General features: G+C 70.3%; 51 protein-coding genes and 1 pseudogene (1 of these 52 cut by a window edge). 27 read left to right on the top strand and 25 right to left on the bottom strand.

What is annotated here, in order from left to right:
• From ACGFZQ_RS28420 to ACGFZQ_RS28395, 6 genes are all read left to right on the top strand, one after another.
• Positions 1-376, top strand: the 3' end of a protein-coding gene (locus tag ACGFZQ_RS28420; protein WP_393842702.1) for a hypothetical protein. 581 nt of this gene lie to the left of the window's left edge; only the last 376 of its 957 coding nucleotides appear in the window; the start codon falls outside the window, past its left edge; the stop codon is at positions 374-376.
• Between the two features lie 371 nt (positions 377-747).
• The gene (locus ACGFZQ_RS28415; protein WP_393842800.1) at positions 748-2,262 is read left to right on the top strand and encodes a WD40 repeat domain-containing protein; all 1,515 of its coding nucleotides are present in this window, start codon (positions 748-750) and stop codon (positions 2,260-2,262) included.
• Positions 2,263-3,157: 895 nt separating this feature from the next.
• Positions 3,158-4,375: an amidohydrolase family protein gene (locus tag ACGFZQ_RS28410; RefSeq protein WP_393842701.1), complete on the top strand. Its 1,218-nt coding sequence runs from the start codon at positions 3,158-3,160 to the stop codon at positions 4,373-4,375.
• Between the two features lie 530 nt (positions 4,376-4,905).
• Entirely contained in the window at positions 4,906-6,402 is a 1,497-nt protein-coding gene (locus tag ACGFZQ_RS28405; protein ID WP_393842700.1) for an MFS transporter, read from the top strand.
• 50 nt (positions 6,403-6,452) lie between these two features.
• On the top strand, positions 6,453-7,745 hold the full coding sequence (locus ACGFZQ_RS28400) for an acyl-CoA dehydrogenase family protein (RefSeq protein WP_393842699.1): 1,293 nt from the start codon (positions 6,453-6,455) through the stop codon (positions 7,743-7,745).
• Positions 7,742-8,890, top strand: a complete 1,149-nt coding sequence (locus tag ACGFZQ_RS28395; RefSeq protein WP_393842698.1) for an acyl-CoA dehydrogenase family protein — start codon at positions 7,742-7,744, stop codon at positions 8,888-8,890. Before ACGFZQ_RS28400 ends, ACGFZQ_RS28395 begins: the two co-directional genes overlap by 4 nt.
• Before the next feature lie 100 nt (positions 8,891-8,990).
• Here ACGFZQ_RS28395 and ACGFZQ_RS28390 read toward each other — a convergent pair whose 3' ends face one another.
• A complete protein-coding gene (locus ACGFZQ_RS28390) occupies positions 8,991-10,064 on the bottom strand; it encodes a Rieske 2Fe-2S domain-containing protein (protein ID WP_393842697.1) in 1,074 nt (357 codons plus the stop codon).
• Between the two features lie 204 nt (positions 10,065-10,268).
• Here ACGFZQ_RS28390 and ACGFZQ_RS28385 point away from each other — a divergent pair, with 204 nt between their 5' ends.
• The 4 genes from ACGFZQ_RS28385 (at position 10,269) to ACGFZQ_RS28370 (ending at position 13,656) form a co-directional block, all read left to right on the top strand.
• Entirely contained in the window at positions 10,269-10,904 is a 636-nt protein-coding gene (locus tag ACGFZQ_RS28385) for a TetR/AcrR family transcriptional regulator (RefSeq protein ID WP_393842696.1), read from the top strand.
• A 202-nt stretch (positions 10,905-11,106) separates the two neighbouring features.
• Positions 11,107-11,343, top strand: a complete 237-nt coding sequence (locus tag ACGFZQ_RS28380; RefSeq protein ID WP_393842695.1) for a hypothetical protein — start codon at positions 11,107-11,109, stop codon at positions 11,341-11,343.
• Positions 11,340-12,956, top strand: a complete 1,617-nt coding sequence (locus ACGFZQ_RS28375; RefSeq protein WP_393842694.1) for a class I adenylate-forming enzyme family protein — start codon at positions 11,340-11,342, stop codon at positions 12,954-12,956. Before ACGFZQ_RS28380 ends, ACGFZQ_RS28375 begins: the two co-directional genes overlap by 4 nt.
• Before the next feature lie 55 nt (positions 12,957-13,011).
• On the top strand, positions 13,012-13,656 hold the full coding sequence (locus ACGFZQ_RS28370) for an FMN-dependent NADH-azoreductase (RefSeq protein ID WP_393842693.1): 645 nt from the start codon (positions 13,012-13,014) through the stop codon (positions 13,654-13,656).
• A 461-nt stretch (positions 13,657-14,117) separates the two neighbouring features.
• Here the strand turns inward: ACGFZQ_RS28370 and ACGFZQ_RS28365 are convergent, their stop codons facing one another.
• From ACGFZQ_RS28365 to ACGFZQ_RS28355, 3 genes are all read right to left on the bottom strand, one after another.
• A complete protein-coding gene (locus ACGFZQ_RS28365; RefSeq protein ID WP_393842692.1) occupies positions 14,118-14,894 on the bottom strand; it encodes an SDR family NAD(P)-dependent oxidoreductase in 777 nt (258 codons plus the stop codon).
• A 116-nt stretch (positions 14,895-15,010) separates the two neighbouring features.
• Positions 15,011-15,475, bottom strand: a complete 465-nt coding sequence (locus tag ACGFZQ_RS28360; RefSeq protein WP_393842691.1) for a MaoC family dehydratase — start codon at positions 15,473-15,475, stop codon at positions 15,011-15,013.
• Between the two features lie 97 nt (positions 15,476-15,572).
• Positions 15,573-16,622, bottom strand: coding sequence for an alcohol dehydrogenase catalytic domain-containing protein (locus tag ACGFZQ_RS28355; protein WP_393842690.1), 1,050 nt, complete (start codon positions 16,620-16,622; stop codon positions 15,573-15,575).
• Positions 16,623-16,733: 111 nt separating this feature from the next.
• On the opposite strand from ACGFZQ_RS28355, the gene ACGFZQ_RS28350 reads away from it, so the two are divergent.
• Both ACGFZQ_RS28350 and ACGFZQ_RS28345 read left to right on the top strand, forming a co-directional pair.
• Positions 16,734-17,900, top strand: a complete 1,167-nt coding sequence (locus ACGFZQ_RS28350) for an acyl-CoA dehydrogenase family protein (RefSeq protein WP_393842689.1) — start codon at positions 16,734-16,736, stop codon at positions 17,898-17,900.
• On the top strand, positions 17,897-18,949 hold the full coding sequence (locus ACGFZQ_RS28345) for an acyl-CoA dehydrogenase family protein (protein WP_393842688.1): 1,053 nt from the start codon (positions 17,897-17,899) through the stop codon (positions 18,947-18,949). Before ACGFZQ_RS28350 ends, ACGFZQ_RS28345 begins: the two co-directional genes overlap by 4 nt.
• 77 nt (positions 18,950-19,026) lie before the next feature.
• Here ACGFZQ_RS28345 and ACGFZQ_RS28340 read toward each other — a convergent pair whose 3' ends face one another.
• Genes ACGFZQ_RS28340 through ACGFZQ_RS28325 form a run of 4 tightly spaced genes read right to left on the bottom strand, consistent with a single transcriptional unit; the run spans position 19,027 to position 22,754 of the window.
• On the bottom strand, positions 19,027-19,797 hold the full coding sequence (locus ACGFZQ_RS28340) for an enoyl-CoA hydratase/isomerase family protein (RefSeq protein ID WP_393842687.1): 771 nt from the start codon (positions 19,795-19,797) through the stop codon (positions 19,027-19,029).
• A 54-nt stretch (positions 19,798-19,851) separates the two neighbouring features.
• Positions 19,852-20,649 carry an enoyl-CoA hydratase-related protein gene (locus ACGFZQ_RS28335; RefSeq protein WP_393842686.1) on the bottom strand — a complete coding sequence of 266 codons (798 nt, stop codon included), beginning with the start codon at positions 20,647-20,649 and terminating at the stop codon, positions 19,852-19,854.
• A gap of 37 nt (positions 20,650-20,686) precedes the next feature.
• Entirely contained in the window at positions 20,687-21,184 is a 498-nt protein-coding gene (locus ACGFZQ_RS28330; protein ID WP_393842685.1) for a MaoC family dehydratase N-terminal domain-containing protein, read from the bottom strand.
• Positions 21,177-22,754, bottom strand: a complete 1,578-nt coding sequence (locus ACGFZQ_RS28325; RefSeq protein WP_393842684.1) for a class I adenylate-forming enzyme family protein — start codon at positions 22,752-22,754, stop codon at positions 21,177-21,179. Before ACGFZQ_RS28325 ends, ACGFZQ_RS28330 begins: the two co-directional genes overlap by 8 nt.
• 170 nt (positions 22,755-22,924) lie before the next feature.
• Between ACGFZQ_RS28325 and ACGFZQ_RS28320 the strand changes: the two genes are divergently transcribed.
• The 8 genes from ACGFZQ_RS28320 to ACGFZQ_RS28285 all read left to right on the top strand — a co-directional run bounded on the left by ACGFZQ_RS28320 (position 22,925) and on the right by ACGFZQ_RS28285 (position 31,575).
• A complete protein-coding gene (locus tag ACGFZQ_RS28320; RefSeq protein WP_393842799.1) occupies positions 22,925-23,827 on the top strand; it encodes an SDR family NAD(P)-dependent oxidoreductase in 903 nt (300 codons plus the stop codon).
• A 71-nt stretch (positions 23,828-23,898) separates the two neighbouring features.
• Positions 23,899-25,107: an OB-fold domain-containing protein gene (locus ACGFZQ_RS28315; protein WP_393842683.1), complete on the top strand. Its 1,209-nt coding sequence runs from the start codon at positions 23,899-23,901 to the stop codon at positions 25,105-25,107.
• Positions 25,104-26,264 carry an acetyl-CoA acetyltransferase gene (locus tag ACGFZQ_RS28310; protein ID WP_393842682.1) on the top strand — a complete coding sequence of 387 codons (1,161 nt, stop codon included), beginning with the start codon at positions 25,104-25,106 and terminating at the stop codon, positions 26,262-26,264. Before ACGFZQ_RS28315 ends, ACGFZQ_RS28310 begins: the two co-directional genes overlap by 4 nt.
• A 36-nt stretch (positions 26,265-26,300) precedes the next feature.
• Positions 26,301-27,485, top strand: a complete 1,185-nt coding sequence (locus ACGFZQ_RS28305) for an acetyl-CoA hydrolase/transferase C-terminal domain-containing protein (protein WP_393842681.1) — start codon at positions 26,301-26,303, stop codon at positions 27,483-27,485.
• On the top strand, positions 27,485-28,624 hold the full coding sequence (locus ACGFZQ_RS28300; RefSeq protein ID WP_393842680.1) for an acyl-CoA dehydrogenase family protein: 1,140 nt from the start codon (positions 27,485-27,487) through the stop codon (positions 28,622-28,624). Before ACGFZQ_RS28305 ends, ACGFZQ_RS28300 begins: the two co-directional genes overlap by 1 nt.
• Complete coding sequence (locus ACGFZQ_RS28295; protein WP_393842679.1) at positions 28,624-29,613, top strand: acyl-CoA dehydrogenase family protein; 990 nt, start codon at positions 28,624-28,626, stop codon at positions 29,611-29,613. Before ACGFZQ_RS28300 ends, ACGFZQ_RS28295 begins: the two co-directional genes overlap by 1 nt.
• A 136-nt stretch (positions 29,614-29,749) precedes the next feature.
• Positions 29,750-30,589, top strand: coding sequence for an enoyl-CoA hydratase-related protein (locus ACGFZQ_RS28290; RefSeq protein ID WP_393842678.1), 840 nt, complete (start codon positions 29,750-29,752; stop codon positions 30,587-30,589).
• Positions 30,586-31,575, top strand: coding sequence for a VOC family protein (locus ACGFZQ_RS28285; RefSeq protein WP_393842677.1), 990 nt, complete (start codon positions 30,586-30,588; stop codon positions 31,573-31,575). The genes ACGFZQ_RS28290 and ACGFZQ_RS28285 overlap by 4 nt, the downstream gene beginning before the upstream one ends.
• Positions 31,576-31,749: 174 nt before the next feature.
• On the opposite strand, the gene ACGFZQ_RS28280 is transcribed toward ACGFZQ_RS28285, so the two are convergent.
• The 4 genes from ACGFZQ_RS28280 to ACGFZQ_RS28265 all read right to left on the bottom strand — a co-directional run bounded on the left by ACGFZQ_RS28280 (position 31,750) and on the right by ACGFZQ_RS28265 (position 37,078).
• Positions 31,750-32,865, bottom strand: coding sequence for an acyl-CoA dehydrogenase family protein (locus tag ACGFZQ_RS28280; RefSeq protein WP_393842676.1), 1,116 nt, complete (start codon positions 32,863-32,865; stop codon positions 31,750-31,752).
• 91 nt (positions 32,866-32,956) lie between these two features.
• Positions 32,957-33,718 (bottom strand): enoyl-CoA hydratase-related protein, encoded by a 762-nt coding sequence (locus tag ACGFZQ_RS28275; protein WP_393842675.1) that lies wholly within the window; start codon positions 33,716-33,718, stop codon positions 32,957-32,959.
• Between the two features lie 130 nt (positions 33,719-33,848).
• Positions 33,849-34,652 (bottom strand): enoyl-CoA hydratase, encoded by an 804-nt coding sequence (locus tag ACGFZQ_RS28270; RefSeq protein WP_393842674.1) that lies wholly within the window; start codon positions 34,650-34,652, stop codon positions 33,849-33,851.
• A gap of 125 nt (positions 34,653-34,777) precedes the next feature.
• Positions 34,778-37,078, bottom strand: coding sequence for an acyl-CoA dehydrogenase family protein (locus tag ACGFZQ_RS28265; protein WP_393842673.1), 2,301 nt, complete (start codon positions 37,076-37,078; stop codon positions 34,778-34,780).
• Between the two features lie 134 nt (positions 37,079-37,212).
• Here ACGFZQ_RS28265 and ACGFZQ_RS28260 point away from each other — a divergent pair, with 134 nt between their 5' ends.
• Together ACGFZQ_RS28260 and ACGFZQ_RS28255 are read left to right on the top strand one after the other, a co-directional pair.
• On the top strand, positions 37,213-38,223 hold the full coding sequence (locus tag ACGFZQ_RS28260; RefSeq protein ID WP_393842672.1) for an LLM class F420-dependent oxidoreductase: 1,011 nt from the start codon (positions 37,213-37,215) through the stop codon (positions 38,221-38,223).
• The gene (locus ACGFZQ_RS28255) at positions 38,220-39,005 is read left to right on the top strand and encodes an enoyl-CoA hydratase (RefSeq protein WP_393842671.1); all 786 of its coding nucleotides are present in this window, start codon (positions 38,220-38,222) and stop codon (positions 39,003-39,005) included. Before ACGFZQ_RS28260 ends, ACGFZQ_RS28255 begins: the two co-directional genes overlap by 4 nt.
• Positions 39,006-39,188: 183 nt before the next feature.
• Here ACGFZQ_RS28255 and ACGFZQ_RS28250 read toward each other — a convergent pair whose 3' ends face one another.
• The 9 genes from ACGFZQ_RS28250 to ACGFZQ_RS28210 form a co-directional block, all read right to left on the bottom strand.
• Positions 39,189-39,380, bottom strand: coding sequence for an SDR family NAD(P)-dependent oxidoreductase (locus ACGFZQ_RS28250; protein ID WP_393842798.1), 192 nt, complete (start codon positions 39,378-39,380; stop codon positions 39,189-39,191).
• Positions 39,377-40,555, bottom strand: a complete 1,179-nt coding sequence (locus ACGFZQ_RS28245; RefSeq protein WP_393842670.1) for an acyl-CoA dehydrogenase family protein — start codon at positions 40,553-40,555, stop codon at positions 39,377-39,379. Before ACGFZQ_RS28245 ends, ACGFZQ_RS28250 begins: the two co-directional genes overlap by 4 nt.
• 148 nt (positions 40,556-40,703) lie before the next feature.
• The gene (locus ACGFZQ_RS28240; protein ID WP_393842669.1) at positions 40,704-41,276 is read right to left on the bottom strand and encodes a TetR/AcrR family transcriptional regulator; all 573 of its coding nucleotides are present in this window, start codon (positions 41,274-41,276) and stop codon (positions 40,704-40,706) included.
• 169 nt (positions 41,277-41,445) lie between these two features.
• Entirely contained in the window at positions 41,446-42,591 is a 1,146-nt protein-coding gene (locus ACGFZQ_RS28235) for a CaiB/BaiF CoA transferase family protein (protein ID WP_393842668.1), read from the bottom strand.
• Positions 42,592-42,781: 190 nt separating this feature from the next.
• The gene (locus tag ACGFZQ_RS28230) at positions 42,782-44,347 is read right to left on the bottom strand and encodes an AMP-binding protein (protein ID WP_393842667.1); all 1,566 of its coding nucleotides are present in this window, start codon (positions 44,345-44,347) and stop codon (positions 42,782-42,784) included.
• Between the two features lie 31 nt (positions 44,348-44,378).
• Positions 44,379-44,513 carry a hypothetical protein gene (locus ACGFZQ_RS28225; RefSeq protein ID WP_393842666.1) on the bottom strand — a complete coding sequence of 45 codons (135 nt, stop codon included), beginning with the start codon at positions 44,511-44,513 and terminating at the stop codon, positions 44,379-44,381.
• 288 nt (positions 44,514-44,801) lie between these two features.
• Positions 44,802-45,026: a hypothetical protein gene (locus tag ACGFZQ_RS28220; protein WP_393842665.1), complete on the bottom strand. Its 225-nt coding sequence runs from the start codon at positions 45,024-45,026 to the stop codon at positions 44,802-44,804.
• Between the two features lie 9 nt (positions 45,027-45,035).
• The gene (locus ACGFZQ_RS28215) at positions 45,036-46,217 is read right to left on the bottom strand and encodes an amidohydrolase family protein (protein WP_393842664.1); all 1,182 of its coding nucleotides are present in this window, start codon (positions 46,215-46,217) and stop codon (positions 45,036-45,038) included.
• 118 nt (positions 46,218-46,335) lie between these two features.
• A complete protein-coding gene (locus ACGFZQ_RS28210) occupies positions 46,336-47,106 on the bottom strand; it encodes an SDR family oxidoreductase (RefSeq protein WP_393842663.1) in 771 nt (256 codons plus the stop codon).
• A gap of 410 nt (positions 47,107-47,516) precedes the next feature.
• Between ACGFZQ_RS28210 and ACGFZQ_RS28205 the strand changes: the two genes are divergently transcribed.
• The 5 genes from ACGFZQ_RS28205 to ACGFZQ_RS28185 all read left to right on the top strand — a co-directional run bounded on the left by ACGFZQ_RS28205 (position 47,517) and on the right by ACGFZQ_RS28185 (position 53,888).
• Complete coding sequence (locus ACGFZQ_RS28205; RefSeq protein ID WP_393842662.1) at positions 47,517-50,345, top strand: ATP-binding cassette domain-containing protein; 2,829 nt, start codon at positions 47,517-47,519, stop codon at positions 50,343-50,345.
• A complete protein-coding gene (locus ACGFZQ_RS28200) occupies positions 50,342-51,139 on the top strand; it encodes an ABC transporter ATP-binding protein (protein WP_393842661.1) in 798 nt (265 codons plus the stop codon). Before ACGFZQ_RS28205 ends, ACGFZQ_RS28200 begins: the two co-directional genes overlap by 4 nt.
• A gap of 116 nt (positions 51,140-51,255) precedes the next feature.
• Positions 51,256-52,479, top strand: a complete 1,224-nt coding sequence (locus tag ACGFZQ_RS28195) for an ABC transporter substrate-binding protein (RefSeq protein WP_393842660.1) — start codon at positions 51,256-51,258, stop codon at positions 52,477-52,479.
• A gap of 256 nt (positions 52,480-52,735) precedes the next feature.
• The gene (locus ACGFZQ_RS28190) at positions 52,736-53,248 is read left to right on the top strand and encodes a MarR family winged helix-turn-helix transcriptional regulator (RefSeq protein WP_393842659.1); all 513 of its coding nucleotides are present in this window, start codon (positions 52,736-52,738) and stop codon (positions 53,246-53,248) included.
• Positions 53,249-53,474: 226 nt separating this feature from the next.
• Positions 53,475-53,888 (top strand): hypothetical protein, encoded by a 414-nt coding sequence (locus tag ACGFZQ_RS28185; RefSeq protein WP_393842658.1) that lies wholly within the window; start codon positions 53,475-53,477, stop codon positions 53,886-53,888.
• Between the two features lie 274 nt (positions 53,889-54,162).
• Here the strand turns inward: ACGFZQ_RS28185 and ACGFZQ_RS28180 are convergent, their stop codons facing one another.
• The 4 genes and pseudogenes from ACGFZQ_RS28180 to ACGFZQ_RS28165 form a co-directional block, all read right to left on the bottom strand.
• On the bottom strand, positions 54,163-55,017 hold the full coding sequence (locus tag ACGFZQ_RS28180) for an acyl-CoA thioesterase (RefSeq protein WP_393842657.1): 855 nt from the start codon (positions 55,015-55,017) through the stop codon (positions 54,163-54,165).
• Positions 55,018-55,218: 201 nt separating this feature from the next.
• A complete protein-coding gene (locus ACGFZQ_RS28175) occupies positions 55,219-56,172 on the bottom strand; it encodes an MBL fold metallo-hydrolase (RefSeq protein WP_393842656.1) in 954 nt (317 codons plus the stop codon).
• 217 nt (positions 56,173-56,389) lie between these two features.
• A complete protein-coding gene (locus tag ACGFZQ_RS28170) occupies positions 56,390-56,479 on the bottom strand; it encodes a hypothetical protein (RefSeq protein ID WP_393842797.1) in 90 nt (29 codons plus the stop codon).
• A gap of 140 nt (positions 56,480-56,619) precedes the next feature.
• Positions 56,620-57,201, bottom strand: a pseudogene (locus tag ACGFZQ_RS28165) (SDR family NAD(P)-dependent oxidoreductase); the annotation flags it as partial.
• Positions 57,202-57,333: the final 132 nt, after the last annotated feature.

Below are 57,333 nucleotides of genomic sequence, written 5' to 3'. Positions count from 1 at the left end.
CTTCGCACCGCTGATGCGCACCGTCCGCTCCAACCCGGTCTTCCACGTCGGCTGCGGATCCTCGGCGCGGCCCTCACCGCACTGCTGGTCCTGGCAGCGGGCGCCGGTCTGGTCGCCTGGCAGCAGAACAGCACCGCCACGCGCGAACGAACTTCGGCGCTGGCCCGGCGGGTTGCCTCGGCCGCGGCCAACCAGCGCGTCACCAATCCCCGGCAGGCCATGCTGCTCGGCGTCGCCGCCTGGCGGACCGCCGACATCGCCGAGTCCCGTTCCGCGCTGCTCGGCGCCTGGGCGCAGCGAGAGCAGGACGCCTTCACCGATCCCGGAACCGATCCCGACACCAGCCGCCTGCTCAGTGCGGACGGCCGCACGCTGATCAGCGTGACCAGCAGCACCGTGCAGAGCTGGGACGTCGCCACCCGGCACCGAATCTCACGGTTCAGCTATCCGGGTGCCTATCCGGGCACCACGGCCGTTCCCACCCTCAGCCCCGACGCCCGGACCCTCGCCCTCGGCACCTACCAGGGCACACGCCTGTGGGACCTGGCCACCGGGCGGCCGACCGGGGCCGCGCTGGGAAAGGACGCCACGGTCGAGGGCTTCGGACCCAGCGGACGGACCCTCGTCGTGGAGCAGGCGGGCAGCACCACCCCCTGGGCCGAGCTGCGCGATGCGACCAGCGGGCGGACGCTGCTCGGGCGACCCACGACCGGTGCTCCGGTCGCCGTCGTCGGCCCGGGCGATCGCATGGTGGCGGTCTGCTCGGAAGGGCAGCCGCCCCAGCTGTGGGACGTCAAGCGGCAGCAGCGGCTCACCGGCCCCTGGGACAGCGGGCAGGCCGAGTGCACCGACGGCGGTCTCGCGTTCAGCCCGGACGGCCGCGAACTGGCGGCCACCTCGAGCAGCGGGGTGCGGATCTGGTCCATCGCCGACCGGACAGAGCACCAGACACTGCTGCAGGACGGGCTCGACGAGATCGCCTACAGCCCGGACGGACAGTTCATGGCCGCCGGGGCCGGCGACCAGATCCTGATCTGGCGGCTCGGCGAGCCGCACGCCCCAGTGGCCCGCTACCCGCTGGCCGACGAGACGGCCGGCCAACTCAGGTGGGATCCGAGCAGCCACCTGCTGCGCTTCCTGGACAACGCGACCGTCCGCTCGCTGGACGTGGGTGCGACGGTGGATGCCGACTGGCACACCTCTCGCCTGGACGACAGCCTCCTCAGCCCGAACGGCTCCCTGCTCGGCACCGCCCAGCGCAAGGCCGACGGGTTCCGTTTCGTCCTCACCGACCTGCGCCACGGACGCGTCCTCAACGAGACCACCTTGCCGTTGCCACCGCCCTTGTCAGGTCAGGCGGACGAATCCGACCACAGCCCGAACCTGGCGTTCAGCCCGGACAGCCGTGCCTTCGCCTTCGGTATCGGCAGCGATCTGCACACCGCGGCCCAGCCGTACGTCGTGTACGACGTGTCGGCCCGGCGTGCCACCAGGCTGGACCTTCCCGGTCTGCCGTCGCTCGGGATCGCTCTCGGCCCGGGCGGCAGGATCCTGCTCGTCGGTCGGGAACCCGACGGCGGGGACCCGACGGCGGTGTACACCACGGAGCGGTGGGACACCCGCCGCCGCGTACGTATCGGCGCCCTCTCCGGGATCTCCGGAATCACGTTGGCACTCCGCCCGGACGGAAGGTTTCTCGCCACCTCCTTCGAACAGCTGGCCCCCGTGCCCGCCGGGCCGGTCACCACGCGGATCCTCAACCAGGGCAGCGCCATCACCGCGCTCGCCTTCAGCGGCGACGGACGCTACCTGGCCGTGGGGGACATGGAGGGACGCATCACCATCTGGAACGGCGCGGCCCAGCACCGGCTCGGAACGTATGCGGGCACCTTCACCGGCAGTCAACACGGCGTACCGGAGCCCGTACTGGCGCTGGCTTTCTCCCATGACGGACACCTGTTGGCCGCCGCCGGGCAGGCGGGCACCCTGCAGTTGTGGGACACCACCGCCCTGGAGCAGGTGGGCCAGGACCTGCCGACCCCCGGCGACGCGATCAACTCCATCGCCTTCGGCCCGGGCGACGACACCCTGCTCGCCACCAGCGCCCATGTGCCCCTGCAGAGCTACCCGATCGCCCCACGCCAACTCGTCGCAGCAGTCTGCCGCCGTACCGGTGACGCCGGCCTCTCCCGGGCCGACTGGCAGACGTACCTCCCCGAGGAGCCCTACGAGCCGCTCTGCCCCCGCCCGCAGCTCCCCTGACCCGCCCGCCGCCCGGAAGGCGCCCGCGTGGGCGGCCAGGCTCGCGCGGCCCCCCAGCCTGTCGGAGACGTGAGTGTCGGGCAGCAGCCGCATCCCGGAGGCTTTCCGGTCGCGGATCCCGGGCTCCACGCGGACGTGGTTGCGGTGGCGGGCATCCAGGAACTGGGCCTGCCGAGGCGGTTGTCGGTGGCGAACGTCTGATACCGCATCCCTATGCTCAGCTCGTAGGGCGAGGCGTCCAGCAGGTCGATGTCGACGCCAGTCGTCGGCGGTCACGTTGCCCTGAAGTGCGGCAACTGCGCGAGTTCCTTGCCGGTGTTGTCGCACATGGCCAGGAACACGTGGTGGTCCCAGGAGCCTTTGTAGGTGGCGGCGCACTGCGGCACGGGCGCGTTCGATCCTGCGCCGAGCCCTTTCGTCGACCTCTTTGGGCCCGCCAGACGGTGGGGAAGGAAGCGACCGGTCCGATGACCGCACGTTGGTGCTCCAGCAGGCGGACGTCGCGCATGCACGTGGTACCCGGGGTGATGGCCACCGTCAGGTCGACCAGGACCTGACCCCGGTCGTGCAGCGTATGGGACTGCCGCCGCAGTGCGCCCGACATCGGTCACCCCAAGCGGCTGAGGCCGACCTGCGGCTTCGCAATCTCACTCCAGGCCCCGCCGCACCCGCGGCGATGGCGACGTGCACGCGCTCGTCAGCCGGGCCGGCGCCCGGCTGCCCCGGCCGTCGGCGGCACACCATGGGAATCACAGCAAGCCCGTCCCCTGCCGTCGAGTGACTGAACGGGAGAGCAGATGAGGGCGATGGCGCGCTCTTGAACCTTGATGGCATAATTATTTAGCTATATCGTGGAGTGGCGACCGAACCCTGAAGTGTTTTGGAGGCCGAGTCCGTGACCCAGTTCACCGATGTGCCGATCTTTGACGGCGACAGCCATATGTACGAGACACCGGACGCCCTCAAGCGGCATCTCCCGGAGAAGTACCAGAAGGCGGTTGAGTTCGTATCGGTCGGCCGCCGCACCCGGATCGCGATCCTCGGCAAGATCACCGAGTTCATCCCGAACCCGACGTTCGACAAGGTGGCCGCCCCGGGCGCCCACGAGAAGTTCTACTCCGGCCAGAACCCCGAGGGGCTGAGCCTGCGCGAGATGCAGGGCGCCGCGATCGACGCGCTCCCGGCGTTCCGCGAGCCGGGCCCGCGACTGGAGGTGCTCGACGCGCAAGGCGTCGACCAGGCAATGGTGTACCCCACCCTCGCCAACCTCGTGGAACACTCCGCCGCGGAGGACCCGGAGCTGGTGGTCGCGATGATCCACGCGCTGAACCAGTGGATGCTGGAGACCTGGGGCTACGTCCACCAGGACCGGCTGTTCATGACACCGGTGATCAGCTGCGCGCTGGTGGACGACGCGCGCCGCGAGCTGAGTCACGTCGTGGAGAACGGCGCCAAGGTGGTACTGATCAAGCCGGCGCCGGTGAAGGGCCTGCGGGGCTGGCGCTCCCCCGCGCTGCCGGAGTTCGACCCGTTCTGGAAGGACGTCGAGGACGCCGGCATCCCGGTGGTCCTGCACGCCAGCCAGCCTCCGCTGGACGGATACATCAACCGGTGGGAGCCGCCGGGCACCAACAACTTCATGGACATGAGCGCGTTCCGCTGGACGGTCCTGGGCCACCGGGAGATCTCCGACATGCTGGCGAGCCTGATCTGCCACGGCACGCTGACCCGCTTCCCGAAACTGCGGATCGCCAGTGTGGAGAACGGCAGTTCATGGATCAAGCCGCTGCTCGACGACCTCGAAGGTGTCCATACCAAGATGCCGCAGGCCTTCCAGGAGCACCCGGTGGAGGTATTCCGTCGCAACATCTGGGTCAGCCCGTTCTGGGAGGGCAACGTCTCCGACGTCGTCGACTGGGTCGGCTGGGACAAGGTGCTCTTCGGCTCGGACTACCCGCACCCGGAAGGCCTCACCGAACCGAAGGGCTACTTCAAGTACGCCGAAGGCATGGACGAGCGCCGCACCCGCGACTTCTTGGGGGACAACGCCCGCCGCCTCCTCGGCCTGCCGATCAAGAACCCCAACCCGGAGCCGGCTCCGGCTTCCGCCTGACGGCAGCAACACCCGCGGCTGAGGCGGTACGGGCACCCACCCATACCGCCTCAGCCGCTTACCCACGCCAGACCGCTCCTTCAGGACCAGGCCGCGACGACCTCGTCCACACGGGCCATCACCGCCAGCAACCGTACGGTGAGGCGCAGGCTGTGCGCACCACCCGTCACCATCATCCGGCACCGCGACAGGTTCACCCGCGGCCCGGGTGGCACACCGGCCTTCGAAGACAGTTGTCGAACCCCTTCCCGGATATAGAGCAAAGATTTATCTTATTCATCGACTCGCGATGCGGCGAACCCTGCCCACCGGGCCGCACCGACTCGACACCGGAGCCGACCGTGCCTGACGCCACGCCGTGACATGGCGCGTCGTCCACGTCCCGGGAGACAGCACGGAAGGAGCCCTCGGGCTCACCGCTCGGCTCCGACGAAGAGGCCATCAGGCCGGCAGACCGCGGGAGATGACACCGCCTGCCCTGTAGTGCACCCGTACCGCTCATGCTCCGCAGTCGATGAACCGGAGACACCATGACCGACGTACACAGCGACACCGCCTCCGTGAACACGACCAGAGCGGCCGAGTCCGGCGAGAGGTCCACCGCACACTATGTGCTGGTGGTGGTGACGATCTTCCTACTGCTGCAGCTCGTCACCTTCACCGCCATCATGTTCACCAACGCACTGCACTACATGTCCCCACCGTTCGGCCCCGCAGAGCTGCCCTGGGTGGTGACGGTCACCTTTCTGGTCGGCAGCGCCCTGATGCCACTGGCCGGGAAACTTGCCGACGCCTACGGCTTCAGGAAGCTGTACATGACGGTGATCGCGCTCTTCCTGATCGGCTCGCTCCTCGGGGCCGTGACGTCCTCGTACGCGGCGCTGATCACGGCGCGCGTCCTGCAGGCGCCCGTGATGGCACTGACCGGGGTGCACTTCGCCTTCCTCCGCAGCCACCTTCCCGCGCGCATGGTCCCCGTCGCGGTCGGTGTGAGCACGAGCGGGACCGGCCTGGCCCTCCTGATCGGACCGACGGTCAGCGGTGCCCTGCTGGGTGCGTTCGGCTACCGGTCGGTCTTCTGGCTCTGCCTGATCTACATGGCGGTACTCGCACCGCTCCTGTGGTCGATCCTTCCCGCCGCCGAGCAGCGAGTCAGGCGCAGCGTCGACGTTCCGGGCTCCCTTCTGCTCACGCTCAGCCTCGGCCTGCTGCTCCTCGGCGTGAGCCAGGGCGGAAGCGCGGGCTGGTCGTCGTACCGGGCGTGGCTCCCGCTGGCCGTCACCGCGCTCGCGGCCGCCGCCTTCGTAGCGGTGGAGAGTCGCGTCCGCGAGCCTGCGATCGATCTGAACATGCTGGTCGGGCCCCGGTTGCGAACCTCGCTCCTGGTCGGGTTCTTCGGCTCGGTTCCGTTCGCCGCCTCGGGCTATCTGATCCCGCAGATGGTGGAGAGCACCCGCCTGCCCGGCACCCACTACGGGCTCGGATTCTCCGCGTTCCAGGCAGGCCTGACCGTCATGAGCACGGGCGTCGGCGCCCTGGTGTGCGCACCCCTCGGAGGCTTCCTGTGCCAACACCGTTCGCCGCGTCTCGTGGTTCTTCTGTCCGGCGCCACAGGCATCGCGGCATCCCTGTTCCTCGCGCTGGCGCACGGCCACCTCTGGGAGTACGTCATCGCCGGACTGCTGTTCGGCGTCAGTATGGGCTTCTACTTCCCCGGCACGATCAACCTCGTCATCGAGGCCGTCCCCGCGGAGCTCACCGGGGTCGCGGGCGGACTGCAGTCGGTGAACTCCGCCTTCACCTCCGGCGCCGCGCCGGTGGTGGCCACACTCGTGCTCGGTCTGAACGTGCTCGGCAGCACCACCCCGGAAGGCCGCACGGTCTACGCGGACGCCGGTTACCGCTACCTCGGCCTGGGGATGGCGGCAGCCGCGGCGGTCGCCTTCGTCGGCAGCCTGCGCATGCGGCACGGCCGGGAGCCCGCAGCCGGAGGCCAGGCCGCGCTCTCGACAGAATCAGAGCAATAATATAGATAATTAGAGGAGATGCCGCACCCAGAGCGAGGAGCACAGACCCCATGTCCGATCAGTCCGCACCGGACGACATACCCGAGTTCGCCTCCGAGGTGCGTCGATTCCTCGACGCACATGCCGGCCGGCCACGTGAGAGCACAGCATTCGTGTGGGGTGAGGGCGACGACCGGTTGGCCTACTTCAGCGCCGACCCACCGGAGGTCGAACAGTCCAAGGTCCGGCAGGCTCGGGAATGGCAGCGGACCCGGTTCGAGCACGGCTTCGGCTGGATCACCGGACCGCCCGAGTACGGCGGACGCGGCCTGACCCCGGTGCACGACATGGCGTACGACGCCGTCGAGGCCGAGTACGACGTGCCCGACACCGGCACGTTGAGCGTCGTCGGCCTCGGCATGATCGGCCCGACCATCCTCGCCCACGCCCAACAGCACATCAAGGACCGCTGGCTGCCCGCGATGTACCGCGGTGACGCGATCGCCTGCCAGCTGTTCAGCGAGCCCGGCGCCGGATCGGACCTCGCCGGCCTGTCCACCCGCGCGGTCCGTGACGGTGACGAGTGGGTCGTCAACGGTCAGAAGGTGTGGACCTCCGTGGCCCACCACAGCCAGATCGGCCTCGTCCTGACCCGTACCGACCCCGACGCACCCAAGCACCGCGGCATCACCGCTTTCCTGGTACCCATGGACACTCCCGGAGTCGAGGTCCGCCCGCTGCGTCAGATGTCCGGCGGGGCCGACTTCAACGAGGTCTTCCTCACGGACGTCCGCATCCCCGACGACCACCGCCTCGGCGAGGTCAACGGCGGCTGGACGGTCGCGCTCACCACGTTGATGAACGAACGCGCCACCGTCGGCAGCGAGGGGGCCGGACCGGCCGCCACCGCACAGTCACCGGAGCGACTGGCCGCACTGCTGCACGCCACCGGCACGGCGCAGGACGGCGCACTGCGCGGCCGCCTGGCCGAGCTCCTGGCCGACACCCTCGCCACCGAACACCTCAACGTCCGCGCCCTGCGGCGGATGCGCTCCGGCGTGACACCCGGGCCCGAGATGTCGGTGTCCAAGCTCATGTACGCGCAGAATCTCACCCGGGCCGCGCACTTCGCCGCAGACGTTCTGGGACCGCGGGCCATCGCCGACAACGGGCACTGGGGCACCTACGGGTGGACCGAACTGCTGCTCGCCACGCCGGCCCTGCGCATCCTCGGCGGCACCGAGGAGATCATGAAGAACATCCTCGCCGAACGCGTACTCGGCCTGCCCAAGGAACCCGGGATCGACAACCGCTCGCCGTTCCGCGAGCTCCGCCGCTCCGGCGGGGAGGGAGACGCCGTATGACCGGCACCACAGGCCACCTTCTCGGGCAGGTCTCCTCCGACCAGGAACTGGCCGAACTGCGCACCGCGGTGCGTGACTTCTTCGAGGCGAAGTCCTCCGAGGCGGCCGTGCGCAAGCTGCTGGGAGCCGAGCCCCGCTTCGACCGGCAGGTATGGGACCTGCTCTGCGACCAGCTGCGGCTGACCGCACTGGCCGTGCCCGAGGAGTACGGCGGCGACGGTTTCGGCCTGATGGAGCTCGGCACCGTACTGGAGGAAGCCGGGCGCGCACTGCTGTGCGCCCCGCTGCTCTCCACCGCCGTACTGGCCACCCAGACCCTGCTGGCCTGGGGAGATGACGACGCCTGCGCCCGGTACCTGCCCGAGATCGCCGCCGGACGGCGCACCGCCACCCTGGCCGCCGCCGAGGACTCCGGATCGTGGCGGCCTCAGACCATCACCACCCGCGCCGAACCGGGGAACGGTCCCGCTGCCTGGGCGCTCACCGGTACCAAGAGTTTCGTGCTCGACGGCACGACCGCCGACCTGCTGCTGGTCCTCGCGCGCACCGGCGTCGGCCTGTCCCTGTTCGCGGTCGAGCCGTCCGCCGCCGGCGTACGCACTCGGCAGATGCCCGTGCGGGACGAGACGCGCGCGCTGGCCACGGTCTCCCTTGACGCCGCACCAGCCGTACTCGTGGGCGGCGAGGGTGACGGCGACACCTTGCTGCCCGCGGTACTGGACATCGTCGCGACCATGCTGGCCGCCGAACAGGCCGGCGGCGCCCGCCGATGCCTGGACTCCGCGGCCGAGTACGCCCGCACCCGGTATCAGTTCGGCCGCGCCATCGGATCGTTCCAGGCCGTCAAGCACAAGTGCGCCGACATGCTGGTCCAGGTCGAACTCGCCGAAGCCGCCGCCCGGGAGGCCGCCCGGCTGCACGCCGAAGGCGCTGCCGGGTTCCCGGTCGCGTCGGCCACCGCGCACGCCTGCGGCTCGCGCGCGTACATGTTCTGCGCCATGGAGAACATCCAGGTGCACGGCGGCATCGGCTTCACCTGGGAACACCCGGCCCACCTGTACTTCAGGCGAGCCAAGTCCTCCCAGCTGCTGCTCGGCGGACCGGTCGAGTACCACGAGCGACTGCTGCACCGCCTGGGCATCTGACCGTGTGTGCGCAGTGCGACCGGGCCTGACGAATTCGGGCCCGGTCTGCATATGCCAAGTCGGGCCGGAGCCCCTTACGGTGCTTCGGCACGACCGCCGTTCAGGAGGGATTGGCTTCGAGCTTTTCGACGCCGGGGGCTCGGGGAGCGTCCAGGCCGGTGGGGCCGTTGTTCGTGCCGTCGCCGGGGAAGAACTGCCGGGTCCACCGGCGGATGCGGCGGAAGCCGCTGGCCTCCTCGGTGGCCAGAGACGGCGGGTCGAGGAAGATCTGGTTGTTCCAGATGTTGATGTCGTCGGGCAGTGCGAGTTTCGCCTCGTCCAGCCGGCGTTGGTAGGAGCCGTCAGCCTCGTCGCCGTCGACGCGGTCCACCCAGTACGTGGCGAACAGTTCGGTCTTCCCGTCCTCGACGGGGGTGATGTTGATGGTGATGACCCGCACCCCGTCGCGGGTGTGCTCCACGTTGACGCTCACACCCATCCCGGACCACAACAGTTCGATGGTGTTGGCGCTGTCCCTGCTCAGCAGACCGGCCTCGTCGTAGGCGTGGTCCCGCCAGCGGCGGCCGAAGCCGACGCGGGCCCACCAGGTGGGGCCTTCGACCTTCTCTTCGAGCACGATCGGACTGATCGGTGTGTGGTGGACGAAGCAGAAATGGTGCGGGTCGACCGCGTTCTCCACCACCATCTGCGGGTGGGCCCGCAGGTCGCGGTAGTGCTCACGCCCGTCGGGCCAGGCCGGGTGGAAGTCCCGGACGGCGGCGTGCGGGGTGTTCTTGAGCGCCTCGGGCACCTCCCAGTACGGTTCGCGGCCCGCGTGGTCGAACCAGACGTAGATCGATTCGTTGCGCTCCACCACGGGCCAAGCACCCAGCTTGCGCCCCTTGTTGGGCCGGCTCTGGTACGGGATGGACACGTTGTGCCCGTCGGGCGCCCAGACCCAGCCGTGGAAGGGGCACTGGATGCCCTCGTCGACCACGCACCCGCCGTGCGCCAGGCTCGCACCCAGGTGGCGGCAGTACCGGTCGTGCACCCGCACCACGCCGTCCTTGCCTCGGTACGCCACCAAATCCCGCCCGAAGTAGCGCAGGGGGACGACCTGGTCCGGGCCGATGTCCCCGGACCACGCCACCTGGAACCACCCTGTCAGCTCCAGATCCAGTCCGTGCAGTTTCATCGTTTCGACCTCCATGTGAATGGCGGGCGCGAAAAACCGCGGGACGGCCTCCCGAACCGCACGGCCCGCACTTCGCACAGTAGATGGGAACACCATTCCCAAACAAGACCCGGGCCCAACATCGAGTGGTTAGGGAATGACATTCCCAACCTGGTGCCGATCGTGTCGGCGGTGTGCGACCATGAGGGGATCGGGAGGATGCTGATGAACGAATTGCCAGGCCCGGAGGCCCGGGCGGGCTCGGCAGTGGCCGAGTTGCCGGAGCGCGGCGAGCGGGAGCGTGCGCTGATCATGCGGGCCGCGCACCGGCTGATCGGCCGCGACGGCGGCGGTAGCACGTCGGTCGAGGACATCCTGCGGGAGGCCGGGGTCAACCGGCGCGTCTTCTACTGCCACTTCCGCTCCAAGGACACGCTCGTGCTGGCCATGCAGCACGAGGCCGGCGAGCTCGTCCGCCAGGGCCTGCAGGCCGCGGTCGACGGCGCCGACGACGGCCGCACAGCCGTCGTCGCCTGGATCGAGAAGTTCCTGTCGATCGGCTGGGAGGAGCCCCGGGCCCGCGAGGGACGCACCTTCATGGCCCCCGAGGTAGGTCTCGTGGCCGGCATCGCGGAGGCGCTCGAGGACATCTACGCCCGACACCGCGCCATCCTGGTGGACGCCCTGGCCCGGGGCCGGGCCGACGGAAGCCTGCCGGGCGCCGAGCCCGAACGCGACGCCTTCGCCATCCACGCGGTCACCCTGCGCTGCGTGGAGATGCGGGGCCGCCGCCGCCTGGACCGGCCCTACACCGCTGTGCGCGACGAGTTCGTCAGGCTCTTCGTGCCCCTCGCGCTCTGAGCGGGTGTACGAGGGGACCACGAATTATTCGGCGAATTACTCCGGCCCTCCTCCGTTGCCCGCTACGCGGCTATTGACATGCGGATGGAGCCGCGGTTGAAATTACGCTCGTCGGATCGGAAAATCCGAAGTCTGAAAGGGTCGGGTCGCCGTGTCAATCGAGAGATGGGCGCCGGAATTCTCTGTCCGCCGGAGGTGCGAGTTGCGGAATGCGCAGGACACGATGGAGTGGCCGGCGCACGGGCAGGCGGCGACCGGAGACGAAGCCGTGGTGGTGGCCCACGATGAGGGCTCCTGCCGCGGCGAGCCGCTGGTGATTCCCAGGGTCGACGTGTGGCGCGTGGACCCGGGCGGCACCGGCCGGATGCGCGGTTTCCGGGAGACCCCGGACCACATCCCCTACGGCCGGTGGACCGCGCGCGCCGGAAGCCTCCGGTGAGCGCCGCGGCGGTCTCGCTGCCGCAGCGGCTGTGGGACCTGGTCACCTGGCGGGCCGGGCGCACACCCGACCGGGTCCTGATCAGTGACAACCGCGGGCGGGCGCTGTCGGCGGCAGCCTTCCGCGACGCCGCGGAAAGCGTGGCCGCGGGCCTCGCCGCCCATGGGGTGGGCGAGGGCACGCGGGTGATGTGGCAGCTGCCGACCACGGTGGAGAGCGTGCTGCTGAGTGTGGCCCTGGCCCGGTTGGGCGCGGTGCAGAACCCGCTGATCACGGTGGCGCGGGAAGCCGAACTGCGCGCCCTGAACGAGCAGTTCCGGCCCGAGTTCGCGGTAGTGCCCACCCGGTGGCGGGGTTTCGAGCACGCGGCGACCGTACGCGCCCTGGGCGGACCGGGACTGACGGTGCTGACCTGCGATCACACCGAGACGCCCGCCGGCGGCCTCGCGCTCCCGCAGGCCGCTTCGCCCGGCCTGCCCCCGATGCCTGCCCACGACGGGCCCCGCTGGGTCTTCACGACCTCCGGCAGTACCGCCCGCCCCAAGGCGGTCCGTCACACCGACGCCTCCGTGTTCGCCTCGTCGAACGCCATGGTCGAGCAGCTCGGCATCGGCCCCGAGGACGTCTTCCCGATGGCCTACCCCTACCCGCACATCGGTGGGGTCGCCTGGCTGCTGACCGCCCTGCGCACGGGAGCCCGCCTGGTCGTGCTCGACACGTTCGACGCTGCCACCACCCCGTTCACCATGGCCGACCAGGGGGCGACCCTGCTGGGCAGTGCCACCCCGTTCTTCCACGCCTACATCGCCGCCCAGCGCGCGCACGGCCCCGAGCCGCTCTTCCCCCGCCTGCGCCTGTGCACCGGCGGCGGCGCGCCCATCGCACCCGACCTGGCCGGGGCCGTGCGCACCTCTCTGGGCGGACTCGGCATCGTCAACGGCTACGGGCTGACCGAGTTCCCCATCGCCGGCTTCCCGCGGCCCAGCGACCTCGCCGCCCAGGCCACCTCCGCGTGGCTGCCCGCCTCCGGTGTCACCGTCCGCATCGTCGGCCCCGACGGCACGGAGGTGCCCCGCGGCCAGGCAGGCGAGCTCCGGCTGCGCGGACCGCAGGCGTTCTCCGGCTACCTCGACGCCGAGTCCACCGACGCCGTGGACGAGCTGGGATTCGTTCGCACCGGAGATCTCGCCGTCCTGGACGAGCGCGGCCTGGTCGTCTTCACCGGCCGTCTCAAGGAGATCGTGGTCCGCAACGGCGAGAACATCTCGGTCGCCGAAGTCGAAGCCGTGCTCGCCACCCACCCCGCAATCGCCGATGTCGCCGTCATCGCCCTGCCCCACCCCCGGCACGGCGAGATCTGCTGCGCGGTGGTGATCCCCGCCCCCGACACTGAGCCGCCCACTCTGAGCGATCTGGCAGACCACTGCCGGAGCGCGGGGCTCGCCCGCTACAAGACCCCCGAGCGGCTGACGGCCATACCCGTGATCCCCCGCACCGCCATGGGCAAAGTCCAGCGCGAACGCCTGCGCCAGGCCGTACTCGACGCCGACCGGTCCACGGCCACGCCTCTCGCCGATGCTGGAGCCGCGAATCCGTACCCTATCGTTGAATAAGAACACCAATTCAACGCCAACTCTCACAAGTGAACGATCCGAGGAGTATTCACCAGTGCCGGCACTCCTTCGCCTGGACTCTTCCGCCGATCTCACGTCGTCGACCTCTCGACAGCTGACGGGAGTCTTTGCCGACACCTGGCGGGGACTGGGCCCGCGGCATTCCGTCATCGAGCGAGATCTGCACGTCTCACCACTGCCCCATCTCCCCGATGCCGCCCTGCACTACGCCCGGCGGTTGCGCACCGAGGACGAACGCCCCGACCCCTCGGCGGAACAGCTGCAGGACGAGCTCCTGGCGGAGCTCGAAGCCGCCGATGCCGTCGTCATCGGGGCGCCGATGTACAACTGGTCCATCCCGTCGACTCTGAAGGCCTGGCTGGACCACGTGCACGTACTCGGCACGACCGTGCCCTACGACACGAAAGACCAACCGCTGGCCGGAAAGCCGGTGGTCGTGATCTCCAGCCGCGGGCTGGAGTACGGCCCTGGCACGCCCGACGCGGACAAGGACCACACCATCCCGCCCATCGTGCAGATCCTGGGCACGTCGATGGGGATGGACGTCACCATCGTCACCGCGGATCTGACGGCCGTCCGACGGGTGCCGGCGATGGCGCGGCTGGCGGGGCGCGCCCAGGCGAGCCTCGAAGCAGCCACGGACCGGGTTCGAAGCCTCGCGGTGCAGCTCAACACCTGAGCTGTCGGGCGTACATGACCGGCGGGGCGCTGACGATGTGCTGACGTCCCGCCGGGCACGGCTGACAGCAGCGGCGGGCGGGCCGGTACCGCCGGTACGGCGCTGACCAGGTCGCCGTACTCGGCGCGTGCTGCCCGCGGCTCTCCACGGCCGGGCGCTCCCCTCGCCGCCACGCCTTCCCCGTCCGGCCGACGAGCCAGACGGTCCACATCGAGCGCCACGACCCATGCGCGGCGCGTCCGTCCGCCGGCAGCGTAGAAGCCGCCGGGGCGAGCGGGACACCGCGATGGGGACGCACCGGCCGGTCGCACCCCGCTCCGGCGACTCCTCTCGGCTTGGCCCTTGTCGCACTTCGGGGCGGCGGCACCGGGCTCGGGCAGCAGGCTCACCCGAGCACCGTGAGCCGGCCTGTCCGGGGTGCCGGCGCGCTGAGCAGTCGCAGCCACGGACCGGGGAGACGGTCAGGCGACGTGCCATCCCGTGTCGGCGGCGATCTTCGCGGCGTTGAGGAGCGCCGCGGCGTCCGAGCACAGCCACACGACCAGCTCGGCGATCTCCTCGGGCCTGATCAACCTGCCCACGGGCTGCACCGTCTCCAGGTGCCGGATCTGCCGCGGAGTCAGATACTGACGTGCCCGCTCGATGATGCCGGTGTCGACGTTGCCGGGGGCGATCGCGTTGACCCTGATGTTGTGCTTGGCGTAGGCCAGTCCCGCTGATGCCGTGAGCCCGACCACGCCGTGCTTGCTGGCGGTATAGCCGATGTCGGCCACGTTGCCCTTGTAGGTCGACTCCGAGGCGACGTTGACGATCGCGCCGCCACCGCGTTCGAGCATCCGCGGTATCTCGTACTTCAGGCAGAGGAAGACACTGGTGAGGTTCGTGCGCAGCACGCGTTCCCACAGATCCTCGGAGTAGTCGACAACCAGGTCCATCGTCTCCACGATGCCGGCGTTGTTGTGGGCGTAGTCCAGACCGCCGAAGGTGGCCACGGTGAAATCGACCATCTCGCGGACGCCCTCGGCGTATCCGACGTCGACGTGGACGGACTCGGCCTTGCCGCCCGCTTCCCGGATGAGCTCGACCGTCTCGGCCGCTTTCGACTGGTCGATGTCCGCGACGACCACTGCGGCCCCGCACTCCGCGAAGCGGAGGGCGGACGCGCGGCCCATGCCGTATCCGCCCCCCGTCACCAGCGCGACACGGCCGGTGAAATCGATCCGCACGGCGCCTGTCATTGGCTGCCTCCTTCTTCGACCCGGCAAGAAACACATGGCACTGCGTTCACAGCAGTTCGAGTGGGCACGGATGGCCACCCACGGATCCGGCGTCCACCCGCCGTCGCGGCGCTGGTTCAGAAGTGGTGCCGGGTGACGCTGTCGGCGACGCAGGCGGGCCGCTCGACCCCTTCGATCTCGATCGTGGTCCGCCACACCGCCTGCACGCCCGCGTCCGCCAGGGCCTCCGCCTTCAGCAGTTCGGTGTGCGCCCGTACCCGCGAGCCGACCCGCACCGGGGTGATGAACCGCACCTTGTCGAGTCCGTAGTTGATCCCCATCCGGGCTCCCTCGACGCGGTAGTTCTCCGCTGCGAGTGCGGGGATGAGGGACAGGGTCAGATAGCCGTGCGCGATGGTCGCGCCGAACGGGCCGTCCTTGGCACGTTCGGTGTCGACGTGGATCCACTGGTGGTCCCCTGTGGCATCGGCGAACCGGCTGACGCGGTCCTGGCTGATCAGCAGCCACGCGCTCACTCCCAGTTCGCTTCCGCTCGCCGCGACGAGATCGTCGGCGTCCGTGAACACCCGCATCCGCAGCACTCCTCGCCTTACCCAACCCGGCCAGCAATGTTGAATTTATCTATCTAATTATTCCACAGTTGTCACCGCAGGGCAGCAAGAACACCCACCTTGTCCGTCAAGTGCCCTGCACATCCACCAGGAGCTTCATCTCCAGCCCCGCATGGAGCCGGTGGAAGCCGTCCGGGACGCAGTCCAGCCCGATGTGCCGGACCCAACCATCCATGGGGTAGGCGCCCTTGGCCATCAACTCGATGACTTCGGGAAAGTCACCGCGATACCCGCAGGAGGCGATGATGTCGATCTCGCCGAAGAACGTCTCGACCGGGTCATAGGTCACCGGCTTGGTGTAGGAGGCGATGACGACCATCCGCCCGCCGGGTGCTGCGGCGGCGAGGCCCGTATGGAACGCGGGCTCCACGCCGGCCGCGTCGATCACCACACCGGCGCCCTCCCCTGCGGTCACAGCCCTCACCGCGTCGACCAGGTCCACCTCCTGGGGGTCGAGCACGTGCACGTCGCCCCCGCCGACGGCCGTGACCGCCGCGGTGACGGCCGCTCGGCGCCGGGCCGCGGGCTCGGACACCACGATCCGCTCCACACCGCGGGCCCGCAGGTCCAGCACGGCGGCCACCCCGATGGGGCCCGCGCCCAGGACGAGTGCGACCTCGCCAGGACGCACGCGGCTGCGGGTCACTCCGTGGTGTGCCACCGAGACGGGTTCGACGAGCGCCCCCTGGAGCGCGTCGACGGTCTCGGGAAGCCGGTGCACCATCCCGGCGCGCACCACGGTCAGCCCGGACATGCCTCCCCCCTTACCGGACAGGCCGTGCCAGACCGCGCGGCGGCACACGTTGTACGCGCCTCGACGACACGAAGGGCACGTCCCGCAGGTCCACATGGGTTCGACCGCCACCAGGACTCCCGGAGGAAGGCGGCTTTGGTCGACACCCGGGCCGGCGCCGACGACCTCCGCGGAGAACTCGTGCCCGAGAATGATCGGCGGCTTGACTCCGTGCCGCGGCCCCTCCTGCCAGAAGTGGAGGTCAGAGCCGCAGATCCCGTTGTACAGCGGGCGCAGCAGCACCTCGCCATCGCCTGGGGAGGGCTCGTCGATCTCGTGCTCGACCCGCACGTCCTGGGCGCCGTACAGAACCGCGGCCCGCATGAGGGGCTCCTCTCTCCCACCAGCTCTCTAGTGCAATTATTTAACTACTAAACATGCTAGTCTGGAAGACCACGAACGCATCCCCCTCTGACCGACACGGAGGCCACGCGAGTGAGCGTCCAGCGCGCCATCTGGTCACGGTTCGAACCCGTCGACCTCAACGAGCACGAGCTGGCACTGCAGCAGCACGTGCGCGAGTTCCTGCGGGAGGAGCTGCCCCGCGGTACGTACGTTCCCGGCCTGGGTATGAACGCCGCCCCCGACCCGGAGTTCTCCAAGAAGCTCGCGACCCGCGGCTGGCTGGGTATGGCCCTGCCCAGGCGTTATGGCGGCGGTGACCGCTCGGTGGTCGAGCGCTTCGTGGTCACCGAGGAACTCCTGCGCTGGGGCGCCCCCACCGGTCACCACTGGATCGCGGACCGGCAGAGCGGGCCGGTGATCAACCGCTTCGGCACCGAGGAGCAGAAGACGCGCTTCCTGCCCGGGATCTGCCGCGGCGAACTGGCCTTCTCCATCGGCATGAGCGAGCCGGACGCCGGCAGCGACCTGGCCTCGGTCAAGACCCGCGCGGAGCGGGTCGACGGGGGCTGGCTGGTGAACGGCACCAAGGTCTGGACGACCGGCGCGCACCGCAACGACTGGCTCATCACCCTGTGCCGTACCACCGAGGAGGCGGACCGCCATCGCGGCCTGAGCCAGCTGATCATCGACCTGCGTGGCGACGGCGTCCAGGTCAAGGGCATTCCGTTCCTGGACGGGACCTCGGACTTCAACGAGGTCGCACTCAGGGACGTCTTCGTACCTGACGACCTGCTCCTTGGCGAGCCCGGAAGCGGGTGGGCGCAGAGCGGCTCGGAGCTGGCGTACGAACGCGGCGGTCCTGAACGCTGGTTGTCGACGTACATCGTCGCCGAGCAGTTCCTGCGCGAACTGCAGGCCGAGGGGCGGCCGCTGCCCGCTGGAGTGGCCCAGCTGTTCGGGGAGGCCGTCGCCCGCTGGTGGTGCCTGCGCGGCATGTCGCTGGGTGTGGCGCGCCGGCTCGACGCCGGTGAGAACGCCGCGGTGGACGCCGCCCTGGTCAAGGAGATGGGTACCCGCTTCGAGCAGGACGTGCTCGCGGCGATCGAGCGCCTCGCCGATCTCGAACCCTCGCCGCAGTCCGCCTCGCTCTTCGAGCGGCTGTTGGTGACGTCCGTACTGGCGGCCCCGTCGTACACACTCCGTGGCGGCACGACAGAGGTTCTGCGTTCCGTGGTGATGAAGGGGCTGACCGCATGACCGACACCATGCTGAGCGAGACCGTCGACCGCCTCTTCGGGTCGCTCTGCGACGGCCCCGCGCTGGCCAAGGCCGAGGAGGCGGGCTGGGCGCCCGAGATGTGGTCGGCGACCGCCGAGCTGGGGCTGCCGTGGATCGGGCTGCCGGAGCGGGCCGGCGGCCAGGGTGGCACCCTCTCGGACGCGTCGGAGGTGCTGCGGGCGGCCGGCGCCCACGCGCTGCCGCTGCCCCTGGCGGAGACCGGACTGCTCGCGGGCTGGCTGCTGGCCGGCGCGGGCGTACAGGTGCCGCAGACACCGCTCACGGTCGTCCCGGGTCGCGCCGAGGACACGCTGCGCCTTGAGCACGGCAGGCTGTACGGCACCGCCCACCGCGTCCCCTGGGCGCGTTCGGCGGGGCAGGTCGTGGCACTGCTGCAGACCGACGGCGACCTGCGGGTCGCCGCCGTGCCGGGCGATTCGGCACAGGTGACGAAGGTGGTCGATCTCGCGGGTGAGCCGCGTGACACCGTGTCGTTCGACGGGGCCGTGCCGAGTGTGCTCGCGCCGGCCGCCGTGGACCGGGAGGCGCTGCTGTATCGCGGTGCGCTGGCCCGCGCCGTTCTGATGGCGGGCGCGCTGCAGCGGGTATGCGAGCTGACGGTCCGTTACACGCGTGAGCGTGAGCAGTTCGGACGTCCCGTGGCACGGTTCCAGGCGGTGCAGCAGCTCGTGGTGACCGTTGTCCAGGAGACTGCCGCGGTCGGCCTTGCGGCCGCCACGGCGGTCCGCCGGACGGAGCTCGGTGGCGGGAGGTTCGAGATCGCTGCCGCCAAGCTCCTGGCCAACCAGGCCGTGCACACCGCCGTACGCGCCGCCCACCAGGCCCATGGAGCGATGGGCGTGACCCAGGAGTACCCGCTGCACCACGCCACCAGGCGGCTGCGGGCCTGGCGGTGCGAGTACGGCGACGAGCGGACGTGGAGCACCCGCCTCGGCGACGCCGTGACCTCGCTCGGCGCCGACCAGCTCTACCCGCTCATCACCGCGGGCTCGGCGCTGCCGGTCTGACCTGCGCCGGCTTCCCTGTGACAAGGCTCTGCCCCCACCGGAGTCCGGTGGGGGCAGAGCCTTGTCATCCAGCCGTGTCAGCGTGAGCGGAACTTCTCGATCGTCTTGCGGATGTCGTCGGTGCCGAACGACTCGCCCTCCGCGGCCAGCGCGTACGGCAGCACCAGGTTCGCGGCCTGCTGAAGGTGCAGGTTCACCGCGCGCTTGGTCTCCTGCACGGCCTGCGGGGGCTGCGCGGCGATGCGGTGGGCCAGCGCCCTGGCCTCCGCCAGGAGCGTGTCCCCGGGCACGACCCGGTTCGCCAGGCCGAGGGCGACGGCCTGCTCCGCGGGGATACGGTCGCCCGTGAACAGGTACTCCTTGGCCTTGAGGATGCTGGTCATCAGCGGCCACGACATGGCCCCGCCGTCGCCCGCGACCAGCCCGATGCTGACGTGCGTGTCGGCCAGATACGCACCGTCCGCCATCAGCACGATGTCGCAGAGCGTGGCGACGCTGCAGCCGAGTCCGACGGCCGGACCGTTCACCGCCGCGATCACCGGGATGTGGAAGGCGAGCATCTCGTCCACCAGCCGCCGCGCCGCACGCAGCGAGGCCCGCCGGTGCTCCGGGTCCTCGAAGTCGCGGATGAAACCGGGGATGTTGCCGCCCGCGCTGAAGGCCCGTCCGGCACCGGTCAGCACCACGGCGCGGCACTCGGGATCCTTCGCCAGCTGGGACCAGACGTCGATCATCGCGTCATGCAGCGGGTCGCTGAAGGCGTTGAGCTGGCCGGGGTTGTTGAACGTCACGATGCGCACGGCGTCGTCGGACTCGACGAGCAGCTCCGGGGGAAGGTCGTAGGTCATGTGGCCCTCTTCTGATGGTGTGGAATGGGGTGCCTGGTCGGCGGGGCGTGCGCGCTACGACCAGCGGAACACCGGATCGCGCTTCTCCAGGAAGGCCCGGCGCGCTTCCTTCGCGTCCTCGAACCGGGACAGGCGCGCGGTGTAGTCCTGTTCGACGGGGTAGGCCTGCTCCACCGGAAGGTCTTCGGTCCGCAGGATCACGTCCTTGGCCAGGCGGACCGCGATCGGGCTCTTCTCGGCGAACTCGGCCGCGAGCCGCCGTGCCTCGCCCAGCAGGTCCGCCGGCTCGGTGACGCACTCCACGGACCCGAGCCGGTACAGCTCCTCGGCACCGACGAGTTCACCGGTGAGGTACATCTTCCGCGCCTTGTACGGGCCGACCAGCCGCTGGAGGTGCGCGTACCCGCCGAGGACGCCCACCTTGATCTCGGTCATCCCGAACCGGGCAAGCGTGGAGGCGACGATCACGTCGCACTGGCTGATCATGGCCAGCCCCGCACCGATCGCCGCGCCGCCGACGGCGGCGACCACCGGCACCGGGCAGTGGCGGATGGCGCGGAAGCACTCGCGGGGGGCGAGCCCCGGGTCGATCTGCTGGGCAGGCGGCCGCTCCGTGGAGATCCCTTCCGCGCCCAGCCGCCGCTCCGAGGCACGGACGTCCGCGCCCGCGCAGAAGACCCGGCCGGCGGCGGCCAGCACCACGGCACGGGTGCTCCGGTCATCGGCGATGGTGCCGAAGACGTGGGTGAGTTCGGCGTACGTCCGGTCGTCCAGCGCGTTGACGGGGGGCTTGTCGAGCGTGACGACCGCGACCGGCCCGTCGTGCTCGACCGAGAGGTGTTCCAGCTTCACGGGGTTTCGCTCCTCACTTGACGGCCAGGTGTCCCGGTCACTCGTCCTCGCCCGTCGCGGCGGCCCGGCCGCGGATCATCCGCGAGGGCGAGTACTCGAGGACCACCTCGCCGAGCTGGTTGACCACCTGGTTCCGCTCGGTCACCACACCCCGGTCGCCCTTGCTGGTCAGCCGGGTCTTCTCGATCTCGACCACCACGTAGAGGGTGTCCCCGACGTACACCGGACCGCGTGCGGCCAGTTCCATGCCCAGGAAAGCCAGGCCCGTGCGCTGGATGGCGTTGGTCTGGAAGACGAGCCCCTCGGCCAGGGCGAAGGTCAGCGCGCCGGGCACCAGCCGTCCGCGCGCTCCGTCGCCGGCGCTGCCGACCCGGGCGTCCAGGAACAGGTTCTCGGTCAGGCCGGCCAGGCCGACGAACATCACCAGGTCGGTTTCGCTGACGGTGCGGGCGCTGGTACGGAAGCGCAGGCCGGGCTCGATGTCCTCGAAGAACCGGCCGTGGTGCAGAAACGGTGCGTCAGGTGCCTCAGGCATTGCTGGTCTCCTGTTCAGGGGTGCCGTCTGCCGCGGCATCCTCCAGCAGGCGCCGCAGCACCTTGCCCGCCGGGTTCCGAGGGATGGCGTCGACGAAGCGCACGCCCTTGAGGTGCTTGTAGCGGGCCAGGCTCCGGGCGACCGCGTCGAGCAGCTCCTGCTCGCCGATCTCGCTGCCCGGCGTACGGACGACCGCGGCCCAAGGGGCCTCTCCGGTACGCGGATCGGGGACGCGGTAGACGGCGCAGTCCGCGACGCCGCTGACCTGGTAGAGGATGTTCTCGATCTCGACCGGCGCCACGGCGAAGCCGGACACCTTGATCATCTCCTTGGTGCGGCCGGTGATCCGCAGCCAGCCGCCGTCCTCAAGCCGTCCGACGTCGCCCGTACGGTAGTGGCCGTCGGAGAGGAAGATCCCCTCGTTGGCCTCCTCCGGCAGGTAACCGAGCATGCGGTACGGCGCGTTGACCGTGATCTCGCCCTCCTCCCCCGGCTGCACGTCCTCCTCGGTGCCGGAGCGGACGATGCGCAGCGACAGGTCCGGGGCCGCGATGCCGGGTGAGTCCATCCGCCAGGTCTCCGGCCGGGCGACCACGTTGCAGAACATGTCCGGCGATTCGCTGCATCCGTAGGCGTGCAGGAAACGCACGCCGGAGCGGGCGGTGATCTGGTCGGCCACTTCCGTCAGTCCCGCGGTGGCCGCCCAGACGAAGTAGCGCAGCGAGGACAGGTCGTACTTCTCCAGGTCGGGTTCGCCTGCCATGGCCACCGCCACCGGGGCGGCGCCGAACCCGACGGTGACCCGCTCGCGTTCGATGTGCCGCAGCACGGTGTGCAGGTCGAAGCGCGGGAAGAGTGTGGTGCGGGCGCCCGCGGCTATCGCCGCCGTGCTGGTGCTGATCCCGTACACGCTGCCCAGCGGCAGGAAGAACTGCAGCCGGTCCTTCTCGGTCAGCACGCACGAGGCCTTCCAGGCGATGCTGGCAGCCGTGAGGGAGCGGTGGCTGTGCCGGACGGCCTTGGGCATTCCGGTGGTGCCCGAGCTGAAGACCAGGAAGGACTCCAGCGTGGCCAGATCCCCGGCAAGCTCGGGAAGGCGCGTCCCGGGATGGTTGTGTACCAGGTCCCAGAAGGACAGCCAGCCCTCCGGCGCATCCGCGTCCACGCAGATCCGCACCTCGGGTCGGTAGCCGGAGCGCTCCACGGTCACCGCGGCCGCGGCGTCGGCGACGACCAGCCGTGGACGGGTCAGCGACAGGGCGTACGCCATCTCGTGTTCGGTCCACGAGGGGTTCGGCAGTGCGACGGAGGCGCCGGTGTCCAGGAAGCCGTACGAGGCAGGCAGCCACTCAAGGCGGTTGTGCATGACCACGGCGGCGCGCCGGCCGGCCTCGAGCCCGAAGCCGGTGCAGGCGCGCGCGAAGGAGTTGCTCAGGCCGTCGAGCTCCCGAAACGTGAGTGTGTGGGCACCGTGGTCCAGCGCCACCCACTCGGGGTGGCGGTCCGCGGCGTCCCGCAGGAAGTGGGTCAGCGGGCGGTCGGGGTAGTGCAGTGGCGCGCGCCGAAGCATGGGCCGGACCTCCAATCGAATGCACACGATCATCTACCTGATTGCACTTCATGTACAGACAGCCGCGACTGCGGGACGAGACGGACGCCAGGGCTGGACGAGAAGTAGCTTAAACATTAATCTCAATAAGCTGCTTTCGGTTGTGGACATGGAGGTTCGCGGTGGCAGGGATGCTGGACGGGCGTGTGGTCGTCGTGACGGGCGGCGGCCGGGGGATCGGGCGCGCACACTGCCTGGAACTCGCGAGCCACGGCGCCACCGTGGTCGTCAACGATCTCGGGGTCGGGCTGCACGGGGACACCGTCGGTGAGTCGCCTGCCGAGGAGGTCGTGACGGAGATCAGGAAGCTCGGCGGGACCGCGATCCCGGACTCGACGTCAGTGACCGACTGGGACGGGATCGGGCGGCTCATCGAGCGGGTGGTGGAGGAGTTCGGCCACCTGGACGGTGTCGTCAACAACGCCGGGATCCTGCGCGACGGGATGATCACCACGATGCAGGAGGCGGATCTCGACCAAGTCCTGGCCGTCCACCTCAAGGGCACCTTCGCCCTGACCCACCACGCGTGCGCGCACTGGCGCGCGGTCGTCAAGGCGGGCAGCGAGGTCTCCGGACGCATCGTCAACACCACGTCGGGTACGGGGCTGGCCGGACAGGTCGGCCAGGCCGCATACGGCGCGGCCAAGGCCGGCATCGCCAACCTCACCATGATCACCGGCATGGAGATGGGCCGCTACGGAGTCACCGCCAACGCCGTCTCCCCCGTGGCCTTCACCCGGATGACCGCCGGCTCCGCGCTGACCGAATACACCCCGCCTGCCGACTGGGACCCGATGGCCCCGGAGAACTCCTCACCTGTCGTCGCGTGGCTCGTCTCGGAGGCGTCGGACTGGCTGACCGGCGCCGTCCTGCGTGTCGACGGCGGGACGGTGCACCGCACCCAGTCCTGGACCCTGCTCGGCAGCCACTCCTCAGCCGGCGGTGGGCGCCTGTCCGCCGAGGAGATCGACGCCGGGCTGCGCACCGTGTTCGGCGTGACCCCCGGCGGCATCCCGTCGCTTACCCGCCGCTGAATCCCGTACCGCGACATCGACGTGGAGCGACGTGATGGAACGTGATGGAACGTGATGGAAAGGTCCCGGTGATGACGCAGATCAGCACCATCAGCACCTACCTCCCGCCCTGGGAGGACTCCGGCCGGCGCGTGCCCGGCAGTGATGAGGACGCCGTCACCATGGCGGTCGAAGCCGGGCGTGCCGCGCTGGAGAAGGCCGGGCACGGCTCGGTGGAGCGCGTGGTCCTGGTGACCCGCGACCTGCCGTTGCTCGAAGGCGGCAACGGCGCGGCGCTGCTTGCGGGCCTCGGCCTGCCTGCGGACGTCGAGGTGGTCGAGCGGGTCGGCGGGGCACCTGCCGCACTGGACGCCGTCCTGTCCGCGCGACCACAGACGCTCGTGGTCGGCGCCGACCTGGACCCGGCCGGCGCCGGCGCCGTGGTCGTGTCGACCAGTGGACTCCATCTGCGGCCGGTGGGCCGGATCTCACGGAGCCTGCCCGTCCAGGCCCGCTCCGCGGACGGCATCACGTACCGGTACGGCGACCCCCGCCTGCTGCGCGAACGGGGCCTGAAGGCATCCCTGGAGCGGACCCTCCCGGAAGGCAGGCCCGCCGCGGTCGCCGGTGTGCCGTACGGGCAGGGCCGCGCGCTGTGTGAGGGCGAGCCGCCGCGGCTGCCCAGCCTCGGTTCGAGCGCGACGTTCTTCGCGCTCGCCGCGCTGGCCGAGCGGAAGGCGCCGGGCGTCCTCGTCGCCGTGGAGGAAGCGACGGTCACGGCGTCGATGGTCGAGGCGGCCTCGAACGCGACCGCCTCGGTACAGCGGCTGGAGCCCGAGGCACGTCCGCTCCCGGTCTCGAAGGCCGCTCCGGGGCCGGAGATCCCCATCTCGCTCGCGGCCTACGAGCGAGCCTTCGAGCCGAAGGTGCGCTGGGAGGCCGCCCGTTGCGAGGGCTGCGGAACCCTCGCCCATCCCCCGCGGTACCGCTGCCGGGAGTGCGGCGCCGAATCCCGTTGGGAATCGGTTCCCCTGCCGCGCCGGGCAGAGGTGTACACCGCGGTCACCGTGCGCACACCGGTTCCCGGACTGCCGACGCCGTACAGCCTCGCCGTGGTCCAGCTGGACGGCTCGGACGTACGCGTGCTGGCCAAGACCACGGCCGCGGAGGCGGGTTCGGTGTCCATCGGTGACACCGGGCGGATGACCCTGCGCCGCGTCGCGGTGCGGGCGGGCGTGCCCGACTACGGGTACGCCTTCTGGCCGGATGGCCCGTCGGACCGTGCGGAGGTGGCCCGATGAGGAGGGTCGCACTGGTGGGCGCGGGGATGACCCCGTTCGCCGAGCACTTCGGCCTCGGCATCAAGGACCTGCTGCCGATGGCGGTCACCGAGTGCGAGCGCTCGGTGGACAAGGGTTTCGACCGCTCGGACATCCAGGCCGCCTGGTTCGGTGAACTGAGCACCACGGACGGCTTCCCCTCGGGCATCCTCGCGGATGCCTGCGGACTGGACGACGTACCGGTGACCCGGGTCGAGAACGCCTGCGCGACCGGCAACGACGCACTGCGCAACGCCACGTTCGCGGTGGCGTCCGGTTACGTCGACGTGGCTTTGGTGGTCGGCGGGGACAAGGTCCGCGAGTCCTCCGCCCGGTCGACGTTCTGGGAATGGGCGGGCATGACCCGGGACATGGCCTGGGACTACCCGCTGGGCCTGATCGCGCCCGCGAACTTCGCCCTGCACGTCGCCCGGTACCTGCACGAGTCGCCGGCCACCCGCGAGCACATGGCCATGGTGGCCGTGAAGAACCACCGGCACGCGGTGAACAACCCCAAGGCGCAGCTACGCTTCGAGATCACCGTGGAGCAGGCGCTGGACGCCCCCATGGTCGTGGATCCCTTCGGCCTGTACGACTGCACACCGCAGAGCGACGGCGCCGCCGCACTCCTTGTGGTGGGCGAGGAGGTGGCCGATCGCTACACCGACCGGCCGGTGTGGGTTCGCGGTGTGGGTCTTGGCCTGGACCGGGTGATGCACCAGCACAAGAAGGACATGACCACCTTCCCGGCAACGGTGCGCGCGGCCCGGCAGGCGTTCGGCATGGCCGGACTCACCCCCGCGGACATCGACGTGGCAGAGGTCCACGACTGCTTCACCGGGGTCGAGATGATCAGCTACGAGGACCTCGGCTTCGCCGACCGTCTCGGCGCCTACAAGCTGGTCGAGGCCGAAGCCACCAGCGTGGGTGGCCCGATACCGGTCAACCCGAGCGGAGGGCTCAAAGCCAAGGGGCATCCGCCGGGCGCCACCGGTGTGGCCCAGTGCGTGGAACTGTTCGAGCAGTTGCGCGGCGAGGCCGCCAACCAGGTGGACGGCGCGCGCGTCGGTCTTGCCCACAACATCGGCGGACCGACCGCCGTCTCCGCGGTCACCATCCTCGGCGTCGACCATGGGTGAGGCCATGGCACGTAGCGGTGGGGAAGGCGGCCGCCCGTGACGCCGCTGGCGAAACTGGTGAGGCCCGGCTCCACGGTCGCGCTCGCGGACGGCGTCGGAATGCCCCGGGGCACGGTGCTCACCGAACTCACGGCGGCCGCCGCGCGGGTCGGTGGTGTGCGGCTGTTCCTCGGCTGGTGCCCGATCGCCCCGGACGGGCTCGATCCGGAGGCGTTCGGCGACGTCCGCGCCGTCATGGGCGGCTACGGCCTGCGCAAGGCGATCGACTCGGGGGCCATACGTTACGTTCCCGCACGGCTGGGCACCGTACCGGCGCTGCTGCACGACATCGTCCGTCCCGACCTGCTGATCGCGCCCGTGGCACCGGTCGTCGGCGGCAGTTACCGCTTCACCACCGAAGTGTCGTGGATGCGGGCGGCGGTCGACGCCGGGGCGACGGTGGCCGGCGTCGTACAGGAGAAGAGTCCGTGCTGCGACGCCGGGCCGCCACTGCCGGCGGAGCGCGTCGTCCCGCTCGACGTCGCGCCCGGCGCCCCCGGCCGGGTCCCCTGGCCAGAGCCGTCGGACGTGCAGCTTGCCATCGCCGAGCGGGTCGCCGCGCTGATCCCCGCGGGGGCGCGGCTGCAGTTCGGCCCCGGCGGGATCGGCACCGCGCTGCTGCGAGCCCTGCGCAGGCCGGTCCGCATCGACACCGGGATCATCACCGACGCGGTCATGCAGCTGGAGCGACGTGGCCTGCTGCTCGGTACGCCGGTCGCGCCCTACCTGGCCGGCAGCGAGGAGCTGTACGCCTGGGCCGACGGGCAGCCGCTGCTGCATCCGGTGGAGTTCACCCACGACCCCGCCCGCCTCGTGGCCGCCCCGCCGCTGGTGGCGGTCAACACGGCCCTGCAGATCGACCCCGCCGGGCAGGTCAACGTCGAGTCCGTCCGGGGTTCGGTGGTCGCCGGGATCGGCGGACAGCCGGACTACATGTTCGCGGCCGCCCTCGCCCCGGGCGGCCTGAGCGTGCTGGCCCTGCCCACGCGACACGCCGGGCACCCGACCCTCGTCGATGCCCTCGCCGCGCCGGTCAGCACTCCGTCGCACGACATCGACATCGTCGTCACGGAGAACGACGTGATGGATCTGCGCGGCCTCGACCGCGCCCAGCGCCGCACGGCACTGACCAACGCCTGGTCCGCCGCCCCGGCGACCGCAACCACGACCGGAGGTGAGTGATGGGGAGCATCCCGCCACCGTCGCAACTGGCCCGCGACCTGGCGGCCTGGTGCGCCCACGCGGCGGAACTGAAACCGCTGCGCGAACCCGAGCCGGAGTCCCTGGAAGACCTGGTCGAGTTCGAGCGTCCCGCGCAACAGGCGCTGTGGGACGCGGGCTGGACCCGTTGGGGCTGGCCCGAGGAGGTCGGAGGACTCGGCGGCTCCGCGGTGTTGCGCGGCGTCGTCTACGACACGCTGTGGTCGTCCGGAGTACGCGCCCCCGAGGCGATGCTGACGCTGGAGACCCTCGGCCCCGCCCTCCACACCTTCGCACCGCACCTGGCCCGGCGGTACTGGGGACCGTGCGTACGCGGCGACGAGATCTGGTGCCAGGCGTTCTCCGAGCCCGAGGCCGGCAGCGACATGGCCGCGATCCGCACCAGGGCCGAGCCGGTCGACGGCGGCTGGGTCGTCAACGGCCAGAAGCTGTGGAGCAGCATGGGCCCGTGTGCGTCGCGGACGGTGGTGCTGTTGCGCACCGGCGAGCCCGGTCACCGCGGGATGGCGATGTTCCTGGTCGATCTGGACGCGCCGGGTGTGACCGTGCGTCCGACGATGGCCAGCACCGGCCGCAACCACTTCGCGGAGATCTTCTTCGACGACGTACGCGTGCCCGCCGACCGGATCATCGGGGAGCCGGGGCAGGGCTGGAAGATCGCGATGTCGCTGCTCCAGTGGGAGCGGGGCATGTACGCATGGCAGCGCCAGGGGTTCCTCTACCACAAGCTGCAGGAGGCCGTCCGGCGGGCAGGACCGGCCCGGGCGTCCGCCCACGCCGACGCCATCGGTGCCGCGTACGCCGACCTGACCGCGCTGCGGGTGCGGTGCGGGCGCACCGTGCGGCGGCTCGCCGCGGGTGAGACTCCAGGGCCTGAGATCTCCATCGACAAACTGCTGCTGTCCACCACCGAGCAGAGCGTCCTTGACGCGGTGGTCGACCTCGCCGGGGAGCGGTTCGTACTCGGCGACGACACCGACTCGGTGACGGATCGCGAGCAGTGGTTCTTCTCGCGAGCCGCTAGCGTCTACGGCGGCGCGGCCGAGATCCAGCGCACGATCGTCGCCGAGCGGGTGCTCGGTCTACCGAAGGGGGCATGATGTCCGACGGCATCGCCGCGGAACTGCGGGCAACGGTCCACCGGGTGGTGGCCGAAGACCCGTTGGTGTCCCGCGACCGCCTGCGCGACCTCGGCTGGCCGGAACTCCTTGCCGAGGAGCCCGAGGTGGCCGTGGCCGCGCTGTTCGAGAGCCTGGGAGAAACACGCGGCACGGGCGACGCGCTCGACGAGGTGGTGCTGGCCGTGCTGTACGGCGGCGAAACCGACACCGGCACGGCCGTCCTGCACCCCGTCGGGGAGACGGGCGCGGTGGGCCGTCCGGTCGCCGGCGACCTGGTCGAGGTCGACGGCATGCTGCTGGACCGGGCAGGCGCACCCAGCCGTTATGTGCTGCCCGTCGCGGACGGGACGGCGGTGGCGTGGGCCTCACTGGACGCCGCCACCACCGGTCTGACCGTCACCCCGGTACGCGGCCTCGACGCGACGCTCGGCTGGTCACGGGTGACCGGCCGCATTCCGCGCGCCGCGCTGGAACCCGGGGCGTCCGGCGCCGACGGCTGGCGCCGCGCACTGACCGCCGCCCGGCGGGCGAAGGCCCACGAGCTGCTCGGAATGGCGTCGCGGATGCTCGTCCTCCCCGTCGAACACGCGCGGGTCCGCACGCAGTTCGGGCAGCCCATCGGCTCCTTCCAGGCCGTCAAGCATCTGCTCGCCTCGGTCGCGGTGGTCGTCGAGGCCGGCCGCTCCGCGGTCGGCGCCGCGTGGCGCGAACAGGACGCCGTCTCCGCGGACCTGGCGTGCGCCGTCTCCGCCCGCGCGCACGCGGAGGCGGTCCGCGGCGGCCACCAGGTCCTGGGCGCGATCGGCTTCACCTGGGAGCACGAGTTCCACCGGTACGTCCGCCGGGGCCGTTCTCTCGACTGCCTGTACGGCGAATGGCGTGCCCTGCAGCGCGGTATCGGTGCCGCCATCGCCGCGAGCGGAGACGTTCCCCGGGCCGCTGTGCTGGTCGGAACGGAGGCGTCGTGAACGGGCCGCTGAGCCGCGGCGCGGGGCGGGGGGCCGCGCAGTGGGGCGGGGGTGCCCCGGGACGGACTCCGGTGGCGAACGGAGCGGGCGCCCTTCCGCAGCGGACGCGAAGTGGAGCACGGCCAGGGGAGGCAGGGTGAACGACGACGATCTGGTGCTGTGGGACCTCGACGACGACGGCGTGCTCACGCTCACCCTCAACCGGCCCGAACGCCGCAACAGCTGGACCCCCGCACTCGAGAACCGCTATTTCGCCGCCCTGGACGACGCCGCCGCCGACAGCGGCGTGCGCGCCGTCGTGGTGACCGGAGCAGGCGCCTCCTTCTGCCCTGGCGTGGACATGCAGCGGCTCGAATCCCTCGCCGACACGCCGCTGGACCTGGCCGACCGCAGACCGCACCACCACCCGCGCGGCATTCCCAAGCCGATGATCGCCGCGATCAACGGTGGGTGCGCGGGCGTCGGCCTGATCCAGGCGCTGCTGTGCGACATCCGCTTCGCCGCCCGCGGGGCACGCTTCGCGACCTCCTTCGCCCGGCGCGGGCTGCCCGCCGAGCGGGGTATTTCCTGGCTGCTCCCCCGCTCGATCGGCGCCGAGAACGCACTCGACCTGCTGTTGTCGGGCCGAACCTTCGACGCCGACGAGGCGTTGCGGCTCGGTGTCGTGAGCCGCGTCGAGGAACCCGCGCAGCTGCTGCCTGCCGCCCAGGCCTACGCCCGCGACCTGGCACGCAACTGCTCGCCGCGCGCGATGGCGATGATCCGGCACCAGGTGAACGCCGACCTGGACAGCGATTTCGGCACCGCCTTCGACCGGTCGGTCAGCGCGATGGCGGAGTTCGCCGGGCAGGAGGACTTCCGCGAGGGCGTGGCCAGTTTCGTCGAGCGGCGAGCGCCCGCGTTCGCTCCCCTGCCCCAGGCCCCCGAGGGTGCCGCCCCTTCCGCGGCCCCCCAGACAGGAGGGACCCCAGCATGACCACCACACCCGTGTCCTCGTCCACGACCTCCCTCTCGCGTCCCGGCCTCGCACACGGCATCCTGCACTGCAACCTCAACACCACCGGCGTCGCCGCGGCGCACGACTTCTACGCCGGTGTGCTGGGTCTCACCCGCCGTATGCGCTCGCGCAATCCCCAGGCCGACGGTGCCGCGCTCGGGATCGAAGGCACCACGGACACCGACACCTGGTTCCTGTACGACGCGCGCGGACCACGCGTCGCGGCCGCCGTGGAACTGGTGCAGTGGGACTCCCCCCCGGTGCGGCGCAGGCCGGCGCCCCAACCCTGGCAGCTCGGCCTGTCCGCCATGGGCTTCCAGGTGCCGGACGTCTCGGCGTGCGAGGACCGGCTCACGTACTTGGCCCACCCGGGGCCGATGGGCCCGGGTACGCTGCCGGTCCGTGGACAGCAGCCCAGGGGGCTGCGAGTCACCGACCTCGACGGCGTCACCGTGGAGCTCGTGGAAGCCGCCCGGGGCGTGACGGCCCCTGCCCGGCCTCGGCTGTCGCACCTCCGTATCAACTGCACCGACATCCAGCGTTCTCTGGAGTGGTACGCGGGACTCGGTTTCACCACGGTCGCGCCGCCCGCCCGCCGACGACTGCGCGGCGTCGAGGCCGTGCCGACCGGAGAGGTCGAGGTGTCCACCGCCTCGATCGGGCTCCGGCAGGATCCGACCTTCACCCTCGAACTCGTCCAATGGCACCGGCCCGCCGCTTTCGGCACTGTGCCCGACCAGGCCAACACCCAAGGCCTCTACCGCATCGCGCTGGCCTCGGCGGATGTGACGGCGGCACACGTCGCCCTGAGCCAGCTGCCGGACGGGCAACGCGGTGAGCCGCTGTGGATCCCGCTTGTGGGCACGAAGCTGGGTGGTTTGACGGTGCTTTTCCTGAGGGACCCCGACGGCGTGGTCGTCGAACTGGTCGAGCGGCCCGCGTCCGCGCTGGCCGAACGCGGCTGACGCACCGGGCAAACGGGACAGCGACGCTGGGGATCGGACTGACCAGCCGGCCAGTCCGATCCTCAGCGTCGTGGTCTTCCCTCATGGCAGAGGCGCTCGGTTCTCACCACGTCGTACGGCGGCCTCAACAGGGCGAGGTCGATCGTCAGCGCTTGCACCGCCGCCTCGACTCGGTCAGAAACCCGCTGCCTGCGCCAGGAGTTCGCGGTGTTCTCGCGGGGCGCCGAGAAAGATCTCGGCGCTCTTGGCCCGCTTGAGATAGAGATGGGCGGAGTGTTCCCAGGTGAAGCCGATGCCGCCGTGGATCTGCACATTCGCCTCGGCGCACCGTGTGAACGCCTCGGAGCAGTAGGCCTTCGCCCCACTCGCGACGACCCGCAGGTCAGGCGCATCGGTGGCGGCGGCCCAGAGCGCATGGTGCGCGGTCGCGCGCGCGGACTCGGCCGCGACCAGCATGTCGGCGCACTGGTGCTTGACCGCCTGGAAGGAGCCGATGACCCGGCCGAACTGCACCCGGGTCTTGGCGTAGTCCACCGCCATGTCGAGCGCCGCGAAGGCCCCGCCCACCTGCTCGACGGCCAGGGCGATGACGGCGATGTCCAACGCGCGCCGCAAGGCCGGCCAAGCGGCCCCGTCCGCACCCAGCAGCCGCGCCGGCACCACCTGGAAGTCGAGCATGGCCTGTTTACGGGTCAGGTCGAGCGTCGGAAGCGCTTCCCGGGTCAGCCCCGGGGCGTTTGCGTCGACGGCAAAGAGGCTCACCCCCTGGGCGGTCCGGGCGGCGACCAGGACGAGGTCCGCCACGTGGCCGTCGGGCACGTAGTACTTGCGGCCCGTGAGCCGCCACTCGCCTGCCGTGTGCTCTGCGCTCAGCGCGATCCCGTCCGCTGTCCAGTGCCCGGACTGCTCGGTGACGGCGAGGGTGGCCACGGTCTCACCCGAGGCGATACCTGGCAGCAGGTCCTTGCATGCCTGCCGGTCGGCACTGGCCAGCACCGCTTGAGCGGCCAGCACCGCCGAGGAGAGAAAGGGCCCGCACAGCAGCGCGCGTCCCATCTCCTCCATGACCACACCCAGTTCGACCAGGCCGAAGCCGCTACCGCCGTACTCCTCCGGCAGTGCGAGTCCCTGGAGCCCGAGCTGCCCGGCCATCAGGCGCCAGGTCTCCTCGTCGTAGCCACGTGCGTCCGCCATCAGCCGCCGCACGTCGGCCGGCGTGGACCGGCGTCCGAGGAAGGAACGGACGGTGTCACGCAACTCCTCCTGCTCGTCGCTGAATGCGAAGTCCATCAGGCCTCCCATAGAAGAGTGGTTGTCCCGGCCACTCGGGCGTGGCCCGTAGGTGAGCGGCCCCCCGGCGTCGACGGGCCGTCCCGGCGCTTCAGCGCAACGGCTGAAATGCCGGCGGACGCTTCTGCCGACGGGCCAGGAGGGCCTCGGCCAGATCGGGTCCGTCGAAGGAGGCGTCCATCAGTTCCAGAGTGCGGGCGAGGGCTTCCTCCCGCGGTCGCGCGAGGTCCGCGTACACCTGCGCCTTGATCGCGGCCAGCGAGGACGGCGAACAGCCGGCTGCCAGGTCGGCGGCGTAGTCCACCGCCTCGGAGAGGACCTCGCCGGGCTCGGTGACACGGTGGACCAGGCCGATCCGGGCAGCCTCCTCGGCGTCGATCGTCCGGCCGGACAACAGCAGCTCCAGCGCCCAGGGCGTTCCGACGACCCGGGGCAGCAGCCAGGAGAGTCCGTACTCCGCGACCAGGCCCAGCCGGGCGAAGCTTGTGCTGATCCGCGTCTCACGGGAGGCGAAGCGGATGTCGCTGCCCAGCATGTAGGCGAAACCGATCCCGACGACCGGGCCGCTCACCGCGGCGACCACCGGCTTGCGCAGGCGCAGTGCGAGGTCCGGCAGGTCCTTGGAGTCCGGCAGAAACCTCCGGACGGCGTCGGCGCCCTCATTCAACACGCCCAGGTCGGCCCCGGCGCAGAAACCGCGGCCCGCACCGGTCACGACGACAGCCCGCACCCCTGGGTCGGCGTCCGCGTCCCGCAGCGCGCGGGCGTACGCCTCGGCCATCGGCCGTGTCATGGCATTGAGCACTTCCGGGCGGTTGAGCGTGATCACCGCGACGGAACGCTGATGCCGCATCAGTACTTCGCCGCTGGACCCCATGGGCACCTCTCTCAGGGGGAAGCCCTCCCCATCGACGTAGATCAGACATCCTAACACGTATACAGTTAACCAATTTAGCTAGATCCGGTACGACCCCTCGGCCTGGTCAGCCTTCCCCGACCGCCGGCCGACTCGCCTTCTTCATGCTGTCCAGCCCCGCCATGGCCGGGAAGCCGAGCAGGCTGTACCAGTGCCCGTGACCGGTCTGGTGCACGTCGAAGACCGCCTGCAGGGCGGTCTGGAAGCCCTGCACGTCGAGCGTCTGGTTCACCGCACGCTTGGCCTGGCGCAGCGCGAAGGGATCCTTCTGGGCGATCTCCTCGGCCAGGTCCAGCGCCTCCTGCTGCAGCCGGTCCAACGGCACGACGCTGTTGACCATGCCGATGCGCTCCGCGTCCTGCGCACTCACCCGCCGGCCGGTGAACAGCAGCTCCTTCGCCTTGCGCGCCCCCAACTCCCAGGTGTGGCCGTGGTACTCCACACCGCCTATCCCCATGTTGACCACCGGATCGGAGAAGTAGGCGTTGTCGGCCGCGATGATCAGGTCGCACGGCCAGCACAGCATGAGTCCGGCCGCGATACACGCGCCCTGGACCGCCGCGATGGTCGGCTTGGGAACGTTGCGCCACTTCAGCGAGTAGCCCAGATACCTCTTCGCTTCCTGCGCGTACATCCGGCCGAGGCTCGGCGGAGCCTGGTCCACGCCCGACAGGTCGTGCCCCGCCGAGAAGTGCTTCCCGTTGGCGTTGAGCAGCACCACGCGGACGTCGTCGTCCTCCTCCGCCCTGCTCCACGCCGCGTCCAGGTCGTCCAGGAACGCCAGCGACTGCGCGTTGGCGGCCTGCGGGCGATTGAGAGTGATGACGGCCACGGCACCGACTGTCCGGTACAGAATCTGGTCCTCCGACACAGCAACGCTCCTTCGCGCCACGGGGGCGATTGCCCCACCGGCTGTCTCCGTCGACCGTTCACGCCGACACAATCGGTTAGCTTATTTAGAAGATAGGGGATGTCAACGCGGCCCCCGGACTACGGCTACTTGGGCATGCCCAGGACGCGTTCGGCGAGGATGTTGCGCATGATCTCGGTGGTGCCGCCCGCGATGGTGGCACTGCGGGACATCAGGTAGTCGTGGTGAGCCCGCCTGCCGCGACCCGTGGTGACGGCGTCGAGGCCCAGCGCGGCCAGGTGGGTGGCGCCGACCGACTGCATGGTGGTGCTCCAGGCGAGCTTGATGACGGAGTGCTCGGGACCGGGAGTGCCGCCGGCGGCGATACGGCCGAGGGCGCGCCGGCCGAGGAGGCGGAGCGTACGGGCGTCGGCGAGACGGTGGGTGAGGTCCGCTCGGACGTGGGGGTCGAGTTCGCGGCCGTCCAGGGCGGTGACCAGGTCGCGTACGGTCTGTTCCAGGCGGCCGGCCAGCATGATGACGCCCGAGCGTTCGAATCCGAGGGTGGTCATGGTGACCTTCCAGCCCTGGTGGAGCGGGCCGAGCAGGGCGCCGCGGGGTATGCGGACGTCGTCGAAGAAGACCTCGGCGAAGCCGCCCTCGCCGGTGATCTGGGTGATGGGACGGCGAGTGATGCCCGGGGTGTCCATGGGGACGAGCAGCGCGGAGATTCCCTGGTGGGGCTTGGCCTGGGGGTCGGTGCGGGCGAGGAGCAGGCAGTGGGTGGCCTCCATGCCCTCCGAGGTCCAGGTCTTCTGGCCGTTGATGACGAACTCGTCGCCGTCGAGGACGGCCCGGGTGCGGAGGCTGGCCAGATCGCTCCCGGAGCCGGGCTCGGAGAAACCCTGGCACCACACCTCGGTGCCGGACTGGATGCCGAACAGATGCCGCTGCTGGTCCTCAGTGCCGTAGTGCATCAGGGTGGGGGCGACGTTGTTGACCCCGAGGACGCCGGCCAGGGCGGGGGCGCGCAGTTCGGCCAGGACCTGGTCGCAGTCCACCTGGTCGACGATACCCAGGCCGCGTCCGCCGAATTCGGCGGGCCACTGCGGGGCGATCCAGCCCGCGGCGTGCAGCCGCCGCTGCCAGTCGAGGCGCGCGGGAAACGCGTCGTCATCGCCCCACTTCTCCTGGTGAAGGGGCAACAACTCGACGACCCGGGCGGCGAGTTCCGCCGCCGGGGTTCCCTCCGGGTACTCGGCGGGGACCGACCCTTCGGTACCGGCGCGCGGCCGAGTGGGGTCGAGCCGGTCCAGGTGCGCGGTGACCCCGCCGAACAGAGGCGCCGCGGCACCGGCCCGCCGGTAGTAGAGGTGGGCGTCCTGCTCCCAGGTGAATCCCATGCCGCCGAGGATCTGGATGTAGTCGGCGGTGACATGTCTGCCGGCCTCGGCGGCCTTGAGCAGGGCCAGGGCCACGGCGTCGTCCAGGTCGTCGGCGGATGCGCCCGCGTCGAGCAGCTCGACCGCATTACGGGCGGCGGCCCTGGCCAGCTCGACGCGGGTGAGCATGTCGGCGCACTTGTGCTTGACCGCCTGGAAGCCGCCGATCGGGCGGCCGAACTGCTCCCGCTGCCCGGCGTAGGCCACCGCCGCGTACAGGCAGTGGGCGGCCACACCGACCAGTTCCGAGGCCAGTGCCGCGCCTGCGGTGACGAGACTCATGCGCACCGCGGCCGTGGCGGGCTCGCCGCGGGCGAGCACGGTGCCGTCGGCCTCGTCGAGGGTGAGTGCCCCCACCGGGCGGAGCAGATCGAGACCGTCCAGGCGCCGGATCCGCACCCCGTGCTGGGCCGTACGCACCGCGACAAGCACCGGCCCCAGCTCACTCTCGGCGCGCACCAGCACGAGGTCGGCCTCCGGGGACAACACCAGGTTCGCCGTGCCCGAAACCCGGACACTGTCCGACGCGGACGCGGGCTCAGGCGCGGACGCGGCCTCCGACGCGGACGCGGGCTCGGCACGGAACTCCCCTTCGGCGCCCCACATCCCCTCCCCTCGCGTCCAGGCGACGGTCGGTATGGTGGCCCCTTCGCAGATGCCCGGCAGCAGACCGGCGACAGGCCCGTCGTCCAGGGTGCCCAGGGCCCCCAGCGCCCCCGCGACGGCGACAGCGGGCACCGGGGCGAGCGCGCCGCCGAGCACTTCGAGCGCCACCGCGAGGTCCGCCCATCCGCCGCCCGAGCCGCCCGAGGACTCGGCGACCGGCAGACCGGCGACGCCGAGTCCGGCGAGCGCGAGCCACAGCGGGCGCTCACTGACCGCACTCGGATCACCGATGGCCTTGTGCGCGGCGCCCTCACCCCACTGCCTGGCCAGAAGCCCGCTGACGGCTCCTACGAGTGCCCGCTGATCCTCTGTATCGGCAACCGTGACGCTTGAGTTCATGACGATCGGCGACCTTCCGCAGCTTGAGGAATTTGGTTAACTTATTTATACGATAACGAGGTACTCCTCACCTACCCCTCGGCCGGACCGAACCAGTCGGGCTCTGCGGTCCGGAAGCACGCACAAGGAGCGATATGAAGATCGACATCGTGGCCACGTCCGGCGGACTCGATCCGCGGGAGACCGCCGTACGAGCCGAGCGCGAAGGATTCGACGGCATCTGGGCGAGCGAGCTCAAGCACGACCCGTTCCTGAGCCTCGGCCTCGCAGCGACGGTCTCCGAGCGCATCGCCCTGGGCACCTCCATCGCGGTGTCGTTCGCCCGCAGTCCCATGACCACGGCCGTGCTGGCCAACGACCTGCAGAGCCTGTCGGGCGGCCGCTTCCTGCTCGGACTCGGGAGCCAGATCAAGCCGCACATCACCCGCCGGTTCAGCATGCCGTGGTCCCATCCCGCGCCGCGCATGCGTGAATACGTCCTCGCCCTGCGGGCGATCTGGGCGTGCTGGCACGACGGCTTCCCGCTGGATTTCAAGGGGGACTTCTACCAACACACGTTGATGACACCGATGTTCACACCCGAGCCGCACGGCCACGGAGCGCCGCCCGTGCTGCTGGCAGGAGTCGGCGAGACGATGACCAAGGTGGCCGGCGAGGTCGCCGACGGGTTTCTGTGCCATGCCTTCACCACCGAGAGGTATCTGCGCGAGGTGACTCTGCCCGCCCTGGTCCGCGGCCGCGGACGGGACCTCGATGGATTCGAGATCGTCGGATCGCCCTTCGTCGCCGTCGGACGGACGGAGGAGGACATCAAGGCCGCGGCGGACGCGGTCCGCGGCCAGATCGCGTTCTACGGATCCACGCCGGCCTACCGCCCGGTCCTCGCCCTGCACGGATGGGATGCGCTCGGCGACGAGCTGCACGCCTTGTCGAAGGCGGGCCGGTGGGCGGAGATGGGCGGCCTGATCACCGACGAGATGCTGCACGCCTTCGCCATCGTGGGTGACCCGGCCTGGGCGGGCCGCGAGCTGGTGCGCCGATACGGCGACGTGTTCACACGAGCCCCCCTGTACACCTTCTCCCCCACCGATCCGGCGGTGTTCGCCGAACTGGTCGACGCCACGCGGACGGCTGTACCGGCGTGAGCGACGAGTTGCTCGTCGAGGACGTGGGCGCCGTCCGGGTACTGACCCTCAACCGTCCGCGGGCGCGCAACGCCCTGAGCGGCGGGCTCATCAGCGCCCTGTACCGGGCACTGCTGTCCGTGGACGACGAAGAGACGGTGCGCGCGGTGGTGCTGACCGGTGCCGACCCCGCGTTCTGCGCGGGCGTCGATCTCAAACAGGCTGCCGACGAGGGAGCGGCGTACTTCCGCCGCTTCGACGAGGAGAACTGCGTGGGTCAGGTCGCACGGGTGCGCAAGCCGGTCATCGGCGCGGTCAACGGCGCCGCCTTCACCGGAGGCCTGGAGCTCGCACTCGGATGCGACTTCCTCATCGCGTCGGAGCAGGCGGCGTTCGCCGACACCCATGTGCGGGTGGGCGTGCTGCCGGGAGGCGGGCTGACGGCACGGCTGCCACAGCTCGTCGGCCCGGCGCACGCGCGCCGGATGTCGATGACCGGCGACGTGGTCGACGCACACCGAGCCGAGCGGATCGGCCTGGTGACCGAGGTGGTGCCGCACGACCGTCTGCGGGGCAGGGCGGTCGAGTTGGCTGCCGCGGTGGCCGAGGTCCCTGGGCAACCCATGGGCGAGCTCAAGCGCATCTACACCGAGGGTGCCCTGAGTGTGATCGGCTCCTCGCTGGACATCGAGACAACCATTGCCCGGGCGCAGCAACCGGACTTCGCCGGCCTGGAACAACGGCGCATCGCCGTCACCCGTCGCAGTCGGACCCAGCTCGGTGGCCAGGCACAGGACTCATAGCCTCGGTCGGCACGGAGCGCTGCCGCGACGACGGCGCTCCGTGCCGCGGGCAGCGCACCAGCCGCGCACGCGGCTGGTCCTTGTCCGCCCCCATCTCCATGCTCGCGTTGCGAGGCAATGCGTCGACGAACTCGACGCGGGGTGGCATGTCGAATTTCGCCATGTGTCCGTGGACCCGGGCGATCAGTTCGCTGTCACCGACGTCGCGGTGGCCTGGATGCCGGACGACCGGCTCGGCGAGGCCTGGTCGATGCTCGCCGGGAGGCCCAGGGCGAAGACCGCCGCGCCCTGTTCGGCGAGGGCTTTCGCGGTCGCCGCACCGAGGCCGGACGCACCGCCGGTGACAAGGGCGGCGGTGTTGTCGAGCTGCGTCAGTTCTCGCTGAGCACGGTGATGGTGCCCTTGGCGGGCCGGCTCAGCGCCCGGCTGATGACCATGCGCTGGATCTGGTTGGTGCCTTCGAAGATTTGCATGACCTTGGCCTCGCGCATGTAGCGCTCGACGGGGAAGTCACGGGTGTAGCCGTAACCGCCGAGCACCTGCACGGCGTCGGTGGTCACCCGCATGGCGTTGTCGGTGGCGACCAGTTTGGCGATGGACGCCTCACGGGTGAACGGCAGGCCCTGGTCCTTCAGCCGGGCAGCGGACAGCGTGGTGGCCCGGGCGGACTCGATCGCGGCACCCATGTCGGCCAGGACGAACGCCAGCCCCTGATGCTCGATGATCGGCTTGCCGAAGGCCTCGCGTTCCTGGGCGTAGCGAAGCGCGAGGTCGAAGGCGCCCTGGGCCAGTCCGGTGGCGACCGCGGCGATGCCGAGCCGACCGGAGTCAAGGCCGGCGAGAGCGACCCGCAGTCCCTGGCCCTCCTCGCCGAGACGGTGGCCGACGGGAACGCGTACGTCGTCCAGGTGCATGGTGGCGGTGGCCGAACCGGTCAGGCCCATTTTCCGCTCGGGCGGGTCGGCGGCAAGGCCGGGGGTGTCCGCCTGCACGAGGAAGCACGAGATGCCGTGCGACCGGTCGTCCGAGGTGCGGGCCATGACCGTGTAGAAGTCCGCGTAACCCCCGTGTGTGGTCCAGGCCTTGGCGCCGTTGAGCACATAGTGGTCACCGTCCCGGACGGCACGGGTACGCATGGCGGCAGGGTCGGAGCCGGCGTGCGGCTCGGAGAGGCAGTACGCGCCGAGCAGCTCGCCGCCGAGCATGCCGGGGAGCCACTTCTCCTTCTGCTCCGCGGTGCCGTAGGCGGCGAGGCCGAAGCAGGAGAGCGCGTGCACGGAGATGCCGACCGCGACGCTGGACCAGACGGCCGCGACCTCCTCCAGCACCTGCAGGTAGACCTCGTACGGCTGACCGCCGCCGCCGTACTCCTCGGGGTACGGCAGTCCGAGCAGTCCGGCGCGGCCGAGCATGCGGAAGACCTCGCGCGGGAACGTCTCGTCGGCCTCCGCCTCGGCTGCCTTGGGGGAGAGCTCGTTCACCGCCAGCGAGCGGGTCAGTTCGATGAGGTCGGCCGCTTCGCGTGTGGCCAGTGTGCGGGTGGCGGGCATCCGGGCTCCTCCACGATGATACTGAAGAGAGTACGACAGTATCATTCAGCGTACACTCACAGGGCGCCCTGTAGCCGCGCCGGTCAGGACGAATCAGCGGCCCGGACGGGGCGGATCCGGGGGGCGGGAGGAGCGAGTCGGCAGCGCGTCAGGACGAGACGGCGTGCACGATCAGCGATGCCAGTTCGGCATAGGCCTCGGAGTCGCTCAGACCGGTGCGCGCGGCCACCTCGCCACGCTGGATCTGCTGCATGGTGGCAGCGGCGACCTCACCGACGAACGCGGCGTGCACGTCACGGAAGGCGCCTTCCGCGACGCCCTCGGTGATCAGCTGTCGTACCCGGTCGGCGGCGAGCCGGGTGTTGGCCTCGTACACCTCGCGAGCAGGCTGGAAGTCCGCCATGTCGTCGAGGAACCGCCGGGACAGCGGCCTGAGCTGCTCGGCCACGGTGTTCAGATAGACCAGTACGCGGCTGGACGGCGCAGTGGTGCCTGCCACCTGCTTCTCGACGACCTCGGCCGCGGAGCGGAAGTAGTGCTTGACCGCTTCCTTCACCAGGTCCTGCTTGCTTCCGGCGAGCTGGTAGAGCGTCGTCTTCGAGCAGCGGAGCCGCTGGGCCAGATCGTCGAGCGTGAACGAGGCAAAGCCCTCCGCCGCCAGCAGTGCGACCAAGCGCTCCAGTAGGTCGCTCTGGCGGGCGGTACGGCGGGCGGACGGCATGACCTCAGCTTATCTGCCGAGCACCGCAACCCCCGAGGTCGGACGCCTGCCCCTGTCCGAGGACACCCGGTCACGCCCTGTGGCACCGTACGTTCCGGAGGGGTCGTCCCTCGAATGCCGTACCACTTGGGCAGACCGGCGGTAGCGGAGGGCGGACCATGTGTGCACGTCATGCGCCGTCCCTCGTGTCGTCGGCCACCGCACCGCCGGCCACCAGATCCGCCGCACTCTCGACTCCCCAGTCGCGCAGCACATTCCGGCCTCCTTCGCCCCACACCCCACCCGGCTGCGCGACCTCGGTGGGAGTGTGCGAGAAGCGCGGCGCGGGCGCCGGCACGGTGTGGCCGTCCGCGCGCGCATGGACGGAACGGGCCCTCAGGTGGTCGTCGTTCTCGGCCTCGGCCCAGGTGAGGACAGGGGACGCGCAGGCATCCGTGCCGTCGAAGACCTGGTCCCATTCGGCGCGGGTGCGGGTGGCGAAGGCGGCGGCGAACGCTTCTCGCATACGTGGCCAGGCGGCGCGGTCATGCTGACGTCCGGCCCACTCGGGAAGCGTGATGAGCTCCACGAGGCGGGCGTAGAACTGCGGTTCCAGTGCGCCGACCGCGTACCAGCCGCCGTCGGCCGTGGCGTACACGTCGTAGAAGGGGGCGCCCGTGTCGAGGAGGTTGGTGCCTCGCTCGTCGTGCCAGCCCTGGTGGTGACGCTCGGCCCAGATCATGGCACTGAGGTGCGAAACGCCGTCCACGATGGCCGCGTCGACGACCTGACCCTCGCCGGTGGCGCGGGCATGGTGCAGCGCGGCGAGCACGCCGGTGACGAGGTAGAGGGAGCCGCCGCCGAAGTCACCCACGAGGTTGAGCGGCACCTGCGGCGGACCGTCGGCGCGCCCGATGGCGGCCAACGCCCCGGTGACGGAGATGTAGTTGATGTCGTGGCCGGCCGTTGAGGCGCGCGGCCCTTCCTGGCCCCAGCCGGTCATGCGTCCGTAGACCAGCGCGGGGTTGCGGCGCAGCGCGTCGTCGGGGCCGATGCCGAGCCGTTCGGTGACACCCGGGCGGTAGCCCTCCAACAGGACATCGGCCTTCTCGGCCAGGCCGAGGACGGCTTCGGCGCCGCGTGGGTGCTTGAGGTCGATGACGACCGCGCGCTTGCCGCGGACCAGCAGGTCGGGCAGCGGCTGCGGCACGGGACGGTCGACGCGTACGACGTCGGCGCCGAGCTCGGCGAGGAGCAGGCCCGCCATGGGGACAGGGCCGATGCCGGCGAGTTCGACGACGCGTACGCCGTGCAGCGGCCCTTGTCGACCGGTCATGCGGCCCTGCTTTCCTGAGGGTGTCCTACGAGTTCGCGACTCGGGGACTGCGTGGGTGGGGCAGGGCCGTACGGGCGGCGAGACGCTGACGGGCGCCCTCACCGGCACCGCACGGCACGATTGCGGGCCAGTGCTTGTCACGTCTGACCGCTCCTTGCGCATCGAACCGCGGCCGATCCGCGTCGGCTGCTCAGCTCAGCCGTCGCTTCCGCAGCGATCCCTTGTCCACCTTCATGCTCGCGTTGCGGGGCATGGCGTCGATGAATTCGACGTGGCGCGGCACCTTGAAGTTCGCCATCCGCTCGCGCGCCCAGCCGATGAGCTTCCGCTCGGTCAACTCCGCGTCGCCCCGGACGACGAAGGCCACGGCCACCTCCCCGAGGCGGTCGTCCGGCATGCCGACCACCGCCACCTCGGCGACGCCGGGATGAGCGGCGAGGATCTGCTCGATCTCGGCCGGGTAGGCGTTGAATCCCCCGGCGATGAACATGTCCTTCTTGCGGTCGACGATCGCGAGGAAGCCGCGTTCGTTGAAGCGGCCGATGTCGCCGGTGTGCAGCCAGCCGTCCGGATCGACGGCCTTCGCGGTCTCGCCGGGTTCGTCCCAGTACCCGCTGGTCACCGTGTAGCCGCGGACCAGTACCTCGCCCCGCTCCCCCACGGGGAGGGCCCGGCCGGCCTCGTCCGCCACGATCACTTCGAGGTCCAGCGCGGGTCTGCCCACCGACCCGGCGACATCCTCGGCGTCGTCCCCGGGGTGGCAACTGCTCACCAGCGAGGTCGACTCGGTCAGCCCGTACGCGGTCAGCACGAGGTCGAAGCCCAGCTCCGAACCCAACCGGCGGACCAGTTCGGCCGGCACGGTGGTCGCCGTCGGCACGGTGAAGCGGAGCGAGGACAGGTCGTGGCGCCCCCGCTGCGGGTGCCGCATCAGGTCCTCGAACAGGGTGGGCGGCCCGAGCACGATGGACACCTTCTCGCGGGCGATCCGCTCCAGCACCTGGTCGACGTCGAAGGTGAGCTGCGGCAGGATCGTGACCCCCCGCAGCAGGCAGGCCATCCAGCCCGCCTTGTAGCCGAGCGTGTGGAAGAACGGCGGGATGATCAGGTAACGGTCGCCCGGTGCGAAGGTGAACACCCCGGACAGCCAGCCGTACGCCCTCAGGGACTGCCCGTGGGTGAGCACAACTCCCTTGGATCTACCGGTCGTTCCCGAGGTGAACATGATGTCCGAGGGGTCGTCCGGCGACAGCGCGTCGATGGCACGGTCCGCCGCTTCGGCCGGGACCGTCTTCCCCAGCGCCAGGAAGTCCGCCCAGCCGAGCGCGTCGCCCTTGGCGGAACCGCGCATGACGATGGTCGTCGTCACCGAGTCGGGCAGCATGCCGGTGAAGTCGGTGCCCAGGAAGTCCGACACGGTGAACACGACGCAGGCGCCGCTCTTCGCCAGGATGTAGCCGGCTTCCTCCGCCTTGAAGCGGGTGTTGAGCGGCACCAGGATGCCGCCCGCACCCTGGATCCCCAGCGCCGCGAAGATCCATTCCGGGCAGTTCGGGCCCCAGACGGCGACCCGGTCGCCAGGCCGGACACCCAGCGCGACAACCGCCCTGACGGCCTCCGTCATGGCCTGGCCGACGTCCGTGAACGACCAGCGCCGCCCGGTGTCGAGGTCGGCCAGCGCCTCCGCGTCGCCGAAGCGCTCGACGGCGGCACGCACCATCCGGGGGATGCTGCGGAATTCGAGATCATGCCGCATGAAGACCGTCCTTTGTCACGGCAGCGGGGCATCACTGACGACAGCTGTGGGGCAGCGGGGCGTCGGGCAGGAAGAAGCCGAGGTCCAGGTCCTCCTCCCGCTCCGCCACGCGGTGTCCGGACAGGCCGGTGACTCCCGCCGCGCGGAGCACCTCCTCCTCCGTCAAGAAGTTGCCGGTGCAGGAGCGCCCATCTCCGGGAAGACCACACCGAGTTCGACGGGACAAGACCGGCCGACCGGAGCCGGCAACCCCGTACTCGTCCGGGATGCCGAGACCGTGCAGCCTCATCTGACCGCCATCAGCGCCCGCAGCTCACGGTCGTGGCCACCGGGCGCCATCCGGCGAGGGCGAGGCCACCTGGTCCGCCGGCAGGACACTGACCGTCTTGCGCGGGTACACCTGCTCCTCGGCCGGCGTCTCCCGCGTTCAGGACCTCCCGGTCACTTGTTTCCCTCAGCCGCCGTCCAGCTCTGAAAGCGCCGCCTTCATCGCCGTCAGCCGCCTGTCGAGAAGCTCGACGCCGGCCGCGGTGGTCCGGTCAGGGGCGGCCCCGCGCAGTTGGGCCAGCTCGCCGGTGACCACCTGGATCTCCTGCCGGAGGCGCTCAGCCGCCTCGTCGCGGGTCAGGAGGTCCTGGTCGTTCCAGTCGTCCAGCGGCAACTGCTCGATCCGGTCCATGACGGGCCCTCAGCTCACGGTCGCGGCACGCGGCGCGGGGGCGGCGTCCGGCAGGTTGTAGAACCGTCGGGCGTTGAGCTCCACCATCTTGTGGACCTCGTCGTCCGGTACGTTCGCGAACGCCTCGGCCGCGCGCTTGCGGCTCGCCGGCCAGAACGAGTCCGAGTGCGGGTAGTCGCACTCCCAGGTGATCCGGTCGACACCGATGGCATGACGGTTGTCGACCCCGAAGTCGTCCTCGATGAAGCACCCGTGGAAGTGCTTCTGGAACAGCTCCGACGGCTTCACGTCCTGGTTGATGTTCTGGTAGGAACGGTGCTTGCGCCACACGTAGTCGGCCCGCTGGACGATGTACGGAATCCAGCCGATGCCGCCCTCGGAGAGGCCGATCTTGAGCTTCGGGTGCTTGTGCAGCGCCGGGGAGAACAGCCAGTCGGCGGTGGCGTGCATGCTGTTGGCGCCCATCAGGTTGATCATCACGGCGAACGGCGCGTCCGACGCGACCTGGGGAACCGACGTCGCGCCGCCGCTGCCGAAGTGCTGGCACAGAGGCAGGCCCGTCTCCTCGGCCGCCGAGAGCACCGGGTCCCAGTAGTCGGTGTGCATGGACGGGAGTCCGAGTGCGTGCGGCAGATCGGGGAACGAGATCGCCTTGGCGCCCTTGGCCGCGGTGCGGTGGATCTCCCGCACCGACAGCTGCGCGTCCCACAGCGGGAGGATCACGACGGGGATGAGCCGGCCGGGTGCGGCGGCACTCCACTCGTCGAGGACGAAGTCGTTGTACGCCTGGACGCACTGCAGCGACAGTTCCTTGTCATCCCCCTTCATGAACACCGTGCCGCAGAACCCTGGGAAGGAAGGGAAGCACATCATCGCCTCCACTCCGTCGATGTCCATGTCCGCGACGCGCGCCTTGGGGTCGTAGCACCCGGGGATCATCTCGTCGTAGCGGACCGGGTCGATGCCGTACTCCTCGGGCTTCTTGCCCGCCACGGCGTTGAGGCCTATGTAGGGGTAGGGCCGGTCCTCGTAGAGCCAGGACTGCACCGCCGGGAGGCCGTCGCGCGGTGTCTCCACGATGCGCGGGGCGCGTTCCCTGTGCCTGGCCGACAGGCGGTCCTGCCAGACCATCGGGTGCTCGATCAGGTGGTCGTCGACGGAGATGAGTTTCATCCAGGGTTGCAGCGGCATTGCTGGCTCCTTCAAGCGTCGTTCTCGGGTGACCGGCCGTCCGTCCGATGGAGTTCGAATATCTGACTGGGTGGGCGAGTGGTCGGCCGAATTGCCCCGTTGCCTCGGGGTGACCTCACTACCTCGGGTTGAAGCGCTGGGCTCCGTCGAGGCGGATGGTCTCGCCGTTCAGGTAGGTGTTCTCGAGGATGTGCTGCACGAGCGCGGCATACTCCTCGGGCTTTCCGAGCCGTCGCGGATTGGGGATGTTGGCGGCGAACCTGGCCAGCGCCTCGTCCCCCACGGACTCCATGATCGGAGTCCGCATGGTCCCAGGCGCGACCGTGACGGCCCGGATCCCGAGCGAGCCGAGGTCCCGTGCGGCGACGAGGGTCATGCCGACCACCCCCGCCTTGGCCGCCGCGTAGGCGATCTGGCCGATCTGCCCCTCGAAGGCGGCGATGCTGGCGGTGGCCACGACCGCTCCGCGCTGCCCGTCCGCGTCCGGCTCGCTCTCGGCGATCGCCGCCGCCGCGATCCGCAGCACGTTGAAGGTTCCCGTCAGGTACAGGTCGATCGTCTTCGTGAAGCCCGCGAGCCCGGCGGGACTGCCGTCCCTGCCCACGACCTTCTCCGCGACCCCGAAGCCGCCATGGGCGACCACCGCGTAGCGGAAGACGCCCAACTTCTTGGCCTCTCCCACCGCTTGGGCAACGCTGGCCTCGTCGGTCACATCGGTCCGTACATAGCGAGCGCCGGGGCCCAGCTCGGCCGCCAACTTCTCGGCCCGGTCGTCGGCGAGGTCGGCGATCACCACGGAAGCGCCCGCGGCAGCGACCCTGCGCACCGCGGCCTCCCCCAGCCCGCCGGCACCACCGGTCACCAGAGCAACGCTGCCTGCCAGATTCACGACCCCTCCAGGATCCGCCCGGTCGAAACCACACGTCGACACCAGACGTCGACACCACATCAGGTCTTCTAGATTTATTATTGCACTATATAGAGGAGCGCTGCCTAGGCCCGCGACAGCGGAAGTCGGGACGGCATCCCGCACGCCGCCTACGGCGAGACTGCCCGATGCACCCCAGTTCTGACAGAAGTGTCGACTAAGGGTTCCCTTCCGGCCATCTCCTTAGTAGCGTCCACCGACACACAGCCGCCCGCTGCGGCCCAGCAGCCGCGGCCGCGCATCACTGGTTTCTCCACCTCGCGCGCCGATCTCGGCACCGTCCCCTCACGCCTTCAGACGAAGGAGTCTGAGATGGTCACACCGACGTGCCCGCTCACCACCCAGGGCCCTGCTGACAGCGGGGTGGCGCGATGAACGATCTTCTGCCGTTCGTCATCATCGGCATCGCCTCGGGATCGGTCTACGGCCTTGCCGCGACGGGCCTGGTCCTGACCTACAAGACGTCCGGGATTCTCAACTTCGGCCACGGAGCGGTCGCCACCACCGCCGCGTACGCCTACTACACACTCCATGTGAACCACGGCGTGCCGTGGGGCTGGGCGGCGTTCGTCTCCGTGGGCATCCTGGGGCCGGCACTCGGGCTGCTCCTGGAGCTGATGGCGCGCCGCCTCGCCGATGCGCGGACCGTCCACAAGGTCGTCGCCACAGTCGGCCTGGTTCTCGCGGTCCAGGGGTTCTTCACCGCGAAGTTCGGATCCCAGAGCCAGACGTTCCCCACCTACCTGCCCACGTCGAACGCCTTCACCCTCGCGGATGCCGCGGTGAGCTGGGACCGCGTCATCATCGCCCTGATCGCGCTCGTCTCGACCGCCGCGCTCTCCCTCTTCTTCCGGTTCGCCAGGCTGGGCCTCGCGATGCGGGGAGTCGTGGACAATCCCGAACTGCTCGACACCGCGGGCACGAACCCGGTCGCGGTCCGGCGGTGGGCGTGGATCATCGGCTCGACCTTCGCGTGCATGGCTGGGGTGCTGCTGGCGCCGAGTCTCAGTCTGGACGCACTGCTGCTGACCCTGCTCGTGGTGCAGGCTTTCGGCGCTGCCGCGTTCGGCCTGTTCTCCAGTCTGCCACTCGCGTACGCCGGCGGAATCGTCGTCGGTGTCCTCGCCTCGATTCTCACCCGGTACGGATCGGTGACCCATCCGAACGCCCTGCTCACCGGGTTGCCCCCCAGCGTGCCCTTCCTGGTGCTGTTCGCCGTACTGGTGCTGGCCCCGCGCCGGCGCCTCACCGACATGCGCCTCATCACCCGTCCCGTCGTCGCGAGCCAGTGGCGGACGCCGGGCCGCGTCCAGTTCGGCGGCGGCGCGGTACTCGTCGTCGTCCTCGTCCTGGTCCCGTTCCTGGTGAGCGGCGCCCGCCTGCCCACCTACACGGACGCCCTCACGAAGGTCGTCCTCTTCCTCTCGCTCGGGCTGCTGATCCGGACAGCAGGTCTGGTCTCGCTCTCCCATATGGCGTTCGCCGCGGTCGGAGCGGCGTCGATGGCCCACTTCTCGGGCGGACTCGGGCTGCCCTGGCTGGTCGCTCTGCTGCTCGCCGGGCTGGTCGCCGTGCCGGTGGGCGCCTTCATCGCGATCCCGGCGATCAGGGTGTCCGGGGTCTTCCTGGCGCTCGCGACCTTCGGGTTCGGTATCGCGCTGGAGCAGATGGGCTATCCGCTGAACGTGCTGTTCGGTTCCAGTCCGGACGGGCGTACCGTGCCACGGCCAGGAGGGGATCTCTTCGGCGGCGACCGCGGCTACTACTACCTCGTCCTCGTCTTCGTGCTGCTCGCGTCGGTCGCGGTCGTCCTCATCCATCACAGTCGGCTCGGCCGGCTGCTGCGCGGGCTCGACGACTCCCCCACGGCCCTCGCGACCCACGGTACGAGCGTCAACACGACGCGCGTGCTGGTCTTCTGTGTCTCCGCGTTCATGGCGGCCGTCTACGGAGGCCTGTACGGCGGCGCGATCTCAGCGGTGAACGGCAGTTCGTTCTCCTCGTTCTCCTCGCTCGTCCTGGTGGCCGTCCTCGTTCTCGCGCTCGGTGGCGAACCCTGGTACGCGTTCTTCGCGGCCGCGGCGATGACCCTCCCGGGCGCGTACATCAGCGACGAGAACACCACGTACTGGCTGAACCTCGTCTTCGGAGTGTCGGCGGTACTGGTGTCGCTGACGGGCGGCCCGCAGCCGATTCCGGCACTGCGTCGCTTCCTGGACCGGATCGGCGGTCGAGCGCGCCCCGGAGTCCCCGGGCCGTCAACGGAATCCGCGGAAGCACTGATCGGCACGGAACGTGACGCGGATCTGACAGTACCGGTCAAGCAGCTGAGCGATACCGACGCGGGCGGCCCACCCCACGAGGCCGACCCGTCCAGCGGCGTACGGATCGAGGCGCTGACCGTCCGGTTCGGTGGCAGCGTGGCTGTCAGGGACTTCTCCCTGTCGGCTCCCAAGGGCCGTATCACCGGCCTCATCGGACCCAACGGCGCGGGAAAGACGACCACGTTCAACGTGTGCAGCGGACTGGTGCGGCCGTCGAGCGGCTCCGTGCACCTGCACGGGCGCGACCTCGCCCGCCTCAGCCCCGCGACCCGCGCCCGCCGAGGTCTGGGCCGCACCTTCCAGCGCATGGAGCTCTTCGACTCGATGACGGTGCGGGAGAACATCGCCCTCGGCCGCGAGGCGTCGTTGGCCGGCGCGTGGCCGTGGCGGCACCTCGCCGGCAATCCGGCCGACCGGCTGGCCATCGCCGAGGCGGTCGCCACGGCGGCGGAGACCTGCGGACTGACAGTCCTCCTCGACCAGCCGGTCGGCGGGCTCTCCACCGGGCAGCGCCGCCTGGTCGAGCTGGCCCGCTGCCTGGCGGGCCCCTTCGACACTCTGCTGCTCGACGAACCGTCCTCGGGGCTGAACCGGATCGAGACCGCGCGCTTCGGCGAGGTACTGCGGGAGACGGTGCGGGACCGGACCATCGGCGTACTGATCATCGAGCACGACATGGCGCTGGTGATGGACGTGTGCGACTACCTGTACGTCCTCGACTTCGGGGTGCCGATCTTCGAGGGCACTCCAGCCGAGGTCGCCACCAGCGACATCGTGCGGGCGGCCTATCTGGGCTCGTCCGCTCTGGGCTCGTCCGCTCTGGGCTCGTCCACCGAACTGCCCCAGCAGGCAGGCACCGAGGAGGTGGGACGGTGACGGCCAGTACGAGGGTCACCGGCCAGGACGACCACGGCGAACCGGCGGCGTACGAACCGGCAGCGGACGAACGGACCACGGACGAACCGCCGCTGCTGGAAGTGCGTGGGATCGAGGCCGGGTACGGCGGACTCGGTGTCCTGCGCGATGTGTCCCTCACCGTGCCGCGGAGCAGTGTCGTGGCACTCCTGGGACCCAACGGCGCGGGCAAGACGACTCTGCTGCGGGTGATCTCCGGGCTGCTGCGGCCGACCGCGGGACATATCCGGTTCGACGGCAAGGAAGTCACCGGCACCCGGCCGCACCTGCGCGCTCGGCAGGGGCTGTGCCACATCCCGGAGGGCCGTGGCGTGTATCCGTCCCTCACCGTGCGGGAGAACCTGATGCTGCACACCTGGAAACGGCAGGACCGGGCCGCGGTCGAGCGGGCCGTGGAGCACTTCCCCGCACTGGGAGGGAAGTTGAACCAGCGGGCGGGCGAACTCTCCGGTGGCCAGCAGCAGATGCTGTCCGTGGTCCGCGGCTATCTCGACGAACCGCGTCTGGTCCTCGTCGACGAGGTGTCGATGGGGCTCGCACCGGTCGTCGTCGACCAGATCTACGAGTTCCTCGCGAAGATCATCCAGGAGGGCGCCTCCCTCCTCCTCGTCGAGCAGTACGTCGACAGGGCGCTGGCGGCGGCCGACCGGGTCTGCGTCCTCGCGAAGGGGAGTATCGCGTACGACGGCGAGCCCGCCGGAATCCGCGAGGACATCTTCGAGCACTACCTCGGTGCGGCGTCGGTCTCTCACTGACCGGGCGCCCGGCACGCGTACCAGCGCATGGCGTTCATCAGGCGGTTCATCAGGGGGTTCATCAGGCGTGCCCGCATTCGGGTCGCGCCACGGTCCGGCGGAGAACAGGAGAGGTCATGCCAGTCATACGAGGAAGGTCTGCGCTGCGGATGAGCGGCGCGGCGGTCGCGGTGATGCTGCTCGCGTCGGCCTGCGGAGGCGGTGACGGCCAGGGATCGAGCGCCAAGGCGCGCCCGAAGGTGGCGGCGCCGAAGGGAACGCCGATCGTCATCGGGAGCGTCGGCCACTTCAGCGGGTTCGCCGGCGCGACGTCCAAGTCGTCGCCGGACGCGGTGTCGGCGTGGGCACAGTGGACGAACGACAACGGCGGGATCAACGGCCATCCGGTCAAGGTCGTCGTCAAGGACGACCAGGCGGACCCGGCCAAGTCCCTGGCCGCCGTCAAGAGTCTGGTCGAGCAGGACAAGGTGATCGCACTCGTCGGCAGCCACGAGGCCGGTCTTGAGTCGGTGTGGGAGAAGTACGCGGCCGGCAAGGGGATTCCCGTGCTGGGCGGCTCCTCCAACAGCACCGCCTTCGAGACGAACCCGCTGTTCTTCCCGACGGCCCAGACCGGGGCCAACTACGTCGCCCTGTGGACGAACGCGGCGAAGCTCGCCGGTCACGACAAGGTCGGCGCGATCGGCTGCGCCGAGGTTCCCGCGTGCCAGAACCTGTTCTCCCTGGTGAAGTCGGCCGCTCCCAAGTCTGGGGTGACGTTCGCCGCGGGCCTCGCCATCTCCGCCTCCGCGCCCAGCTACACCTCCCAGTGCCTGAGCCTGCGTGGCAAGGGTGTCGAGGCGGTCATCACCGCGACCTCGCAGGAGGTGACGAACCGCTTCGTCTCCGACTGCGCCAAGCAGGGCTACAAGCCGCTGTTCATGATTCCCGGCCAGAGCTACCAGCCGGACGTGGCGGAGAACCCGGCCTACGAGGGTGCGTACCTGGCCAATGACTCGTTCGACTGGTTCGCCGACGATGCCGCGGCGAAGCAGTTCCGGGAGACGATGAGCGTCTACTCCCCCGACTCCCCGCTGAACACCAGCGCGACGGCGGGCTGGGCGTCCGCGGTGATGTTCGGCAAGGCACTGGCCGAGGCGACCTCCGCGCCGCCCACCTCCGCGGACGTCATCAAGGGCCTGCTGGCCCGGCCGGCGAAGGACACCCTCGACGGGATGATCCCGCCGACCACCTACCACGAGGGGAAGCCCGCCACGGTCGCCGCCTGCGGCTGGTACGCCCAGATCAAGGGAGGGAAGCTCACCGCACCGCACGGAACCAAAGCGATCTGTCTCGCCTGAGGAATCTTGAGGAGCCTTGAGGAACGTTCAGGACAGTGACAGTCGCACCGGGACCGGGTCTCCCGGCGAGCGGCGTTCAAGGGGGAGGAGCACGACCTGGAGGGCCAAGACGGTCTGCCGGCACCCAGGGCGCCTGAGGCGGCTGCGATCACCAGTCGCCCCGGGCGCAGCCGCCGGTAGTAGTCGGCGACGTCCTTTCATTCATACGCGTGATTCATGTAGCAACCTACATGATCTACACTGCTAAAGTGAATGGGTGATCTCGTCCACCTCGACCACCTCCGGCCCGGCGCTGCTCGACGAGCACCGCAACAGCCCCGGCCTCCTGCTCGCCCTGCTGGGGCACGAGGCCATGCGTCGCCTCAGGGACGCACACACCGCCAATGACCTCACGCCACGGCAGTTCCACATCCTCGGGCTGCTCCACGATCGTGGCCCTTTGGCGCAGACCGACCTGGCTGTCGAGACGGACACCGCGGCCAGCGTGCTCGTCACGCAACTCAACCCACTGGAGACCGACGGTCTGGTGGCGCGCACGCGCGATCCCCGCGATCGGCGCCGTCACCTGGTTGTGCTGACCGAAGCGGGGCAGCAGCGGCTGCGAGCCGCGGCGGCCGCCCAGCGGGAGATGGAAGACGACCTCTTCCGCTCGCTGAACGACTCCCAGCGCTCGCAGCTGACGCAGCTCCTTGTTCTGGTGCGAGACGACCTGACCGACGGCAACGAGCACTGCGGCACTCCAACCTCCCTCGACAGAAAGACGCCGTAGGGCGGGCCAGGCGCCGGCCTCGGCGACGACCCGGCCCTCGTGGCGATCAGCGGCCCACCCTCGTCATACCGCGACGACCGTCTTCGCCCCACGAAGCCAGCGGAGGCGGAAAACGCCCCAGGTCTTCTCCTCGCGCGCCCCTGGCCCGCCGAGGGCGATCAGTGAGGGGCGAGGCGGGGGCCTTCGTTGACGTGCGTGCTCGTCGTGGGTGGAGCGCGGAATAGCCATGGCTCATCGCGCCTTGCTGGTAAGCATGCGCATCCTTCGCACCTACGCACGCGTCTACGCCACCGATTTGGATGCGGTACTGGCACCGCTCAGCACCGTTGCCGATGAGCCGATCACAAGTCGCTTCACGATGCCGAACGGCTTGGAGCTGGCCGCCGTCGGCCAGGTTCTGGTAGTGGCGGGGGACGAGCGGTCACTGGAGCCGTACACGGCGACAGCGGCGACACTGATCGTGGACGACCTCGATGAGTGCCAGGTACGTCTTATCCAGACGGGAGCACAGATCGTGCGCGGACCGCAGGCCGTTCCGACCGGGAGGAACCTGACCGCCAAGATGCCTGGTGGCGTCCAGCTCGAATATGTCGAGTGGGACGAGGCCCAGTGGGAACGTGCCGGAGGCCGACCCGCCTAGGGTCTTGCCCCTTCCGGAGTATGTCGCCGCCGTCCGCAGGGCTCCCTGCGAGTGTCAGCCCGGTCTGCGCGCTCGTGTACCGCCGAACGGTCTCTACCGGCGCACCCTCCGGGTCGACCACGGCCCAGGGCACCACGCCCTCCGACGGCACGACCTTGCCCCACCTCGGCAGACGGATCGAACCGGGATCCTGTTCCGCCTTGTCCCACACCCCCTCAAGAACCAGGATCCTTCAGGATCCGTGGACTTACCGCCGAGCCCGGCTCGCGGCGCGTCATCGGCGCTTGCGGAAGAGTGCCTCCTGGGCCAGGCTCGCCACCCGCACGCCGTCGGAGCGGTGTACGGCGCCGGTGTACCATCCGCGCGCTCCGGCGGCGGTGTGCGGTACGAGATCCATGAGCACCCAGTCGTCCATCCGGATGTCGCGGTGGAACCACACCGCGTGGTCCAGGCTCGCCCCGGTGGCGGACGTGCCGTCCTCCAGCGGGGCGAGGCCGGTGGAGAAGTCCGACAGATAGGTCAGTACGCAGGCGTGCAGGAGCGGCGAGTCCGGCAGACGGGCGGTGCAGCGGGTCCAGAAGCGGGTGGGCAGATCGTCCAGGCCGGGGCGGGGCTGCGCCGGGAGCCTTGCCTCGAACGACAGCAACCGGTCCAGCGGCAGGTCGGGAAGGTCTGCGAGGGGCGGAAGTTCGGGGTCCGGGTCGGCTTCGACGTCAACGCCCGCCTCGGCCACCGAGAACGACGCCGACATGGTGAAGATGACCGCACCGTCCTGAAGCGCGACCACGCGACGGGCGGAGAAGGACCGCCCGTCACGGTCCCGCTCCACGCGGAACACCGTAGGCCGGGCCGAGGATCCGCCGCGCAGAAAGTAGCCGTGCAGGGAGTGCGGAACGCGTTCCTGCGGCACGGTGCGGCCTGCTGCCAGCAGGGCCTGCGCCGCCACCTGCCCTCCGTACAGCGGGTACTGGTCGTCGTCGTACACCAACGAGGCACGGTAGACATCCGGTTCGGTCTCCGTCAGTTCGAGGAGATCCAGCACCGTGTGGACGGCAGGAGCCGGCGAAGCCACATCCGGTCGGGCCGGCGCCCAGGTTCCCTTCACTCCGGCCTCGGGCAGCTTCGGCATGGGCCCTCCATTTCCACAGGCAATCGGCCGGGCGCGAGCTACGCCCGGCCGACCCGGCAATTCTGACACTGGCTCCACATAGTGCATCAGGGCAGAGGCATGATTCAAGCAGTCACTTATCACAGTATCTGACAGCCTGTATCCGCAGTGTCTCCGTCCTGTCTCCGTCCTGTCTCTTACCGAAAGCCTGTGTGGAGAGCTCTACGCCCCGGACCCGACACCGTCCGCCGGACTCCAGCGGACGGCGTCCCCGGACTTCTCGATGACCAGGCCGCGTCGGGCCAGCGCGCGCAGGTGAGCGAACGCCTCTCCCACCGCCGCCCGTCGGGCGAGCAGGTCCATCTCCTGCCAGGGCCGGGACCAGCTCATCCGCTCCGCGACGTCCCAGGCCACTTCGCGGCCCTCCCCGAGGGCGGTCAGCACCTCGGCGAATCGCCGATCATGGTGCCCCGCCAACTGCGCGAGGCGACCGCCGAGATCGGTGAACCGGTGCTCGTGCGCCGGCAGCACCTCCAGGGCGTCGCGTTCGGCCAGGCGGTCGAGGGACTCCAGGAAGTCGCCGAGCGTATCCCCGTCCTCGTCCGCCGGCGGTGGGACGTTGGGAGTGATGCGCGGCAGCACATGGTCGCCGGAGAGCAGCAACCGGTGGCGCGGCTCCCAGAAGCAGAGGTGCCCGGGGGTGTGGCCGGGGGTCCAGACGGAGGTGAGGTCCCATCCCGGAACGTCCGGCCGTTCGCCGTCCTCGATCAGCAGGTCGGGCCTCGGGATCTCGCGGGACGCGAGCATCCGCAGGGCGGTGCGCTGTTCGTCGATCGCCGACGTCGGCGCACCGGCGCGGCGCAGCAGTCCGTAGAACGCGGGGGACGGTTCGCTGCCCTCGAACTGCGGGATCACCGCGGCGTCGGCCGGGTGCAGCGACACCCAGGCACCGGACGCCTCGCGGATCCGGTGGGCGAGCCCGTAGTGGTCGGGGTGCACGTGCGTCACCAGGACGCCGCGTATGTCCTCGATACGGCTGCCGAGGGCGACGAGTCCGGCGGACAGGGCGTCGTACGCCTCGTCGTTGTCCCACCCCGCGTCCACGAGGTACGGCCCGGCCGGCGTCTCGAAGACGTAGACGAGGACGTAGCGCAGAGATGTGTTGGGGAGCGGCACAGGCACGCTCCACAGTCCGGGGCGGACGAGTTCGACCGGGGGCAGGGGGCGCTGCGGGCGGGCGGCGGTGCCCGCTCCGGGAGATACAGGAGACGACGGGGATACGGGAGACAAGGGGGGTACGGGAGATACGGGAGGCTGTGCGGCGGGGCTTGTCATGCGACGGGCTTCCTTCGGTCATCGGGGGCTGGCGTCGGGCGTCGGAGCGGCCTTCCGGTCAGCTGGTGAGGCCACCGTCGACCGGCATGATCGCGCCGGTCGTGGCCGACGCCCCTGGCCCGCAGAGCCAGGCGATGGCCTCCGCCACCTCCCGCGGTTCGAGGAGACGATGGACGAGTTGCTGCCCCCGAGCTCCTCGGGGTCGTCCATGCCATAGACGGCGGCGCTGGCGCGCAGCATCTCGCCCCGGGTGGATCCGGGGCACACGGCGTTGGCGGTGACGCCGGTGCCTGCGAGGTCGGCGGCCAGGGAGCGGACGTACCCGATCACGGCCGCCTTGGCGGCGGAGTACGCCCCCAGGCGCAGCATCGCCCGCAGTCCGGCGGCGGAGGAGACGGCGACGAAGCGTCCGTATCCGGCCCTCGTCATGGCCGGGACGGTAGCCTCCGCGAGCCGTCGCACGGAGTGCAGGTTGGCGCTCAGCATGCTGTCCCACACCTCGTCGGGTGTCTGCCAGGCGGGGGCTCCGTGGATGGCTCCGGCCACCGCCGCGGCGGCGGTGGGCGTTCGGCCGTCGAGTGCGTCGGCGAGCCGGGCGGGGAACTTGCGGTCGGCCGCGTCGGCCACACACACCCGGACGTCGGTTGCTCCGGCCGCACGGCACTCGTCCGCCACGGCCTCAAGGTCCTTCTCGGCGGGCATGGGGTAGGCGAGGGCTGGATCGTCACGGCACGCGTCCACGAGGACCAGCGACCAGCCACTCCGCGCCAGGATGCGCGCGGTGGCGGCGCCAATGCCACGCGCCGCTCCGGTGACGACTCCCGTCTGCCCTTCCGCTTCCTTCGATCCGTCCGTTCCTGTCTCGCTCATACGGCCTCCTCCGGTGGGCGCCAGGTGCCGGACACCTGCGGGGCACTTCCCCCGATGATAGATGAACAATTAAACTGATTGACAGGCCATCGAGTTTCACCGAGCTTCACCGAGTTCCGGCGAGCTCTTGGC

Source organism: Streptomyces sp. NPDC048254 (genome assembly GCF_043201895.1).
In the GTDB taxonomy this organism is placed as follows: Bacteria; Actinomycetota; Actinomycetes; order Streptomycetales; family Streptomycetaceae; genus Streptomyces.
The sequence above is the reverse complement of the archived record's forward strand: the minus strand, read 5'-3'. Positions and strand labels throughout refer to the sequence as shown.

Bases quoted from the DNA above. Each gene is read 5' to 3' on its own strand.
- ACGFZQ_RS28415 (WP_393842800.1), top strand. From the start codon at position 748: ATGGTGGCGGTCTGCTCGGAAGGGCAGCCGCCCCAGCTGTGGGACGTC.
- ACGFZQ_RS28405 (WP_393842700.1), top strand. From the start codon at position 4,906: ATGACCGACGTACACAGCGACACCGCCTCCGTGAACACGACCAGAGCG.
- ACGFZQ_RS28400 (WP_393842699.1), top strand. From the start codon at position 6,453: ATGTCCGATCAGTCCGCACCGGACGACATACCCGAGTTCGCCTCCGAG.
- ACGFZQ_RS28395 (WP_393842698.1), top strand. From the start codon at position 7,742: ATGACCGGCACCACAGGCCACCTTCTCGGGCAGGTCTCCTCCGACCAG.
- ACGFZQ_RS28390 (WP_393842697.1), bottom strand. From the start codon at position 10,064: ATGAAACTGCACGGACTGGATCTGGAGCTGACAGGGTGGTTCCAGGTG.
- ACGFZQ_RS28385 (WP_393842696.1), top strand. From the start codon at position 10,269: ATGAACGAATTGCCAGGCCCGGAGGCCCGGGCGGGCTCGGCAGTGGCC.
- ACGFZQ_RS28365 (WP_393842692.1), bottom strand. From the start codon at position 14,894: ATGACAGGCGCCGTGCGGATCGATTTCACCGGCCGTGTCGCGCTGGTG.
- ACGFZQ_RS28355 (WP_393842690.1), bottom strand. From the start codon at position 16,622: ATGCGGGCCGCGGTTCTGTACGGCGCCCAGGACGTGCGGGTCGAGCAC.
- ACGFZQ_RS28345 (WP_393842688.1), top strand. From the start codon at position 17,897: ATGACCGACACCATGCTGAGCGAGACCGTCGACCGCCTCTTCGGGTCG.
- ACGFZQ_RS28340 (WP_393842687.1), bottom strand. From the start codon at position 19,797: ATGACCTACGACCTTCCCCCGGAGCTGCTCGTCGAGTCCGACGACGCC.
- ACGFZQ_RS28330 (WP_393842685.1), bottom strand. From the start codon at position 21,184: ATGCCTGAGGCACCTGACGCACCGTTTCTGCACCACGGCCGGTTCTTC.
- ACGFZQ_RS28325 (WP_393842684.1), bottom strand. From the start codon at position 22,754: ATGCTTCGGCGCGCGCCACTGCACTACCCCGACCGCCCGCTGACCCAC.
- ACGFZQ_RS28320 (WP_393842799.1), top strand. From the start codon at position 22,925: ATGCTGGACGGGCGTGTGGTCGTCGTGACGGGCGGCGGCCGGGGGATC.
- ACGFZQ_RS28315 (WP_393842683.1), top strand. From the start codon at position 23,899: ATGACGCAGATCAGCACCATCAGCACCTACCTCCCGCCCTGGGAGGAC.
- ACGFZQ_RS28310 (WP_393842682.1), top strand. From the start codon at position 25,104: ATGAGGAGGGTCGCACTGGTGGGCGCGGGGATGACCCCGTTCGCCGAG.
- ACGFZQ_RS28300 (WP_393842680.1), top strand. From the start codon at position 27,485: ATGGGGAGCATCCCGCCACCGTCGCAACTGGCCCGCGACCTGGCGGCC.
- ACGFZQ_RS28295 (WP_393842679.1), top strand. From the start codon at position 28,624: ATGTCCGACGGCATCGCCGCGGAACTGCGGGCAACGGTCCACCGGGTG.
- ACGFZQ_RS28285 (WP_393842677.1), top strand. From the start codon at position 30,586: ATGACCACCACACCCGTGTCCTCGTCCACGACCTCCCTCTCGCGTCCC.
- ACGFZQ_RS28280 (WP_393842676.1), bottom strand. From the start codon at position 32,865: ATGGACTTCGCATTCAGCGACGAGCAGGAGGAGTTGCGTGACACCGTC.
- ACGFZQ_RS28275 (WP_393842675.1), bottom strand. From the start codon at position 33,718: ATGCGGCATCAGCGTTCCGTCGCGGTGATCACGCTCAACCGCCCGGAA.
- ACGFZQ_RS28265 (WP_393842673.1), bottom strand. From the start codon at position 37,078: ATGAACTCAAGCGTCACGGTTGCCGATACAGAGGATCAGCGGGCACTC.
- ACGFZQ_RS28260 (WP_393842672.1), top strand. From the start codon at position 37,213: ATGAAGATCGACATCGTGGCCACGTCCGGCGGACTCGATCCGCGGGAG.
- ACGFZQ_RS28245 (WP_393842670.1), bottom strand. From the start codon at position 40,555: ATGCCCGCCACCCGCACACTGGCCACACGCGAAGCGGCCGACCTCATC.
- ACGFZQ_RS28240 (WP_393842669.1), bottom strand. From the start codon at position 41,276: ATGCCGTCCGCCCGCCGTACCGCCCGCCAGAGCGACCTACTGGAGCGC.
- ACGFZQ_RS28235 (WP_393842668.1), bottom strand. From the start codon at position 42,591: ATGACCGGTCGACAAGGGCCGCTGCACGGCGTACGCGTCGTCGAACTC.
- ACGFZQ_RS28230 (WP_393842667.1), bottom strand. From the start codon at position 44,347: ATGCGGCATGATCTCGAATTCCGCAGCATCCCCCGGATGGTGCGTGCC.
- ACGFZQ_RS28220 (WP_393842665.1), bottom strand. From the start codon at position 45,026: ATGGACCGGATCGAGCAGTTGCCGCTGGACGACTGGAACGACCAGGAC.
- ACGFZQ_RS28215 (WP_393842664.1), bottom strand. From the start codon at position 46,217: ATGCCGCTGCAACCCTGGATGAAACTCATCTCCGTCGACGACCACCTG.
- ACGFZQ_RS28205 (WP_393842662.1), top strand. From the start codon at position 47,517: ATGAACGATCTTCTGCCGTTCGTCATCATCGGCATCGCCTCGGGATCG.
- ACGFZQ_RS28195 (WP_393842660.1), top strand. From the start codon at position 51,256: ATGCCAGTCATACGAGGAAGGTCTGCGCTGCGGATGAGCGGCGCGGCG.
- ACGFZQ_RS28185 (WP_393842658.1), top strand. From the start codon at position 53,475: ATGGCTCATCGCGCCTTGCTGGTAAGCATGCGCATCCTTCGCACCTAC.
- ACGFZQ_RS28180 (WP_393842657.1), bottom strand. From the start codon at position 55,017: ATGCCGAAGCTGCCCGAGGCCGGAGTGAAGGGAACCTGGGCGCCGGCC.